Source organism: Variovorax sp. GW821-FHT09D04 (genome assembly GCF_059416405.1).
The window spans coordinates 277,632-332,988 of record NZ_JBWKPA010000003.1 but is presented as its reverse complement, the minus strand read 5'-3'; the positions used below and the strand labels follow the sequence as shown (position 1 = coordinate 332,988).

The following is a 55,357-nucleotide window of genomic DNA, read 5'->3' as shown; positions in this document are numbered from 1 at the left end:
TCAGCACCACGGCCTTGGCCTCGCGCGGCAGCGCACTGAACACGGCGTCCAGCGCGGCCAGCGTGGCCTCGTCGATGGCGTTGCGCTTGGCGGGACGGTTCAGGGTCACGACGGCGACCTCTTCGTCCATGTGCAGGGTGACGTTCCGTTCGATCACGGCAGGGCTCCTTGGGTTGTTGCGGGTTCCGCCACCGGAATGGGGCGCTTCAGGGCTACGATAGCCCTGGGTACCGCGCCATTGCTTGCAGATCGCGCCCATTCATTTGCAGATTCCGCCAACCGTCTTTTTGAACCCGCTATGCCGCCAGAGCGCGCCACCGTCGCCGTCAGCTTCCTGCAGCACCTGCTGAGCGGCGCGCGCCGCCAGCTGAGCCCGCGCGACATCGACATGCTGGCCGCGCAGGCCGGCCTGTCGCCGCAGCTGCTGCGCCAGGACGGCGCGCGCGTCACGCGCGAACAGTTCGTTCGCATGTACGAGTGCGTGTCGCTCTTCATGGGCGACGAGATGCTGGGGCTGTGGTCACGCCCGATCCGCGCCGGCGCGCTCAAGTACCTCGGGCTCAGCCTGCTCGACGCGCCCTCGCTCATGGTCGCCATGTACCGCTTCACGCGCTTCTGGAACCTGCTGCTGGACGACCACCGCCTGCGCATGACGCGCGCCCACGGCGTGGCCACGATCGCCATCGCGCCGCACCCCGAAGCCGCCGCGCGGCCCACCACGCCCTTCGGCCATGCGCTGATGGTCAAGCTGATCCACGGCGTGGCCTCGTGGCTCATGGGGCGGCAGCTGCCGGTGCTGGGCGTCGGCTTTGCGTTCCCGCGCCCGGCGCGCTTCGACGAATACGCCAACCTGTTCCCCGGCCCGCTGCAGTTCGAACAAGACACTTCTTCCGTGCGCTTTGCCGAACCGGTGCTGCGCCAGACCTTCCAGCGCACGCGCGCCGAGCTGCTCGACTTCGTGCGTCGCGCGCCCGACGACTGGATCTTCGTCACCTTCGACCACGACACCACCAGCGCCACGGTGCGCGAGTTCGTCGCCGCGCACCTCGCCTCCGACGCCACGCTGGGCGCGGCGGCGCGCGCGGTGCACATGTCGGAGCGCGCGCTGTCGCGCCAGCTCGCGGCCGAGGGCACCAGCTTTCGCGTACTGAAGGAAGAGGTGCGGCGCGACCTCGCGATCCAGCGCCTCGTAAAGACGCGCGAGCCCATCGACCGCATCGCCGCCTCGGTCGGCTTCGACAACACGCCGGCCTTCCACCGTGCCTTTCGCACGTGGACCGGCAGCACGCCGCGTGGCTACCGCCAGCGCGCGGGCTAGTTCGCTGCGCCGGCCAGCGCCTGCAGCTTGGCGAAGTCGCCCGGCCGCGCCCCCATCTGCTCGGGCGTGGAGCGTTTCGTCACGCGCTCCAGCAGCGGCAGGCGGTTGACCGGCTGCACCGTCATGCCCTTGCCGCGCAGGAACTGCTCGTCTTCGAGCTCGCTGGCGATCACGCCGACGTTGGTCCACTTGGCCGTGTCGGCCAGCGTCTTCTCCACCATCGCCTGCTGCATCGGCGTGAGCCGGGCCCAGGCCGCCTTGCCGATGACGATGCCCAGCGTGTCGTAGATGTGGCCCGTGAGCTGCACGTATTTCTGCACCTCGTACAGCTGCTTGGCGCGCACCGTGCCCAGCGGATGCTCCTGCGCCTCGACCTCGTTCTTCTTGAGCGCGCCATACAGGCTGTTGAACGGCAGCGACACGGGCTTGGCGTCGAGCGCGGTGGCGAAGAGCTGGTAGGCCGCGGCGTCGGGCACGTACAGGCGCAGGTCGCGGAAGTCTTCGGGGCGTTGCAGCGGCTTGCCCGAAGTCACCTGCCGCGCGCCGTAGTAGACCGACGCGACCATGCGGTTGCCACTGCGCTCGTTGTAGCCCTTCATCAGGTCCGCGAGCAGCGGGCTCGCGAGGTACTTGCGCACATGGTCCAGGTCCTTGAAGGCGAAGGGATAGCTGCCCAGGCCCAGCGGCGGATAGCCCTCGGCCAGCGTGGCCTGCCCGACGTAGGCGATCTGCAGGGAATCGTTGGCGAGCATCAGCGCGTAGTCGCGCTCCTGCCCCAGCTTCGAGGCGGGCACCACCTCGATCTTGATCTTGCCCTCGGACTGCTCGGCGATCTTGCGCGCCGCCAGTTCGGCCTGCTGGTGAAAGATGCTCGCGGGCTCGTAGATGTGGCCCCACTTGAACTGCTGCACTTGCGCACAAGCGACAACGGCGCTCCCCATGGCGACGCACAGGACAGCAGCCCGGCGCCACGACATCAAACTTTTTTTCATCGGCAGTCCCTCACGGTGAGAAGGCCCGCCGGCGCGGGTGCGCCAAAGCACGCGGCGGGTGTCGGGAACGCATCCCGGCCGCTGAATGTAAGCATTTGCAACCAGAATCCAGACAGGGTTTGCCCGGTCACGGGGCAGTCATGGCCCTTCCCTAGCATCCGCGTGCGCCCGACGCGCCCACTTCCCCACCGCACCTCAGCACCTCATGTACCCCGGCGAACGACTCAACGGCTACAGCCACCTGTTCGGCCTGCTGCTCGCGCTGCCGGCGGCCGCGCTGCTGCTCGCCAAGACGCTGCCCACGGGCGACCCGGCACGCATCGCGGGCGGGCTGGTGTTCTCGCTCTCGGCCGTGGCGCTGTACGCGGCCTCCACGCTCTTTCACAGCACGCGCGGCCGCAGCAAGCGCCTGTGGGAGCGCGCCGACCACTGCGCGATCTTCCTGCTCATCGCGGGCACCTACACGCCCTTCGCGCTCGTCACGCTGCAAGGCCCCTGGGGCTGGCTGCTGCTCGCGGCGATCTGGAGTGCGGCGTGCTTCGGCATCTGGCGCGAGCTGAAACCCGCCGAGACCGGCACGGCGAAGAAGCCTTCGCTGCCGCTGTACATCGGCATGGGCTGGCTCGGCGTGCTGGCCGCCGCGCCGCTGGCGGCGAAGCTGCACGCCACCGGCCTGGCCTGGCTGGTCGCCGGCGGCGTGCTCTACACGGTGGGCACGGTGTTCTATCGCAACCGGCGGGGGCTGCGCCACGCGCACGGCGCCTGGCACCTGTTCGTGCTGGCCGGCACCACGAGCCACTACGTGGCCGTGGGCTGGTTCGTGCTCTGACGCAGCCTGCTTCTTACAGCGGCTGCAGCTTCGCGGTCTTCATCATCCGCTCGGTCAGTTCCATCTCGCTCGCGAAGCCCTGCACATAGGCCTCGGTCGTCGACGGGCTCACCTCGCTGCCCAGCTCCGTCAGCGCAGCGATCACCGACGGCTGCTTCAGCGCCTGGCCGAACACCTCGTAGATGCGCGCCGCAATGGCATCGGACGTGCCCGCCGGCACCGAGACGCCGCCCCACGACGTGAGCTCGACACCGCGCAGCCCCAGCTCGGCCAGCGTCGGCACCTGCGGCAAGGCCGCGTTGCGCTTGGCGCCGGCCACGCCCAGGGCGCGCAGCTTGCCGCCCTGCACGTGCGGCAGCGCCACAGAGAAGATCGGCATGCCGAAGTTCACCTGGTTGCCCAGCACCGCGTTGACGATTTCCGACGCGCCCTTGTACGGCACGTGCGTGGCCTGCACGCCCGCCGCCTGCAGGAACAGCTCCACGCCCAGGTGCGAGGGCGTGCCGACGCCGCCCGAGGCGTAGTCGAGCTTGCCGGGGTTGGCGCGCGCACGCGCCACCAGCTCCTGCAGGGTCTGGATGCCCGAGCCCGCGTTCACCACCAGCAGCACGTCGGAGGTGGTCAGCCGCATGATGTGGCGGAAGTCCTTGAGCGCGTCGTAGCCCGGGTTCTGCTGCATGCGCATGTTGGCGGCCATGGGCGCGCTCGAGTAGATCCAGGTGTAGCCGTCGGGCGCGGCGCGCGCGACCTGGCGCGCGCCGATGTTGCCGGCCGCACCGCCGCGGTTCTCGATGACGACCGGCTGCCCCAGCAAGGGGCCGAGCGCTTCCGCGAGGATGCGCGCGCCGTTGTCCGGGCCGGTGCCGGCCAGGTACGGCACGACCCACTTGACCGGGCGGGTCGGCCGCCAGGCGGAGGCGTTCGCGCCAGCTGCGCGAGCAACGGCCGGCAGCAGCGCCGAGGCCGCGATCGCGCCGCACAGCGCGCGGCGATTGGCATTGATGAGAGTCATGGCTTGTCTTGTCTCCGGGTGGTCTTTTCGGGCCTCAGGCCGCATCGCCGATCAGCTCGCGCGCGATGATGTTCTTCTGGATCTCGCTCGTGCCCGTAAGCACGCGGTACATGCGCAGCATGCGGAACAGGAACTCCACGCGCCGCCCCTGCACGATGCCTTCACCGCCGTGGATCTGCACCGCCGCGTCGGCCACGCGGAACGCGGCCTCCGAGCAGAACAGCTTGGCCATCGAGGCCTCGGCGCGCGGGTCGCCGCCGGCGTCGATCTGCCGCGCGGTCGACAGCATCAGCGCGCGCGCCGCGCACAGCTGCGTCGCCATGTCGGCCAGCGAATGCTGGATCGCCTGGAACTGCGCGATGGCGCGGCCGAACTGGCGGCGCGTGCGCGCGTAGTCGCGTGCGTCCTTCAACGCCACGGTCGCCAGCCCCACCATGCCCGGGCAGTGCAGCAGCCGGTTGACCGTGATGCGCCCCAGCGCCAGCGCCAGCCCCTTGCCGGGCTCGCCGATGAGGTTCGCGGCCGGCACGCGGCAATCGGTGAGCACGATGTCGCCCGTGGTCGACTGGCCCGCCATGGTCTTGTAGCCCGCCTGCACCTCTACGCCCGGCTGCGTCAGGTCGACGAAGAACGCCGTCACCTCGCGGCGTGCCGGATCGTCCGAGGTGGACGCCATGAGCACCGCGAGGTCGGCAAACGGCGACCCCGAGATGAAGCGCTTGCGCCCGTTCAGCACATACACGTCGCCCTCGCGCTGCGCCTGCGTCTGCACCGCGCCGGCATCGGAGCCGGCCTCGGCCTCGGTGAGCGCGAAGCAGATCGCCTTCTCGGCCTGCGCCACGGGACGGATGAACTGCGCCATCTGCTCCGGCGTCGCGAACTTGGCCAGTGCACCGACGCGCGGCGGTCCGCTGAGTTCGCCGAACACATGCGGCGCGAGCGGCGAGCCGCTGGCGTAGATCGATTCCTTCACCAACACGTGGTCGAGCAGCGACAGGCCCAGGCCGCCCATCGCCGGCGGCAGCGTCATGCCGTAGAAGCCCATCGCGTGCGAGCGGCGCCAGACGTGGCGCAGCGTCTCCCTGTCGGGGCCGTGCTCGTGGTCGATGCCTTTCTCGCGCACCAGGTCGGCCAGTTCGCCGTTCAGGAAGTCGCCGATGCGAGCGATCAGCTCGGCCGCGCGCGGCGAGCCCTCGAAGGGGCCGTCGAACAGCGGCGCGCGGATGGCCGAAGCCTCGGTGGGTGCGGCGGAAGGGGTCAGCGTGGTGTCCATGTCGTTCTCTTCGCTCTTGTTCAATTGACGCGCCGCGCGTGGCCGGCCCAGTACGGCGTCTGGATCGCCTTGCGCGCGACCTTGCCGTTGGCGTTCTTCAGCAGCGACTCGACGAACTCGATGCGGCGCGGCCGCTTGAAGCCCGCGAGCCGTGCCGCGCAGAAGTCGTCGAGCCCGGCCGTGTCGGGCGAAGCGCCCGGCTTCAGCACGATGTGGGCGGCCACCGCCTCGCCCCACTTGTCGTCGGGCACGCTGAACACGCAGGCCTCGGCCACCGCCGCGTGCTGGTACAGCACGGCCTCGACCTCCGAGGGGTACACGTTGAAGCCACCGCTGATGACCATGTCCTTCTTGCGGTCGACGATGTAGATGTAGCCCTCGTCGTCGGCGCGCGCGAGGTCGCCCGTGTGGTAGCGGCCCTCTTTCAGTACCTCGGCCGTGAGCTCGGGCGCACGCCAGTAGCCGGCGAAGATGTCCTCGCCGCTCACCACGATCTCGCCCACCTCGCCGGGCGCGACCGGTCGGCCTTCGTCGTCGACGATCTCCACCAGCGATTCGAGAAACGGCCGCCCGCACGAGGCCAGCCGATCGGGCATGGCGGCGCGCGCGAACAGGTGGTCTTCCACCGAGAGGCCGCACACGCCCGAGGTGGTCTCGCCCGCGCCGTAGCCCTGCGACAGCACGGGGCCGAACACGTCCATCGCCTGCATGATCCGCGCGGGCGCCATCGGCGCGGCGCCGTAGCCCAGGCGCTGCAGGTCGGGCAGCGGCCGGTAGCGGCCCTGCAGCTCGGCCAGCAGCATGTTGATCATGGTGGGCACCATGAAGGTGTGGGTCACGCGCTCCTTCTTCATGTCGTCCAGGAAGCGCGCGGGCTCGAAGCCGGTGAACAGGCGGATGGTCGCGCCGCTGCACAGCGCCGGCACGATCTGCATGCCCGAGGCGTGCGTGATCGGCCCCACCAGCCCCAGCAGGTCGCCCGGGCGCAGGCCTTCGCTGCGCGAGAGGAACTTGCGCAGCTGGGCCAACCGGTTGCCGAAGGTCTGCATCGCGGCCTTGAGCACGCCGCTGGAGCCCGAGGTGTAGTGCAGCACGGCCAACTCGTCGGCGCGCACGCGCTCGCAGGTGAAGGCGTCGCTCGCGCGCGCCAGCTGGCCTTCGTAGGAAGCGGGCGCACCCTCGGCCGCGTCGAGCAGCAGCAGCTTCGGGGCCGCGCCTTTCAAGAGCGGCAGGAAGGTCTCGGCGCGCGCGGCGGTGGTGACGATCAGCGCGGCGTCGCTGTTCTCGATGACCTCGGCCACCTCGACCGGCGCGAGCCGCGCGTTCATCGGCGCCTTCACCAGCGCGGCCTTGTAGCAGGCCAGCTCCAGCTCGACGATCTCGACGCAGTTGGGCAGGTACACGCCCACGCGGTCGCCGCGCTGCAGGCCGAGGCCGCGCAGGGCATTGGCCAGGCGGTTGGCGCGCCGGTCGAGCTGTTCGTAGGTGCAGGCGCGCTGCGGCGTGGTCACGGCGATCTGCCGCGCATGCAGGCGGGCGGCGCGGGATGCGAGCTCGCCGACGTTGGCGACCTCGGGCGAAAGTGAGGGCAAGTTGTCTCCTTGAGGCCGGTGCCTGTGCACCGTGGGGAGAACTTTCGCAAACAACGCCGCCGCACAACAAATACCGATTGCTGATGCGCGGCCATCACAAAAGATGATGGCCCCGGCGCACGGCACCGCCGTGCGCGATGGCTACGCCTTGCCGTCGCCCAGGAACTGCGCGTCCCAGCGGCCCGAGGCGATCATCGAGCGCGCCTCGTCGGCCAGTGCCTGCCACACGACCTGCGTGGCCGCGTCGGGCACCTTGCCGGCCGGCGTGGCCAGGTGGTAGGTGCGCGCCAGCTCGGGCTCGACGATGCGGGCGATCAACCAGTTCGGCTGATCACCCGGCCCGTCCGCAAGTGCACAGGCGGGCGTGACCGTGAAGCCCGCGCCCGCCAGGTAGAGCGAGCGCAGCACGCGCGCCGAGTCGTGCTCGTGCACCACGTTGAGTTCCACTCCCACCGCCTCGGCCGCCGCCTCGACGCGCTGGCGGATGCTGAAGCGGCGCGACTGCAGCACCAGCGGCAGGCTCGCGGCGCGTGCGAAAGGCACTGTGGGGCGCACCGGTGCGCCCTTCTTCGCGCGCCCGCCCTTCGCACTTTTTCCGAGCAGTGCCGCCACCTCGCCCTTCGCATCGAAGCCGCAGAGGAACATGCCTTCGCGCACGAAGGGACGCACGTCCAGCCCTTCGACGCTGGGGGTGTCGACCAGCAGGCCGATGTCGGCGCGGCGATCGACCATGGCCTTGCGCACCATCAGGCTCAGGTCGTCGATCACGAACACGCGGATGCGCGGGTGCGACTGCTTCAGCCGCGCCAGCACCGGCCCGAGCAGCAGCGAGGCCAGCAGGAACGGCACCGCCACCGTGACCGAGCCCTCGGGCCCGTCGGGCGCGCGCTGCAGCCGCTCGCGCATGGCCGCGGCATCCGACAGCAGGCGCCGCGCGTCCTGGTACAGCTGCAGCCCCGCGGCCGTGGGCGTGACGCCCACGTGCGAGCGGTCGAACAGCTGCGTGCCGAGTTCGGCCTCGAGCTTCTTGATCTGCGCGGTCAGCGCGGGCTGCGCCACGTACAGCGACGCCGCCGCGCGCGACAGGCTGCCGGCTTCGAGCACCGCGATGAAATAGCGAAGAGACCTCAGATCCATGGGGCGGGCGGGGGAAAGATGGGGCCGCCCATTGTGGCCCCGTCGCCGACTCAGCTTGCGAGGGCCTTGACGGCGATGCGCGTGGCCGAGGCGACCACGTCGTTGCGGCCCTTGGCGTCCTTGTCGGGGAAGGTCAGGTAGACCGACAGCACCAGCGGCGCGCCCGACGGCGGCCACAGCACGCCGACGTCGTTGGTGCTGCCGTACGAGCCCGCGCCGGTCTTGTCGCCCACACGCCAGCCTTTGGGCACGCCGGCCAGGAAGCGCTCGGTGCTGGTGGTGTTGCCGAGCAGCCATTCGCGCATCTGCTCGCGCTGCGGCGCGCCGAGCGCATCGCCCAGCGCCAGCCGCTGCACCGTGTCGGACATGGCCGCGGGCGTGGTCGTGTCGCGCGGGTCGCCGGGAATGGCGGTGTTCAGCTCGGGCTCGGTGCGGTCGAGGCGGAAGGTGGTGTCGCCGATGCGCCGCGCAAAGGCCGTGACGGCGGCCGGCCCGCCCAGCACCTTCAGCAGCAGGTTGGCGGCAGCGTTGTCGCTGTACTGCATGGTGGCGGCGCACATCTCGTTCACGGTCATGCCGGTGGCGAGGTGTTTCTCGGCGACCGGCGAGTGCGACACCAGGTCGCCCTTGCCGACACTGACGCGGCGCCCAAGCAGGCTGGCGTCGGTCGCGCTGCGTTCGAGCACCGCCGCGGCGAGCACCAGCTTGAAGGTGCTGCACAGCGGAAAGCGCTCGTGCGCACGGTGCTGCAGGCGCGCGCCGCTGCCGGTGTGGAAGCCCGACACGCCCAGGCGCCCGCCGCAGGCGCGCTCGAGTTCGGCGAGCTGCGTTTCGGCGTCCGACTGCGCGCCCTTCTTCGGCCATGCGCTGCAGGCGCCGGCAAGCGGGGTCACGGCGGCGGCGAGCAACAGGGTGCGGCGCTGGATCAGAGGGTTCATGTGCGTGCGTCTTTCTTTTCGCGAGTGGATGGAATGAAAGGCATCGTAGGAGCGTCGCCGCCGCGCTTCCAGCGCCCGGGGCGCGCACGGCGTCCCGGGTGTATCAGGTGTAACGCCATTTCATCATTCAACCTTCGGGTTGAATTTTCTTCGGGGCCGATCTATATTCAACTTCATGGTTGAACTTGAAATCGAAGACGAACGGCTCGACGCCGTGTTCCACGCCCTGGCCGACAGCACGCGGCGCACCATGCTGCAGCTGCTCGCGCAGGGCGAATGCAGCGTGGGCGAGCTGGGCGCGCCGTTTCGCATGTCTTTCGCGGGCGCCTCCAAGCACGTCAAGACGCTGGAGCGCGCGGGGCTGGTGTCGCGCACCGTGCAGGGCCGCGCGCACGTGTGCCGGCTGGAGCCGGCGGCGCTCGCCACGGCCGATGCGTGGCTGCGCGCCTACGAAGTCTTCTGGAACCACCGCCTGGACGCGCTGGCGGATGCGCTGCGGCGCAATGCCGGCGATAGCGCGTGAACAACGTCTCTCCCCTCATTCACCCAAGGAGCACCGACCCATGACCACGACCTTGAAGCACAGCCTGGGCACGCAGACCGAGCCCGGCACCCTGCGCATCGAACGCACCCTGCCCGGCCCCATCGACCGCGTGTGGACCTACCTCGTCGATCCCGAGAAGCGCCGCCGCTGGCTGGCCGGCGGCACCATGGCGCAGGCGCCCGGCGCGGTGTTCGAGCTGCGCTTCCAGCACACCGAGCTGTCGGGTGAGGTGGCGCCCGAGCGCTTCGCGGCCTACCGTGAGACCCACGTGCAGCAATCGCGCGTGCTGCGCATCGAGCCGCCGACCTTGCTGGTCATCAGCTGGGGCAGCGAGCGCGAGGACGCGTCGGAAGTCAGCTTCGAACTGTCGCCGCAGGGCGCGCAAGCGACGCACCTGGTGCTCACGCACCGCCGCCTGCCCGACCGCAAGGAAACGCTGAGCGTGGCCAGCGGCTGGCACGCGCACCTGGGCGTGCTCGACGAGGTGCTGCACGGGCGCGCGCCGCAAGGCTTCTGGACCCAACTGGAGGCCGCCGAGGCGGCCTACGCGACGCACATCCGCTGAAGGGCGTCGGGCCGCGTCAGGCCCGGCGGGCGGGCTGCGAAGGCGCGCGGCAGGGCTGCACGCGGACGGCGCGGCTGATCACCTGCCGCTGCTCGCGCGCGCCCTTGAGCAGGCGCTCGGCCGCGACCCTGCCGTGGGGCACCGGCGCGCCCTCGCCCATTTCCGACACGGCCACGAACACCGTCTGGCCGCCTTCGAGCACGGCCTGCGTCTTCGGTTGCGACTTGCCCGCGTACAGCGGCGCATCGTCGATGTAGGCCTCCAGCGAGTGCGCGCCCGGCGCCACGCACAGGCGCGTGAAGCCGTTGGGCATCAACGCGGCGTGGAACTCGCCGTCGACATACACATGCGCCGCGCCCGTGCTGGGCGTGGCCGTGGCGCGGCGGAAGAACACGACCTGCGCCAGCTCGGGCACCACCGCGGGCGCGGGCCGGTACACGGCCCCCTTGCGCGAGCTCGTGGCCGACACCGCGACAGGCACGGCCATGTTCATCGGCTCGGAGGGCGGCGGCATCGGAGGCAGGGGCACGTACGACGTGACCGCGACAGGGCCGCAGCCCGCGACCAGCGTGGAGGCGGCAAGCACCCAGCGGCCCGCGCGCGGGCGGGGATGGAAGGAAAGGAATCTGGACAAGGACATGGCGTGCTTCGAGCGCCTTCAAGAAAAAAGGCGGCCATCTGACGAGGAGAAGGAAGAGCGGACCGGCCGGGAAACGGCCAGCGCCCAGGGAACGAAGCACTCTAGGAAAAACCACCGCGGCAGGCCATCGGACGAATCCGAAAGCGATGCGCGACGGCGTGGGCCCGCGCTGAAAACGCGGGCCCGGCGGCGCGTCGGCTCAGGCCGCGCGCAGCCGGCGGGCCGCGATGCGCACCGGCATCGACAACAGGATCTGCGCCATGCTCTTGCCCAGCGGGTCGGTGCGCAGCGACGCCATGCCGCCGCCGCCCAGCGCCGCTTCGCAGACGAAGTTGAAGGCGCCGATGCCAGGCAGCTCGTAACGCGTCACCTCGCCCTCGACCAGGTGCGCCATGTAGGCGCGCACGGCCTGCGCGCTGAGCTGCTCGCGCAGCACGGGCAGGTAGCGCGGCTCGCGCGCGAGGATGCCGATGTTCGAGACGTCGCCCTTGTCGCCGCTGCGGCCGTAGGCCAGGCGGATCAGCGGCACCTCGAGCCATTCGTCGTCCGCGTCCGGGTCGGCGGCGTCCGCCTGCGGCGCCACCTCGTCGGCCACGGCAACCTCCGCCGCCTGCGTCCTCACGGCCACGGGCCACGACTCGCCGGCCATCTCGACCACGGGCGTGAACAGCGCCTTGTCCACGAGCAGCGGAAACTGCCGGATCGACAGCGCCACCGACGGCCGCCCGCCGCCCAGGCCGGTGGTGCCGGGCGCCCACGAGGTGCCGGCCGCCGAGATCTCGCGCGCGAAAAGTTCGAGCGGCGCCTTGTCCGCGTGCGTGACGGCCACGCGCAGCGCCGCCTGGCGCGGCGGCTGGGCGGTGGCGTGCGGGCCGTAGCACTGCTCGGCGCCCAGCACGTCGATGTGGGTGGCCGAGAAGTCGGCCCAGCCGCGCTGCACGAACAGGTCGCGCGTGCGGCGCAGCATCGCCTCCCCGCTGCGCCGCGCCTTGGCGGCGGCGTCGAAGCCGACGATCAGCAGCTCGGCGTTGCAGCGGTAGCCCGCGGCGTAGGTGGCCGTGACCTTGTAGCGACCCGAGGGCGCACGTCCTTTCGCGCCCGAGACGCGCACCCGGTCCGCGCCCACGGTCTCGATCTGCACGGTGCGAAAGTCGCAGGTCACGTCGGGCAGCAGGTAGGCCGCGGGGTCGCCGATCTCGTACAGCAGCTGTTCGCCCACGGTGGCGCGGCTCACCAGCCCGCCGGTGCCGGGCGGCTTGCCGACGACGAAGCTGCCGTCGGCCGCACATTCGACCACCGGGTAGCCGATGTGGGCCCAGTCGGGCACCTGCTCCCAGTCGGTGTGCAGCCCGCCGGTGGCTTGTGCGCCGCATTCGATGATGTGGCCGGCCAGGCTGCCGCCCGCGAGGCGGTCCCAGTCGTCGTCGGCCCAGCCGAATTCGTGCATCAGCGCGCCGAGCGTGACGGCGCTGTCGACGCAGCGACCGGTGATGACGATCTGCGCGCCGGCATCGAGCGCCCGCGCGATCGGCACGGCGCCCAGGTAGGCGTTGGCGCTCACGAGGCGCTCGGGCAGCGGCGCGCCCGTGCCCATGTGGCCGATGCCCTGTGCGCGCAGCGCTTCGGCGTGCGGCAGTGCATCGTCGCCGGTGACCACGGCGATGCGCGGCGCGAGCCCCATGCCGGCCGCCAGGTGCGTGAGCGCGGCGGCGCAGGCGCGCGGGTTCACGCCGCCGGCGTTGGCGATCACGCGGATGCCCTGGCGCATCACGTCGGGCAGCACGGCGGCCATGGCGGTGGTGACGAAGTCGGTGGCGTAGCCGGCGTCGGGGTTCTTCAGCTTGGCGCCGGCCAGCAGCGACATCGTGAGTTCGGCCAGGTAGTCGAACACGAGGTAGTCGATGCCGCCGTGCGCCACGAGCTGCGGCGCGCCGGTGCTGCTGTCGCCCCAGAAGCCCGAGGCGCCGCCGATGCGCACGGTCTTCTGCTGCGTGTGGGGGCTGTTCATCGCGCGGCTCATTCGGGCTCGATGCCGGCGGCGCGGATCACGCGGCCCCACTTCTGCGACTCGGCGGCCTGGAACTTCGCGAGCGCCTCGGGCGTGCCGGTGGCGGCCTCGCCGCTGGAGATGGCCTGGTAGGCGACGATGGCCGGCGAGGCCGACACCTTCACCAGCATCTCGTTGAGCTTGCGCGTGACGGCCGCGGGCGCGCCCGGCGGCAGGTAGACCGCCGTCCAGTACGACATGTCGTAGCCCTTCACGCCCGCCTCGGCCACGGTCGGCAGCGCGGGCACGGCGGCCAGGCGCTTGTCGCCGCTCACGGCCAGCGCGCGCAGCTTGCCGCTCTTGACGTGCGGCAGCGCCGTGGGCGCGTCGGCGAACATGAAGTCGACCTGCCCGCCCAGCAGGTCGGTGATGGCCATCGGGTTGCTCTTGTAAGGCACGTTCACCATGTCGATGCCGGCCATCTGCTTGAGCAGCTCGCTCGCCACGCGGCTGGACGAGCTGCCGCTGCCGAAGTTGAGCTTGCCCGGCGACTTCTTCGCCGCCGCCACGAGGTCGGCCACCGACTTGATCGGCGAATCGGCGCCCACCAGCAGCAGCATGTGGCCCTTGGACAGCAGCGCGACGGGGGTGAAATCTTTCACCGGGTCGTAGGGCAGCTTCTTGTACAGGTGCTCGTTGGCGGCGTGCGTGGTGTTGGTGGTCATGAGCAGCGTGTAGCCGTCGGGCGCGGCCTTGGCGACGTACTGCGCGGCCAGGAAGCCGCTGGCGCCGGCGCGGTTCTCCACGATCACCGGCACCTTGTACTCGGTGGTCAGGGCCTGCGCGATGCTGCGCGCCTGCTGGTCGGTGCCGCTGCCGGCCCCGAAGGGCACGACGACGGTGAGCGGCTTGGCGGGGTAGTCCTGCGCCTGGGCAGGTGCCGCCGCCGCGACCGCGAAGGCCAGGACCGCGCCGAGGCGGAAGATGGAAGTGCGCATGGGTGATGTCTCCGGTGGGATGTAGTTCTTGAAACGGGAAAGGATGCGGTCGCTCAAATGCTGTCGCTCGGCGGCACCGGCGGCGCGCCGAGCGCCGCGTTGTGCTCGCCCAGCCGGGGCGCGACCGCGCGGTGCGCGGGCCGCACGCCGTCGATGGACATCGGCAGCGCCGTGAGGCGGAAGTCTTCGCCCGGCACGGGCTGCAGCATGCCCAGCGCCTCGACCTGCGGATGCGCGACGGCCTCGGGCACGGTGTGCACCGGCGCGCAAGGCACGCCGGCGGCGGTGAAGCGCGCCATCCAGTCGGCGCGGGTGCGCGCGCGCAGCAGCGGGCCGATCTCTTCGAACAGCGCCGCCTTGTGTTGCAGGCGCTGGCGGTTGCCGGCAAAGCGCGCGTCGGTGGTCCAGTCGTCGCGCCCGAGTTCGTGCGCGAACTTGGCGAAGAGCCGGTCGTTGCCGCAGCAGATCAGGAGCGGCGCATCGGCGGTGTCGAAGGCCTCGTAGGGCACGAAGCCCGGATGGCCCGAGCGGTGGCGCTCGGGCAGCCGGCCTTCGTTGACGTAGGCGTCGGCCTTCTGGCCGGTCCAGACCAGCGCGGTCTCCAGCAGCGAGGTGCTGACCACGCCGCCCCGCCCCGTGAGGTGGCGCCGCTGCAGCAGCGCCAGCGCGCCGATCACGGCCCACATGCCGGTGCCCTGGTCGCAGACCGAGGCGCCGGTGCGCATGGGCGGATCGTCGGGCCCGCCGTTGATGCTCGACAGCCCGCTGAAGGCCTGGATCAGCGGCTCGTAGCCCGGCTGCATGCGCAGCGGGCCGGTGTGGCCGAAGGCCGAGATCTCGCAGTAGATGAGCCGCGGATGGCGCGCGCACAGCGACGGGCCGTCGATGCCCATCGACTGCGTGACGCCGGGGCGCAGGTTGTGGATGAGGATGTCGGCGCCGGCCGCGAGGGTCTCGAAGGCGGCCATGCCTTCTTCACTCTTCAGGTCGATGGCGACCGAGCGCTTGCCGCGGTTGAAGACGTGGAAGTTGAGCGCGTCGCCGTGGCGGAACGCCGGGCCCATGTGGCGCGCGTCGTCGCCGCCCTCGACGCGCTCGAGCTTCACGACGTCGGCGCCGAGGTCGGCCAGGATCGCGCCCGCGAAGGGCCCCGCCAGCACCTGTCCGAGCTCGAGCACCCGGATGCCTTCCAGAATTTTGGTGTCCATGTCACGGGGGCGCGTGGGCCCCTTGTCTCCGTGGTATCGAATGCGCCAGTCTGGGCGTCGCGCATTGATCTGTGAAGAACAATATTCCTATATCTGTGATAACTTGGATGGATCAATCCACAGCCACCCCGAGGGAGCCGCGTCCGTGCGAGTCGACATCACGCTGCAGCAGCTCGAGGCCTTCGTCGAAGTCGCGAAGACCACCAACTTCCGCGCCGCCGCGCAGGCCCTGCATGTGTCGCAGCCGGCGCTGAGCCGCACGGTGCGCATCGTCGAAGACCTGGTGGGCGCGCGCCTGTTCGACCGCGACACGCGACACGTGGAGCTCACGCCGGCGGGGCGCGAGCTGCTGCCGATCGCGCTGCGCATCCTGGAGAACTTCAACAGCTCGTTCAGCGAGCTGTCGCAGTTCCTCGAAGGCCGCAGCGGCCACCTCACCATCGCGGCACTGCCCTCGACCGGCGTGGCGCTGCTGCCCGGTGCCATTGCCGAGTTCCGCCAGCAGCATCCGCAGGTGCAGTTCTCGCTGATCGAAGGGCCGGCCGAGGCGGTGCGCGCCGCGGTGGACGAAGGCCGCGCCGACTTCGGCCTCAGCGTGCGCCCCGGCACGCACGAGCCCCTGCTGTACCGCCACCTGCGCGACGACCCCTTCGTGCTGCTGTGCCGGCGCGACGACCCGCTGGCCGCGCGCGCCTCGGTGTCGTGGTCGGTGTTCGCGACGCGCCCCTTCATTGCGAGCAGCTTCCAGAGCAGCATCCGGCCGATCACCGACGCCGCCTTCCTGCAGCGCGGCCTGCAGGTGCAGCCCGCGCTCGAATACCCGAGCGTGGCCGTGGCGGGCGCGCTGGTGGCGGCCGGGCTGGGGCTCACCGCCCTGCCCCGGCTCGCGCTGCAGCTGTCGCAGAACGACGAACTGGCCACCGTGCCGCTGCAGCGCCCGCTGATGTCGCGCCCCATCGGGCTGGTCACGCGCGCGGGGCGCTCGCCCTCGCCCGTGGGCCGTGCCTTCATGGACCTGCTGCACCGTCGGGAATCGTCCCGGCGCTGACCGGCGCACGGTGCGCTGCGGCATGATCGACGCCATGCACAGCACGCCCCCGTATCCCCTGGTCATCGTCAAGGTCGGTGACACCCATGACGCGCTGCGCGAAGGCCGCGGCGACTTCGAGCACTGGATCGCCGACGGCCTCGGCACGCAGACCCTGCCCCTCGTGGTGGTCGACCCGCGCCGCGGCGACACGCTGCCCGCGCCCGGCCAGGTCGCGGGCGTGGTCGTCACCGGCTCGCACGCGATGGTGTCGCACTGCGAACCCTGGAGCGAAACCACCGCCGCCTGGCTCGCCGAACTGGTCGCGCGCGACACGCCCGTGCTCGGCATCTGCTACGGCCACCAGCTGCTGGCGCACGCGCTCGGCGGCGAGGCCGGCCACCACCCGCAAGGCCCGGAGGTCGGCACGGTCACCGTCACGCTCGACGCGGCCGCCGCCGGCGACGCGCTGCTGGGCGACCTGCCCGCGCAGTTCCCGGCGCAGGCGATCCACTGGCAGAGCGCGCTGCGCCTGCCCGAGGGCGCGGTGAAGCTGGCCCATAGCGCGCACGAGCCCGTCCACGCCTTCCGCGTGGGCGCGCAGGCCTGGGGCCTGCAGTTCCATCCCGAATTCGACGCCCGGACCATGGGCGGCTACATCGAACTGCTGGCCCGCGACCTCGCCGCGGACGGGCTCGATGCCGCGGCGCTGCGCGAAGGCGTGCGCCCCACCGACGCGGCTGCGGGCCTGCTCGGGCGCTTCGCACGGATCGTCGAGGCCAAGGCGCAGCCAGCCGCCTGAGCGCGCCGACGGGGCGCCGACGGGGCGTCGGCGCGCGACTACAAAAAGCGGGCCGCGCTTGGGTTAAGGTGCGGTTCCTTTCGCAGCTTTACCCGCCTTCATGACCACGCCTTCGTCCCCGCCGGCCCGCAAGCACTTCTCGATGATCCGCGGCTTTCACCTGGCCGATGTGTTCACGCTCGGCAACGCGGCCTGCGGCGTCGGGGCGGTGTTCTTCGCGATGGCCTTCATGCGCAGCCAGTCGCTCGCCCACTTCTACTGGGCCGCGGCGCTCGCCCCGGCCGCCTTCATCTTCGACGTGCTCGACGGCCGCATCGCGCGCTGGCGCCAGACCCAGTCGGCGCTCGGGCGCGAACTCGACTCGCTGGCCGACGTGATCTCCTTCGGTGTGCTGCCCGCCGCGCTCGGCTTCGCCGCCGGCCTGGACGGCGGCTGGGACTGCGCGGTGCTGATCTACTTCGTGGGCTGCGGCGTGAGCCGGCTCGCGCGCTACAACGTGACGGCCGAGGCCCTCTCGGCCGGCGCCGACAAGGTGAAGTACTTCGAAGGCACGCCGATCCCCACCAGCGTGGTGCTGGTGGGCGTGCTGGCCTACGCGGCCTCGAAGGGCGCCCTCGGCGCCAACGTGTGGGGCGGCGCCTGGACGCTCGGCCCCTGGCAGTTGCACCCGCTGGTGCTGCTGTTCGCGCTCTCGGGCACGCTGATGATCAGCAAGACCCTGCGCATCCCCAAGTTCTGACCGCAGCTCTGCCCCGCTCACCAAGGAGACCCCGCATGACGATGAAGCTGTATTTCGACCCGCGCAGCCGTGCGCAGGTCGCCAAGTGGATGCTCGACGAAGCCGAGGTCGACTACGAGATCGTGCCCACCCTCATCCGGGAGGGCGCCCACAAGCGCCCCGAGTTCCTGAAGATCAACCCGGCCGGCAAGCTGCCCGCGCTGGTCGACGGCCGCACGCGCATCTTCGAGAACGCGGCCATCTGCATGTACATCGCCGAGAAGTACCCCGGCAAGCGCCTGGCACCGGCCGTGGGCACGCCCGAGCGCGGGCGCTACCTGTCGCTCATGGTCTATTCGACCGCGCAGCTGGAGCCCTCGATGGGCGACAGCCTGCTGAAGATCAAGAGCAATAACAGCGCGCGCGGCTGGACCGATTTCGAGCAGGCCAAGGACGCCGTCGAACGCGAACTCGGCGACGGTCCCTACCTGTTCGGTGCCCAGTTCACGGCCGCCGACGTGATGATCGGCTCGATGCTCATCTGGCACCGCGCCTTCGGCGGGCGCACCAACCGGCCCAAGCTCGACGCGTACATCCACCGGCTGCAAGCGCGGCCCAAGGGCATGAAGTTCGGCTGAGGTAAGTGGCAAGGCGTGCCGCGCTGGCGACAGTGCGCGGCGGAGGTTCATCCTCTAATCGGTCCCTCTTTTTCGACCCTTTCCCCACCTCACGCCCGCCCCATGACTTCGAACACCTCGCGCTCCCGGTTCTCGTTGACGGCCCTCTCCCTGGGCCTGGTCGCCCTGCTCGGGGCCTGTGCCAGCACGCCGCCGCCCGGCAGCCGCAGCGTGAGCATCGAGCGCACCACCTTCGGCATCGCGCACATCACGGCGCCCGACTACGAAGGCCTGGCCTACGGTACCGCCTACGCGCATGCGCAGGACAACGTCTGCCAGACCGCCGAGCACCTGCTGACGCTGCGCGGCGACCGCGCGCAGTTCCTCGGGGCACAGAACACCGGCGACTTCGGCCTGGGCCGCATGCCCAACGCGCAGATCGACCTGTTCGTGCGCTACCACATGGACGACGCGGCGCTGGCTCGCGCGGCGGCCACCACCAACGACGAGGTGAAGGCCGCGCTGCGCGGCTACGTGGCGGGCTACAACCGCTACCTGCAGGGCGCGGGCCCCAATGGCCTGCCCGAGGCCTGCCGCGGCAAGCCCTGGGTGCGCCCGATGACGGCCGCCGACCTGGCGCGCGCCACCGAGCAATCGATGATCCAGGGCGGCCTGGGCGCACTGGCCGGCGCCGTGCTGGCCGCCGTGCCGCCGGCCCCGGGCGCCAAGACCGGCGCGGCGCCGGTCGCGCTGCAGGACGCCGTGGCCGAGATCGGCCGCCACAGCTTCAACGCCAACCCCGAGGGCGGCGAGCTGGGCTCCAACGGCTGGGCCTTCGGGCGCAACGCCACGCCCGACGGCAAGGGCCTGCTGCTGGGCAACCCGCACTTCCCCTGGAACGGCACCAACCGCTTCTGGCAGATGCACCTGACCATCCCCGGCCAGCTCGACGTGATGGGCGCCACCGGCGGCCTGAGCCCGGTGGTGTCGATCGGCTTCAACAAGGACGTGGCCTGGACCCACACCGTGTCGACCGGCAAGCGCTTCACGCTGTACGAACTCAAGCTCGACCCCAACGACCCGACCGTGTACTGGGTCGACGGCCAGCCGAAGAAGATGGTCGCGCGCACCGTCGCACTGCCGGCCGCCGCCACGGCGGGCGGCGCGCCCGTGCAGCACACCTTCTACGCGACCGACTGGGGCCCCGTGGTCTCGCTGCCGCGCGCCGGCCTGGGCTGGACCGCCCAGAAGGCCTATGCGATCCGCGACGCCAACACGCTCAACGTGCGCTCCGCCGAAAGCTGGATGAAGATGGGCCGGGCCCGCAACGTCGCCGAGCTGCGCGCCGCCATGGGCAACCAGGGCATCCCGTGGATCAACACCCTCGCGGCCGACCGCGAAGGCAACGCGATGTACGCCGACCTGTCGGTGGTGCCCGACGTGTCGGCCGAGATGCTCAAGGCCTGCGCGCCCTCTCCGGCCGCCGCCGCGCTGCTCAACGCCGCCGGCCTGCCCGTGCTCGACGGCTCGCGCAGCGCCTGCGCCTGGCACCGCGACCCGGCCGCCGCTGCGCCCGGCATCATCGCGCCAGCCCGCATGCCCGTCGTCGTCACGCCGGACTGGGTGCAGAACAGCAACGACAGCTTCTGGCTCAGCAACCCGCGCGTGCCGCCGATGGCCGGCGTATCGCCGCTGGTCGGCCCCGTCGGCGTGCCGCAGCGGCTGCGCACGCGCAGCGGCATCATGGAAATCGAAGGCCGACTGGCCGGCACCGACGGCCTGCCCGGCAACCGCATGGGCGCGGCCGAGCTGCGCAGCGTGATCTTCCGCGACAGGAACCTCGCCGGCATGCTGGTGATGGACGACCTGAAGGCCGCGTGCACCGCCACCGGCGCCGCGCTGAACGCCGACCAGGCCCTGGGCTGCCGCGTGCTCTCCGCCTGGGACCGCACCAGCAACGCCGAATCGAAGGGCGCGGCGCTGTTCCGCGAGTTCTGGCGCAAGGCCAAGGACCTGCCGAAGGTCTGGCGCGTGCCCTTCGACCCGGCGCAGCCCGTGACCACGCCCACCGGCCTGGACATGGCCACGCCCGCCACGCGCGAGGCGGTGTTCAAGGCGCTGGGCGATGCGGTCGGCACCGTGCGCACCGCCGGCTTCGCGGCCGATGTGGCACTGGGCGTGCCGCAGTCGCGCACTGTGCGCGGCCAGAAGATCGCGCTGCCCGGCGGCGACGAATTCGAAGGCGTGCTCAACAAGCTCGAATCGCAGGGCCAGCCGCTGATCGACCCGAAGGGCTACGCCATCAACTACGGCAGCAGCTACATGCAGGTCGTGACCTTCGACGCGCGCGGTCCGGTGGCGCAAGGCCTGCTCACCTACGGCCAGAGCAGCGACCCGGCCTCGCCGCGCGCTTATGACCAATTGCCGCTGTTCGCGGCCAAGCAGTGGCATCCGCTGCCCTTCCACCCGGCCGACGTGCAGGCGCAGCGCGAAGGCAAGCCGCTGCAGCTGGCGTACTGAACCATGTCCTCGACCACCGTTCCCTTTCCCGCCCACGCCGCCACAGGCATCGACCTGCTGAACCGCCTGGCCGCCGAGCAGCCGCTCGCCCCGGCCTGCGACCACTTCTACTTCCTGCGCCACGGCCAGACCGGGCGCAATGCGCTGCGCGTCTTCCAGGCGCCCGACGAGCCCCTGAGCGCGCTCGGCGAGCAGCAGGCGGTGCAGGCGGCCGAGCTGCTGGCCGGCGAGCCGATCGGCGCCATCGTGTGCAGCGACGCGCGTCGCGCCTTCGACACCGCCCACACCGTGGCGCGCGCGCTGGGCCTCGTGCCCAGCGCGCACGAGAACCTGCGCGAGCGCAACTTCGGCGCGCTCATCGGCACCTCGTCGGCCCACATCGACTGGGCCTGCGAGCCCGAGGGCGGCGAGACGCTGGCGCAGTTCGTCGACCGCAAGCGCCAGGCGCTGGCCGCCGCGCTCGCCGCGCAGCCCGCGCCGGTGCTGGTGGTGGCGCACGGCGGCACGCTCTACGCGCTGGCCGCGCTGCTGGGCGTGGCGGTCGATGCGAGCATCTTCGGCAACGCACAACCCTTGCGCTTCACACGTGCCGGCCCCACATGGGCCGTGACGCCGCTGCAACAGCGGCACGCCGACGGCGACGGAGCAGCCCTGGCCTGAGTCAGACCCGGTCGCCCTGTACGCCGTCCACCGAAAGGAATCACCACCACCATGGAATTCAAGGACTACTACAGCGCACTGGGCGTCGAACGCACCGCGTCCGACGACGAGGTGCGCAAGGCCTACCGCAAGCTCGCCCGCAAGTACCACCCCGACGTCAGCAAGGAGCCCGACGCCGAGCAGCGCATGCGCGACATCAACGAGGCCAAGGACGTGCTCGGCGACAAGGACAAGCGCGCCGCCTACGACGCGCTGGCCGACCGTGTCGCGCGCGGCGGCCGCCCCGACGGCAGCTTCGAGCCGCCGCCCGGCTGGGACACCGGCTACGAATTTCACCGCGGCCCGCGCCAGGGCCCGGCCGACCACGCCGACTTCAGCGAGTTCTTCTCGTCGATGTTCGGCGACGCCGAGCGCCGTGGTGCCACGCGCCAGAACTACCGCGCGCGCGGCGAAGACCACCACGCGGCCATCGAGATCACGCTCGAAGACGCGCTGAACGGCGCCGAGCGCGAGCTCACGCTGCGCGCCCAGACGCTCGACGCGCAGGGCCATCCGCAGTGGGAGAACCGCACGCTCGCCGTGAAGATCCCGCCCGGCGTGCACCCCGGCCAGTTCATCCGCCTCGCGGGGCAAGGCATGCCCGGCCACGGCGGCGAGCCGGCCGGCGACCTGTACCTCGAGGTGCGCATCGCGCCGCACAAGCTGTACCGCGTGGAAGAGCGCGACCTGTACATGACGCTGCCCGTCACGCCCGCCGAGGCCGCGCTGGGCGCGCAGGTGCAGGTGCCCACGCCCACCGGCGGCGTGGTCGAGGTCACCGTGCCGCCCAACGCGCGCGGCGGCATGAAGCTGCGACTCAAGGGCCGCGGCTTCGCGGGCAAGACGCCCGGCGACCTGTACCTGCTGCTCGAGATCGCACTGCCGCCCGCCGACAGCGAGGCCGCGCGCAACGCCTACGCGCAACTCGCACAGGCGACCTCCTCGTTCAACCCCCGCCAGCACCTGGGAGTCTGAGCATGGCGAACTTTTCTTCCGTGACCACCACCACGGCCATCGGCGTCTCGCACCCGCTGGCCGCGAACGAACTGGCGCACGCCTGCGGCGCCGACACCGCCTGGGTCGTGCAACTGGTCGAAGTGGGCATCGTGCAGGTCAGCACGACCGACGCACCGCCCGAACGCTGGGAGTTTTCCAGCACCGACCTGCAGCACGCGCTTGAAGCGCGCCGGCTCGAACGCGACTTCGGCGTGAACCTGGACGCCGCCGCGCTGATCCTCGACCTGCAGCACGAGGTGCGGCGGCTGAAGGCGGTGCTGCAGGCGCACGGCGTGGGCTGAAAAAGCGACGCGCGCGCGTCGCGGGTCACGCGCGTGCAATGACTGCCAGATCCGCACAGCCGCCCGCCATTTGCGAACAGGATCGGTGAGACCTCGGCCCTAGATTGCCGCTGCCTGCGGAATTTCGCATGGCAGGCCGGCGCGCAGGCAACCCTTCACACACGCCCGGCCTCCTCACACAGGAGACAAGAAGGCATGACCTCGCACAGGCTGAAGACCGCGCTCGACGCAACGCTGCACCAGACCGTTCACCGCCACGGCGGCGCCCCCGGCGTCGTCGCGATGGCGACCGACCGCACGGGCAGTTTCTACGAAGGCGCCGCCGGCACGCGCGAACTCGGGCTCGACCGGCCGATGGCCACCGACAGCGTGTTCGCCATCTTCTCGACCACCAAGGCGATCACGGGCACCTGCGTGATGCAGCTGGTCGAAGAAGGCAAGATTGCCCTCACTGACCCGGCCGGCGCCTACGCACCCGAGATCGACGAACTGCAGGTGCTCGACGGCTTCGACGCCGACGGCCGGCCGCGCACGCGCGCGCCGCGCCGTCGCATCACGGTCAACGACCTGATGCTGCACACCTCGGGCCTGGGCTACGAGTTCTTCAGCGAAGACGACCTGAAGTACCGCGCCGCGCTGAACATTCCCACGGTGGTGTCGGGCAGCTTCGAATCGATCCGCACCGTGCTGCTGCACGAGCCGGGCGCGGCCTGGACCTACGGCGCCAACATCGACTGGCTGGGCCGCATCGTCGAGCAGCAGCGCGGCAAGCGCCTGGGCGAGGTGATGAAGGAGCGCGTCTTCGAGCCGCTGGGCATGCAGGACATCGGCTTCGGCATGTCCGAGTCGATGAAGGCGCGCCGCGTGACCATCCACGACCGCGCCGCCGACGGCCGGCTCACGCCGCTGCCCGAGCTGGTGCTGCCCGAGCCGCCGCCGATGGACATGGGCGGCCACGGCCTGTATGCCACCGTGGGCGAGTACATGAAGTTCATCCGCATGGTGCTGAACGACGGCGCCGGGCCGAACGGCCGCGTGCTGAAGGCCGACACAGTGCAGCGCATGGCGCAGGATGGCCTGGCCGCAATGGACCTCTCGGTCGGCGGCTGGCGCACCTCGGTTCCGTCGCTGAGCAACACGGGCGAGTTCCTGCCCGGCACCGACAAGGGCTGGGCCTACACCTTCATGACCAACCGCGAGCGCGCCCCCACGGGCCGCCCGGCGAACTCGCTGATGTGGGCGGGCCTGGCCAACAGCTTCTTCTGGATCGACCGCGAGAGCGGCATCGGCGGCTACTGGGCGACGCAGATCCTGCCCTTCCAGGACTGCGCGAGCTACCCAGGCTTCGTGGCTTTCGAGACCGCGGTTTACCATCACCGCTGAGCCGCTGAGCGGTGCGTGCCCCGGGGCGTGCACCTTCTTCCTTCTGAACCGAGGTGCGCGATGGATGCGATCCGCAACGTGCTGGTCACCGACGCCCGCGGGCAGCCGAGCGAGCGCCACCGCCTGGTGGCCTCGCACGACTGGGACGACATCCGGCGCTGGTCGGACCGCATCTACATGCCCTACCGCGTCACGCCCATCGGGCGGGCGCGCACGCCCGACTCGGTGCTCGACGCCACACGCATCGGGCACTTCACGCTGAGCCGCTTCCACTACGGCATTCCGGTGAACATCAAGGACTTCTCGCCCGACAGCGGCGTCGGCATGGTGCTGACGACCGTGCGCGGCGCGGGCCGCCACTGGTCCGAAGCCAACGCCTATGCCGACACCGGCGTAGGCGACGCCTTCGTGGTCGACACCTCGCGCACGCACTACTGGGTGGACTTCGACGCCAACCACCTGCAGGTGAATCTCAGCTTCTCGCACGATGCGCTGGCCTCGCTGCACGCGCGCTGGTTCGGCGCGCCCGCCGACGAGCGGCTGTGGACGCGCAAGTTCAAGTTCGGCGGTGCCCATTCGAGCTGGATCGCGCTGCTGTCGTATGCCTGCCGCTGCGTCACCGAGCTGCCCGAGGCGGTCGACACCGGTCCGCTGGGGCGGCACCTCGAAGAGATGATCGGCGTGCACGTGCTGACCCAGTGGCGCGAGCAGCTGGAGCACCCGGCCGAGGCCGTGCAGCACCGCATGGCGCCGCGGCATGTGCTGGCGGCCGAGCGCCACATCCGCGAGCACGCACAGCACGCGCCCACGCTCGGCGAACTGGCGAGCGTGGCGGGCGTCAGCGTGCGCACGCTGAACAGCGCCTTTCGCGAATACCGCCAGGCCACGCCGATGCGCGCGCTGCGCGAACAGCGCCTGCAGGGCGTGCGCGCCGAACTGCTGATGGCCGACGCCGGCGCGACGGTGCGCTCGGTGGCGCAGGCGTGGGGCTATGCCAACTTCGGCCTGTTCGCCGCGGCCTACCAGCAGCGCTTCGGCGAGCTGCCTTCTGCCACGCTGCGCGCGCGCAAGTCAGGCTGATCCTTCATCTGATCTTCAGCTTAGAGCGCGCTCGCGCTCCCACAATGCCAAGCGGGCGCGGCACCTCGCCTTGCCTGGAACGCCCGGTCGCCATCGCCACCGGGCAACTCCCCTTCCCTCGATGGCATCCGGCATCGCGTCCGCGCCTGGATGCGACCGATGCCCAGCACCTCTTGAGCGAATGAACAACCCTCGCCCGTCCTTCTTCCCGGCCTGCGCGTCGATCGCGGCCACCTTTGTCCTCACGGCCTGCGCCGCCTCCATCCGGCCGGCCAGCGACGACCCCGACGTCGTGCAGGAGCAGGCCCTGCAGCACTCGCTGTCGCTGAACCACCGCATGACGCTGCAGCGCCGGCTCGACGACGTGGCGATCCCGCTCCTGGAGCACAGCGCGCCGTTCTGCGGCGGCGACGTGCGGGCCAGCCTGGGCGCGCACATCGCCAGCCTGTGGAGCTTCGAGAAGGAAGAACGCGCGGCAGCGAAGCAGACCTTGCACCTGGACGACCGGCTGACCGTGCTGTGGACGCTCGACAGGAAGCAGGCGCCGGCCACGCCCCTGCGCGCCGGGGACGTGCTGTTGTCCGTCGGCGGCAAGCCGCTGCCCGCGGGCGAGAAAGGGATCGACCGGCTCAACGACGTGCTCATCGAGGCCGCGCGCGCCAAGCCCGCGAAACGCGAAGGCTGGCTGGAGGCCGTGGTGCAGCGCGAGGGCCAGTCGACGGCGCTGCGCCTGCCGTACACCACGGCGTGCAACTACACCGCCGTCACGCGCATGAAGAACGAGGTCCATGCGGAGAACGACGGGCACGAGATCGTCGTCAACTCGGCGCTGATGCGCTTCTTTCCCGACAACCGCGGCCTCGCGATCGTGCTGGGGCACGAGCTGGCCAACGGCGTGCTGTCGCATGGCGGCAAGACGCGCGCGGTGGGCATCGCGGCCGGCATCGTGGATGGCGCGCTGGGCGGCACCGGGCTGGCGCAAGAGGCGCTGTCGTCGCCCTTCTCGCAGCAGTTCGACGCCGAGGCCGACTACCTCGGCCTCTACATGGTGGCCGCAGCAGGCTACGACATCGATGGCGCCGAACGGATCTGGCGCGAACTCGGGGTGCACACGGCCGGCGCGAAAAAGAAGGGCTTCATGAGCACCCCGCCGAACTCCGCCAAACGCTTCGTCGCGATGCGGCGCACCATCGCGGAAATCCAGGCCAAGACGAAGAACGGGGCACCGCTGGTGCCCCTGGCGACATCGAAGTCCTGATCGCTGCGGCGCTGGCCGCTACTGCATCTGCTGCAGGTTGCCGATGCGCACCAGCATCTCGGTGAACATCTGCATGTCGGCGTCGAGATCGGGCACTTCCTTGTATTCCTTGGCGTTGTGCGCCGTGTACTTCTTGCCGGGCATCGCGGGTCCGAAGTTGATGGCGTTGGGCATCAGCTTGGCCGTGGTGCTGCCAGCGGTGGGCACGGGCTTGGCTTCGAGGCCGGTGGTGTCGCCGAAGATGTTGAGCAAGGTCGAGAGCCATGCGCCCTTCGGGTCGCGCGCCATCCAGTTGCCCTGGTCGTAGGCCAGCTCCAGCTTCACCTGGCTGGCCGTGGCCCAGCCGTTGACCTTGGCCGCCACCTGCGCCTTCAGCTCGTCGGGCGTGCGGCCGCGCGGCATGCGCACGTTGGCCGTCACCTCGAGGCGGCCGTCGGCGCCCATGCGCACCAGCGTGGGCGACATCGTGAGCGGGCCCATGAAGTCGTCCTGGTAGCCCAGCCCCATCTTCTCGCCGAGGTAGCCGGTGCCGTAGAGCGCGTCGATGTACTGCACGGCCCGCAGGTAGGGGTTGGCGGCCAGCGGTACGCCGGACTCCTTCAGGAACAGCGCCAGGCGCGGCACGGGGTTCACGCCCTCTTCGGGCCGCGAGCCGTGGGCCGAGGTGCCGGAGACCTTCAGCTCGACGGCCTCGGCGCCGCGCGCGATGTCGATCGCGAACTTGCCGCCCTGGCTTTCGTACTTGCGCACGAAGGCGGCCTTGGCGGCCTCGAGCTTCGCGGCCACGGCCGCGAGGTCGCCGCCCTTGAGCGTGGCGGTCGCGGTCTGCGGAATGGCGTTGGCCGAGGCGGCGCCGCTCATCGCGGTGATGGCGGTCGCGGCAGGTTCGGCCGCTTCCGCGGGGAAGAACACCTTGAGCGCGCCCGAGCCCTTCTCAGCCACGACCGCGGGGTACTTGCTGTCGAGCACGATGTTGTAGGCCGGCAGCGGCGTCTTGTCGCGGTAGTACTGCATCGCGTCGCCGCCGGTTTCCTCGGTGGTCTCGATCATCAGGCGCACGCCGCGCTCCACCGGCAGGCCGCTGTCCTTCACGGCCTTCATGGCGTAGAGCACGGCGGCGATGGAGCCCTTGTCGTCGATGGTGCCGCGCCCGTAGAGGAAGTCGCCCACGCGCGTCATCGCGAAGGGATCGAGGCGCGTGCCGTCCTCGAGCACCCATTCGGACAGCACGGCCGGCACCACGTCGGCGTGCGTGAGGATGCCGAACTCCTCGCTGCCGCGGCCCTTGAGGCTCACCTCGAAGATGCGGCCGTCGACATTGCGGTAGCCCAGCCCGAAGTCCTTCGCCATCTTCTCGACCAGCTGGCCGAACGCGACCATCGGCGGGCTCTCGTGCGGCGGCACCTGCACGTTGCGCACCGTGGGCAAGGCGACCATGGTGCCGATGCTGGCGATCACGGCCTGCTGGTTCTGCAGCCGGTTGTACAGGCCGAGCAGGCGCGCGATGTTGACGAGGTCGTCGCCCGCCAGCGCCTTGCCGCCGGTGTAGGCCGCCACGCCGGGCTGCAGCGCGGGCTGGGCCTGCGCGGCCTGGGCCAGGAAGGCCTTGAAGTCGGGCGCCGTGCGCCCGCCCTTCCAGGCGGCGGCGAGCTGGTCGAGCGCGGGCTTCTTGAGGGTCTCGGCACCGGCCGGGACAACGACGGCGAGCGCCATGAGAGCCAGCGAAAGCGCCGACAATGAAAAACGAGACTGCTGCATCAGGGTCACCCCCTCATTCCGAAAACATCCCCCGACGATAGCCGAGCCATGCCTCACGACGACAGCCTTTCCTCACCCCCGCGATGCGCCTGGGCCCGCACCGATCCGCTGCTGGCCAGCTACCACGACGCCGAATGGGGCGTGCCCGAACGCGACAGCCGCGCGCTGTGGGAAAAGCTGATGCTCGACGGCTTCCAGGCCGGCCTGTCGTGGCTCACCATCCTGCGCAAGCGCGACGCCTTCCGCGCGGCCTTCGAGGGCTTCGTGCCCGAGACGGTGGCGCGCTTCACGCCGGCCGACGTCGAGCGCCTCATGCAAAACGCGGGCATCGTGCGCTCGCGCGCCAAGATCGAGGCCGCCATCGGCAATGCCAAGGCCTACCTCGCGATGCAGGCGGCGGGGGAAGACTTCTCCGATTTCGTCTGGGGTCTGGCGGGCGGCCAGCCGGTCGTCAACACCACGGGCACGGTGCCCACGCAGACGCCGCTGTCCGAAGCGATGTCGAAGGCGCTGAAGCAGCGCGGCTTCAAGTTCGTCGGGCCGGTGATCGTCTATGCCTGGATGCAGGCCACGGGCATCGTCGACGACCACGCGCCCGACTGCCACTGCCACCGAGACCATCGCGACCACCGCCGCGCCTGAACAGGCATGAAAAAACCGGACGGTGCGGTTGCACGGTCCGGTCTTTTCGGGTGGTGGTCTCTCTCAACCGAGGCGGCTTGCGCCGCCGTCGATCACAGGCCAGCCTGGCGCGTGAAGCTGCGTGCCTGCGAGGGGATCACGCTGCCGGCGAAGGATTCGCGGCGCAGGTTCTGGCCAGGAGCGTGGGCGGCTGCCACGGCTTCGGCGCGGACCGAAGCGCGGTCCACCGACGAGGCCAGCACGGGGGCCACGCTGGCCGACACGGCGTCGCTGTATTCGTTGCCGGCACGGGCAGCGGCCACGGCTTGCGGTGCCACGTCGGCACGGCTGTAGCCGGAGGTCACGGCGTGAACGCCTTCGTAGGTCTCTGCGTGGGCGGCGCCAGCGGCGGCGAGCAGGGAGAGAGCGGCGGCGGCGAGGATGTTCGAGGTCTTCATTTCAATTCCTTCTTGATTGGGCTTTGGATGCCCTGAAGTGTGCGCCAAATTCCTAGGGTAAACCCCAGTCATTCTGAATCGCAGTGTTCACGGAATTGAAACAATCACGGGGAACTTTCCGACATGCGGGGTTCGCGTGAAACTTTTTCGTACAAACACCCTCGAGTTTGCAAACTTTGGCGCTCTGTCGTCAAGTCTCAGGGCCGCCCCCAGCTGCGCACCAGGGTGCGGATCGCGACCGCGCCGCTGCCCTTGACCTCGGCGCGGTAGCTGCCCAGCAGCGCCTCGCGCTCGGCGGCGGCCTGCGGTTCGTTGCGCCAGGCGAGCAAGGCGGCCACGTCGGCGTCGGGCAGCGCCAGCAGCAGCGCCTGCGTGACCAGCTTTTCGAACTCGCGCGCCACGGTCATCAGGTTGCGCGGTCGCGGCGAGGTGACGCCGCGCGACCACAGCGAGTCGAGCGCGGTGTCGAGCGTGCGGTCGGGCAGTGAACTGAACTGCCCGGCATTCCCGCGCGCCAGCTGCTTGACCACCGCGCTCATGAGCAGCTGGCTCGAGAAATCGATCTCGCGCGCCTCGGCCACCGTCATGCGCGACAGCAGTTCGACGCGCGCCGGGTCGGCCGGCCGCGCGTGCTGTTGATGGAAGAAGGTCACCTTGGCGGGCTCGTCCATCGCAGCGTAGTCGGCGCGCAGCTTCGCCAGGCGCGCCACGGCCTCCAGCACGGGGGGCGCCGGCACGGCGGCGCCCTGCCCGGCCGCCGCCACGTCCTGCCGGATCGCGGCCACCGAGGCGTTCACGTCGAAGGCGCGGCCGGCCGCCACGTCGAGCGACTGCAGGGCCCTGTCGGCAATGGCGAGGTCGGGCGGTTCCAGCAGCTCGCGCGCACCGCGCGACACGGCGCCGGGGCCGTAGGCGTTCTGGTAGCGCGCCTGCACGCCCTCGAACTGGAGCAAGGCCTGCGCGCGGTCCTGCGTCCACCCCGTCAAGGGGGCAAGGAGCAACGACAGCAACAAGAGGCAACGGGGCGACGACAGGCGGGACAGCAAGGACATCCCGCATTATTGGCACGCCGCGATCCCGCGCCCTTTATGCCTGCGCCAGCTCCCCGCGTAGCAGCTTCGCGGCAGCCACCATGTTCGACAGCGCCGCCTCGGTCTCGGGCCAGCCGCGGGTCTTGAGCCCGCAGTCGGGGTTGATCCAGAGGTTCTCGCCCGGCACCACCTGCGCGGCCTTGCGCATGAGGCGCACGATCTCGTCGACCGAGGGCACGCGCGGCGAGTGGATGTCGTACACGCCGGGGCCGATCTCGTTCGGGTAGCGAAAGCCGCCCTCCCCGCCGAAGCCGCGCAGCAGCTCCATGTCCGAGCGGCTGGTCTCGATGGTGATCACGTCGGCGTCCATCGCGGCGATCTCCGGCAGGATGTCGTTGAACTCCGAATAGCACATGTGGGTGTGGATCTGCGTCTGGTCGCGCACGCCCGAGGCGCTGATCCGGAAGGCGCGCGTGGCCGCCTTCAGGTAGGCCGGCCAGCCCGCGCGGCGCAGCGGCAGGCCTTCGCGGATGGCAGGCTCGTCGATCTGGATGATGCCAATGCCCGCGCCCTCGAGGTCGTTCACCTCGTCGCGGATCGCCCACGCGATCTGCTCGCAGGTGGTGGCGCGCGGCTGGTCGTCGCGCACGAAGGACCACTGCAGGATGGTCACGGGGCCGGTCAGCATGCCCTTCATCGGCAGCGTCGTGAGGCTCTGCGCGTACGCGGTCCATTCGACCGTCATCGGCGCCGGGCGCGCCACGTCGCCAAAGATCACCGGCGGCTTCACGCAGCGCGAGCCGTATGACTGCACCCAGCCGTTGGCCGTGAAGGCGAAGCCGTCGAGCTGCTCGCCGAAGTACTCGACCATGTCGTTGCGCTCGGCCTCGCCATGCACCAGCACATCGATGCCCAGTTCTTCCTGCTTGCGCACGGCGAGCGCGATCTCGGCGCGCATCTTCTCGCGGTAGCCGGCCGCATCGAGCTCGCCGCGCTTGAAGGCGGCGCGGGCCGCGCGGATCTCGGCGGTCTGCGGGAAAGAGCCGATGGTGGTGGTCGGCAACGCGGGCAGTGCGAAACGCGTGCGCTGCAGCTGCTGGCGCTGCGGGAAAGCGGACACGCGGCGGTCGTCGCCGGCCACGCTGCGCGCCAGGCGCAGCGCCACGTCGGCGCGGTGCACGCGCGGGCTGGCGCGGCGCGCGGCCGCGGCGGCACGGGCGGCCGTGAGTTCGGCGGCCACCGAGGCTTCGTCGCCATCGACAGCCGCACACAGCACGCGCAACTCATCGAGCTTCTCGATCGCGAAGGCGAGCCACGATTTCAGTTCGGTGTCGAGCTTCGTCTCGGCCGCGAGGCTGAACGGCACATGCAGCAGCGAGCACGACGGCGCGATCCACAGTTCGCCCTGGTGCTTCTCGGCCACGGGCCTGAGCTTGCCCAGCGCCACATCGACATCGGTGCGCCAGATGTTGCGGCCGTCGACCACGCCGACCGACAGCACCTTGTGCGCCGGCAGCCAGTCGGCCACGCCGGTCAGCTCCTGCGGTGCGCGCACGGCATCGACGTGCAGGCCGGCCACGGGCAGCTGACAGGCCAGGCGCAGGTTCTCGGACAGCGGCGAGAAGTAGCTCGCCAGCAGCAGCTTCGGCGCATTGCGCGCGATCTGCCAGTACACGCGTTCGAAGGCATTGCGCCAGGCCTCGGGCAGGTCGAGGCCCAGAATCGGCTCGTCGATCTGCACCCACTCCACGCCCTGCTGCTTGAGCCGGCCGAGCACCTGCTCGTACACGGGCAGCAGCGATTCGAGCAGCGAGAAGCGGTCGAAGCCGGCCGCCTTTTCCTTGCCCAGGTACAGGAAGCTCAGCGGCCCGAGCAGCACGGCCTTGACCGCGTGGCCGGCCTGCTGCGCCTGCGCGACCTCGTCGAACAGGCGCGTCGACGCCAGCCTGAACTGCGTGGCCGCATCGAACTCGGGCACGAGGTAGTGGTAGTTGGTGTCGAACCACTTGGTCATCTCGAGCGCGAAGGTGCCTTCGGCGCCGTGGGTGCAGCTGTCGTCGTGCACATGGCCCGCCTCGTCTTCCACCCCGCGCGCCATCTTGAAGTAGCGCGACAGCTCGGGCTCGTCGCCGCTGAAGCCGAAGCGCGCCGGCTCGCAGCCCAGCAGCTGGATGTGGTTGGCCACGTGATCGTAGAAGGCGAAGTCGCCCACGGTCACGAAGTCGAGCCCCGCGTCGCGCTGCGCCTGCCAGTGGCGCGCACGCAGCGCCTCGCCGACGGCTTCGAGCGCGGCGTGGCCGGTTTCGCCGCGCCAGTGCTTCTCGAGGGCGAACTTGAGTTCCCGGTGGGCGCCCATGCGCGGAAAGCCGAGGATGTGGGTACGGGTGGTCATTGCAGGTAATCCGGTCGCTGGTCTTGGAAACCGGTGATGGTCGGCGTTTGGCGCATATGATTCAAACGAAACCTTTTGCCCGTTCGCTTGAATCATTTTCATGATGCAGTCCATCCTCGAGATCCGCCACCTGCGCACGCTGGCCGCGTTGCGCGACACCGGCAGCCTGGTGCGCGCGGCGCAGCTGCTCAACCTCACGCAGTCGGCGCTGTCGCACCAGATCAAGCTGCTCGAAGAGCGCTACGGCGCGCAGCTGTTCGAACGCAAGTCGGTGCCGCCGCAGTTCAGCACCACGGGGCTGCGGCTGTTGCAGCTGGCCGACACCGCGCTGCCGCTCGTCGAAGAGGCCGAGCGCGACGTGGCGCGGCTGGCGTTGGGACGCAGCGGGCAGCTGCGCATCGTGGTCGAGTGCCACACCTGCTTCGACTGGCTGATGCCCGCGATGGACGCCTTCCGCCAGCGCTGGCCCGAGATCGAACTCGACATCGTCTCGGGCTTCCACCCCGACCCGATCGCGCTCGTGATGCAGAACCGCGCCGAGGTGGCGATCGTCTCCGAGGAAGACCCCGATGAAACGGTCGACTACCACGCGCTCTTCCGCTTCGAGATCGTCGCGCTGCTGGCCAACGACCATGCGCTGACGGCCAAGCCGCACCTCACGGCCCGGCACTTCGCCGACCAGACGCTCATCACCTACCCCGTGCCCGACGAGATGCTCGACATCGTGCGCCAGGTGCTGGCACCCGCCGGCGTCGAGCCCGCGCACCGGCGCACGACCGAGCTCACGGTGGCGATGCTGCAGCTGGTGGCCAGCGGGCGCGGCGTGGCCACGCTGCCGCTGTGGGCGGTGCAGAATTACCTCGACCGCGGCTACGTCACGGCGCGCCGCGTGGGCGCCCGGGGCCTGACGGGGCGGCTGTACATGGCCTGCACGCAGGCCACCTCGGCGCGGCCCTGGCTGGACGACTTCGTGCGCGTCACGCGCGAAAGCTGCTTCAAGAGCCTGCCGGGGATCGAATTGCTGTGAACCCGAGGGCGGGAGGATCACGTCCGAATCCGGCCAGTGCGTGGTGGTGCACGGCCTGAAGATCGACCACCACCACGGATCGCCTCATGACAACGCCGAACACGCCCGACTCCCCCGCCGCGCCGCGCCAGCGCTTCTTCCACGGCTGGCTCGTGGTCGCCGGCGCCTTCGCCGTGATGTTCGTGGGCTTCGGCTGCGCCTACACCTTCAGCGCCTTCCTCGATGCGCTGCAGCGCGACTTCGGCGCCTCGCGCGGCGAGGTGTCGCTGGTGTTCTCGCTCGCAGGCTTCCTGTACTTCGGGCTCGGCGTGTTCAGCGGCCCGCTCGCCGACCGCTGGGGCGCGCGGCGGCTGGCGGTCGCAGGCATGGTGCTGGTCGGCCTCGGGCTGGTGCTCGCGGGGCAGGCGCGCAGCCTGACGCAGATCTTCTGGGCCTACGGGCTCGGTGTCGGCCTCGGCGTGGGGGCCTCGTACGTGCCGGTGCTGGGTGCGGTGCAGCGCTGGTTCGTGCGCCAGCGCGGCTTCGCTTCGGGGCTCGCCGTGAGCGGCATCGGCGTGGGCACGCTGGCGATGCCGCCGCTGGCCTCGTGGCTCATCGACACGCTGGGCTGGCGCGACGCCTACCTGGCGCTCGGCGTGCTCGCGGCCGTGGTGGGCGTGGGCATGGCGCTGCTGGTCGAGAACGATCCGCGCGCACGCGGCCTCGGCCCCGACGGCGATCCACCGAAGGCGCAGGCCTCCACCGCGTTGCCGCCCGGCGCCTCGGTGCGCGAGGCCGTGGGCTCGGGCCGTTTCGCGGGGCTGTACGCGGCCTGCCTGATCAGCTCGTTCGGTTTGTTCGTGCCCTTCGTGCACCTGGTGCCCTACGCGCTCGACCACGGCGTGGCCGCGTCGTCGGCGGTGCTGCTGCTCGGCGCGATCGGCGTGGGCAGCACGGCGGGCCGCTTCTTCCTGGGCGGGCTGGCCGACCGCATGGGCCGGCACTACGCGCTGCCGCTGATGTCGGCGGGCATGGCGCTGTCGCTGGTGGTGTGGGCCGTGTCGGGCGGGTTCTGGGGGCTGGCCCTGTTCGCCTTTGCCTACGGCGTGTTCTACGGCGGCTTCGTGGCGCTGCTGCCCGCGCTGGTGATGGACTGGTTCGGCGGACGCCACATCGGCGCGATCATCGGCATCCTGTACACCAGCGTGGCCATCGGCACGCTGATCGGGCCGAGCGCCGCGGGCTTCGCCTTCGACCTCACGCGCAGCTACCTGCTGCCGATCCTCGTGGCGATCGGCGCCAACCTCGTGGCGGCCGGCCTGCTGCTCGCGATGGCGCGGCGCGGCCGGCGCGCCGTTCAACCGGCTTTCTGAACCAGCTTCAGCACGCTCGAGAAATCGAGCGCGCCGTGGCCCGCGAGGCTGTGCGCCGCGTACAGGCTGCGTGCCAGGCCGCCCAGCGGCGTGGCCGCGCGCACGGCGGTGGCGTTTTCCTGCGCCAGGCCCAGGTCCTTGAGCATCAGGTCGGTGCCGAAGCCGCCGGCGTAGTTCTTCGAGGCCGGCGCGGCTTCCATCACGCCGGGCACGGGGTTGTACTTCTCGAGCGCCCAGTTGCCGCCCGAGCTGCGGCGCATGATTTCGGACAGCACCTTCGGGTCGAGCCCGTTGGCCACGCCCAGCGCGAGCGCTTCCGAGGTGCCGATCATCAGGATGCCGAGCAGCATGTTGTTGCAGATCTTGGCGGTCTGCCCTGCACCGGCCGCGCCGGCGTGGAAGATGTTGGCGCCCATCTTCTCGAGCACCGGGCGCGCGCGCTCCAGGTCCTTGGTGTCGCCGCCGACCATGAAGGTCAGCGTGCCGGCAATGGCGCCGCCGGTGCCGCCCGACACGGGCGCATCGATCATCGCGACGCCCTTGGCGGCAGCGGCCTCGGCCACCTTGCGCGAGGTGGCGGCGGCGATGGTGCTGCTGTCGATCACGAGCGTGCCGGCCTGGATGCTGTCGAGCAGGCCGGGCTTGCCAGCGCCGCCAAGGAACAGGCCCTCGACGTGCGCGCTGGCGGGCAGCATGCTGATCACCACCTCGGCGCCGGCCACGGTCTCGGCCGCCGACTTGGCGATGGGCAGGCCTTCGGCAGCGAACTTCTTGCAGGCTTCGGCCGAGAGGTCGAAAGCGCTGAGCGTGTGACCTGCCTTGTGCAGGTTCAGGGCCATCGGGCCGCCCATGTTGCCCAGGCCGATGAATGCGATCTTCATGTGTCTTGTCTCCGTTGTTCTGTGCAGGGAATGGGGCCGGTCAGGTCAGCGATGCCAGTTCCGCCGGCATCTCGCCGCGCGGACGCAGGTGGTCGTCGACGAAGGCCGGCGTGATCTCTTCGAGCGTGGCGGGGTTCCAGCGCGGGTTGCGGTCCTTGTCGACCAGCACGGCGCGGATGCCTTCGGCGAAATCCTTGTTCGCGCAGAAGCCCAGCGACGCCCAGTACTCGAGGCGGAACACCTCGGCCAGCGACATGCGCGGCACGCGCTGCCAGAGCTCGAAGCTCAGCGCGATGGAGCTCGGCGCGCCCTTGGTGAAGGTCTTTGATGCGGTCTGCAGCCAGGCGTCGTCGCTTTGCACGTTGCGCAGGCGCTTGGCGATGTCGAGCAGGTCGTCGCCGGACATCAGCGCGTTGATCGTGTCGTAGTGCTCGCGCACCTTCGAGGCGGGCATCTCAGCGCCCTCGCCCGCCTGGGCCAGGATGCGCGACAGCGTGGCGCGGTCGGCTTTGGCGTCACCGCCGGCCCACTGCGTGGACGCGATGGCCTCGATCACCGCGCCCTTGCGCTCGTGCTGCACCAGCACGTCGGCCAGGCCGCAGAAGATGGTGTCGTGCGCGTTGATGTTGGCGGCCGTGAGCGCCAGGAACAGGCCGGTGCGGCCCGGCGTGCGGCGCAGGAACCAGCTGCCGCCCACGTCGGGGTACAGGCCGATGTTGATCTCGGGCATGGCGATGCGGCTTTGCAGCGTCATCACGCGGTGCGAGGCACCCGCCAGCAGGCCCACGCCGCCGCCCATCACGATGCCGTGGCCCCAGCACAGGAAGGGCTTGGGGAAGGTGTGGATCAGGTGGTCGAGCTCGTACTCCTCGCGGAAGAAGTCTTCGGCGTAGGTGTTGCGCGCGGGGCCGCAGTCGAGCAGCGTCTGGTACAGCTGGCGCAGGTCGCCGCCGGCGCAGAAGGCTTTTTCGCCCGCCGCGTCGAGCAGCACGCCGACGATGCCGGCGTCGGCCGCCCACTCGCGCAGCTTGGGCGTGAGCAGGCGCACCATGTCCACGGACAGCGCGTTGAGCGAAGCCGGCGCATTGAGCGTGGCCACGGCAAATCGCTGGCCGCCGGCGGTCTTGATTTCGTTGAAGAGAACTACGTTGTCGGTCATTGTTTTCAGGTCCTGGGTGCGGCGGGGTCAGCGGATGTCGCTGTCGCCTTCCAACAATTTTCGCGCAACGATGACGCGCATGATTTCGTTGGTGCCTTCGAGGATCTGGTGCACGCGCGTGTCGCGCACCAGGCGCTCGAGCGGGAACTCGCTCAGGTAGCCGTAGCCGCCGTGCAGTTGCAGCGCGTCGTTGCAGACGTTGAAGCCCGCATCGGTCGCGAAGCGCTTGGCCATCGCGCAATAGGTGCTCGCATCCACATGGCCCGCGTCGAGCTTGCTGGCGGCCAGCCGCACCATCTGCCGCGCGGCCACCAGCTCGGTCGCCATGTCGGCCAGCTTGAACTGCAGCGCCTGGAAGCTCGCGATCGGCTTGCCGAACTGCTGGCGCTCGTGCAGGTAGCGGCGCGCCGCGTCGAGCGCGCCCTGCGCCGCGCCCACCGAGCAGGTCGCGATGTTGATGCGCCCACCGTCCAGGCCCTTCATGGCGATGCGAAAGCCCTCGCCTTCCTTGCCCAGCAGGTTCTGCGCCGGCACGCGCACGTTGTCGAAGTTGATGGTGCGCGTGGGCTGGCTGTTCCAGCCCATCTTGTGCTCCTTCTTGCCGTAGCTCACGCCCGGCGCGTCGGCCGGCACCGCGAAGGCCGAGATGCCGCTGGCGCCCGCCCCGCCCGTGCGCGCCATGAGCACCAGCACGTCGGTCGAGCCGGCGCCGGAGATGAAGGCCTTGTTGCCGTTGATGACGTATTCGGCGCCTTGCAGTTCGGCGCGCGTCTTCAGCGACCCCGCGTCGGAGCCCGCGCCCGGTTCGGTCAGGCAGTACGACGCCAGCTTGCGCCCGCTCGTGAGGTCTTCGCCCCACTGCTGCGCCACGGCATCGGTGGCCCAGGTGCCGAGCATCCACGTCGCCATGTTGTGGATCGTGATGAAGGCGGTGGTCGACGGGTCGACCGCGGCCATTTCCTCGAACACCAGCGCCGAGTCGAGCCGCGGCAGGCCCAGGCCGCCGATGCGCTCGGGCGCGTACAGGCCGCAAAAGCCCAGCTCACCGGCCTTGGCGATGGCCTCGCGCGGAAAGACCGCCTCGGCGTCCCACTGCGCGGCGTGCGGTGCGAACTCGGCCTGCGCGAAATCGCGCGCGGTCTGTGCAAAGGCGTTCTGTTCTTCGGACAGTTCGAAATTCATGGTTGACGACCCTTCCAGAGGTCCAGTTCGGCGGTGCGTTTGCGGGTCGATGTTTCCAGGCACGCGTTGAACACCAGCGGCCAGATCGAGCCGCCTTCGTTCGCCTTCGCGGCCCGCTTGCACCCGGGGTCGCGGCCCTTGAGCCAGGTCCGCTGCTCGGTGCGCAGCACGACGCGCATCTGCGGCGAGAGCGTCTTCATCACCTCGCCGTAGCGGATGTTGAGCTCGGCGTCGGCCGCGCGGAAATCGCGCAGCGCGCAGTCGTTCATCTGCTGCTGGTTGCCGTTGGGATTGCAGTCGACCGGCTCGTCGGAGCCGGCCGCCCGCGCCCCGCCGGCCAGCAGGGCAAGCGCCGCCGCGGCGGCCCAGGCTGCGACGCGAAGCCCCTGCCTCACTTGAGGCTGATGGTGGTGTTGACGCCCTGGCTCACGGTGCTGTCGTCGAACCAGCGTGCCGTCACGGTCTTGGTCTGCGTGTAGAACATGATGACCTGCTTGCCGTACGGGCCCAGGTCGCCGAGCTTGGAGGCGCGCGAACCGGTGAACGAGAACATCGGGACCGGCACCGGGATCGGCACGTTGATGCCGACCTGGCCGACGTCGATGTCTTCCTGGAAGCGGCGCGCCGCGGCGCCCGACTGCGTGAAGATCGCAGTGCCGTTGCCGTTCGGGTTGCTGTTGATCAGGTCGATGGCTTCGTCGATGGTCTCGGCGTCGGCGATGCACAGCACGGGGCCGAACACTTCCTGTTCGTAGATCGTCATGCCGGGCTTCACGCCGGTGAAGATCGTCGGGCCGACGAAGTTGCCCTTCTCGTAGCCGGGCACCGTCGGCTTGCGGCCGTCGAGCACCAGCTTGGCGCCATCGGCTTCGCCGCGTTCGATGAGGCTGTTCACGCGGTCGTAGGCGGCGCACGAGACCAGCGGGCCCACGTCCACGCCCTTTTCAGTGCCCGCGCCGATCTTCAGCGTCTTGGCCTTCTCGATGAGCTCGGGCACCCAGTTGCGCGCCTCGCCCACCAGCACCGCGACCGACACGGCCATGCAGCGCTGACCGGCGGCACCGAAGCTCGCGCCAGCCAGTGCGTTGAGCGTCTGCTCCTTGTTGGCGTCGGGCATCACGATGGCGTGGTTCTTCGCGCCCATCATGCATTGCGCGCGCTTGCCGGCCAGCGTGGCGCGGTTGTAGACGTGCGTGCCGACCTTGGTCGAGCCGACGAAGCTGATCGCCTTGATGTCCTTGTGGTCGCAGATGCCGTTGACGACCGCTTCGCCGCCGTGCACCACGTTCAGCACGCCGGGCGGCACGCCGGCTTCGAGCGCCAGTTCGCACAGGCGCATCGTGACCATCGGGTCTTGCTCGGAGGGCTTGAGCACGAAGGTGTTGCCGGTGACGATGGCCATCGGGAACATCCACAGCGGGATCATGGCCGGGAAGTTGAACGGCGTGATGCCGGCGCACACGCCCAGCGGCTGCAGCAGCGTGTAGGTGTCGACGCCGTTGGCCACGTTGTTGGCCAGCTCGCCCAGTTGCAGGTTGCCGATGTTCGAGGCGTGCTCGACCACTTCGAGGCCGCGGAACACGTCGCCTTCGGCGTCGGGCAGGGTCTTGCCCTGTTCGGCCGTGAGAATCGCGGCGAGTTCGCCCATGTTCTCGCGGATGAGCTGCTGCAGCTTCAGGAAGATGCGGGCACGCGCGCCCAGGGGCGTCTTGCGCCAGGTCTTGAAGGCTTCCTTGGCGGAGGCCACGGCGGCGTCGAGTTCGGCCTGGGTGGCGAACGGCACGCGGGCCAGCACCTGCTGCGTGGCCGGGTTGACGACGTCGCGCCATTCGGTGGTCTTCGATTCGACGAACTTGCCGCCGATGAGCAGCTTGACGGTGGCGACCTGCGTCGAGGGGGTGGTGGTGGCGTCCATGGGGGTTTGTCTCCTGTGAATACGGGACCGGTTCGAACCGGTGCAGCCTGCATCCTAGCTTTGCAGATTTGCCATGACAATAGACAAATATGCGTCATCGCTTTGCAAAAATGCAAAGCACCGCACGCCACCCCGCACGAGGCCGCACGCACATGGACTGGGACAACCTGCGCTACTTTCTCGAACTCGCCCGCTCGGGCACGCTGATGAGCGCGGCGCGCCGGCTGGAGGTCGACCACACCACCGTCGCGCGGCGCATCCAGGCGCTCGAAAAGGAGGTGGGCGCGCCCCTCTTTTCGCGCGAGGCCGGCGGCCACCGGCTCACCGAGGCGGGTCGCCGGTTGCAGCCCCAGGTCGAGGCGATGGAAAGCGCCTTCCAGGCCGTGGAGAGCACTGCGCCGGCCTCGCAGGAAGGCCTGTCGGGGCTGGTGCGCATCGGTGCCACCGAGGGCTTCGGCACCGTGGTGCTGGCGCCGCAGCTGGCGCTGTTCGCGGTGCAGCACCCCAAGCTCACCATCGACCTGCTCGCGATGCCGCGGCTGGTACACCTGTCGCGGCGCGAGGCCGACATCGTGATCTCGCTCGAACGGCCGGCGCGCGGGCCGGTGGTGGTGACCAAGCTCACCGACTACACGCTGCGCCTGTACGCCTCGAAGCAGTACCTGGCCGCACACAAGCCCATCAAGACGCGCGAAGACCTGCGCGGCCACACCTTCATCAGCTACGTGGACGACCTGCTGTTCAGCAAGGAGCTGCAGTACCTGGACGAACTGCACCGCCCCGACAGCTTTGCGCTGCGCAGCACCAGCGTGCTGGCGCAGCACCGGGCGGTGGCGGCGGGTGCGGGGATCGCGGTGCTGCCGGCGTTCATCGCGCAGGACGACCGCGCGCTCAAGCCGGTGCTGCCGGACGCGGCGAACTTCACGCGGACCTTCTGGATGTCGATGCCGGCGGAGACCAAGCATTTGGCGCGCATGCAGACGGTGTGGGAATTTCTGCGCGCGACGGCCACGGCGCAACAGCAAGTCCTGCTACCTGACAGCACGGCGAACACGAAGTGACCGATTCGCGATTGAAGAAGCAACCGTCAAGGAGTTCTTGACGGTTCAAGTTCGCACTCTCAGGAAAACAGGCGCTTCAGGAATCCAGGCTTGGCCGTCGGCGCCGGCGCCGCCGCCTTTTCGAGCAGCTCGATCAGCCCTTCCACGCGCGGCTTCTTGAGCCGGCGCGCGTAGTCGAGGTAACTCTCCTCCTCGTCCATCCGGTAGAACTGCGGCGGCATTGGCAGTTGGCCCGGCAGCGCCGCCAGCAGCACGCGCAGCGCGTCGAGTTGGTTCATGCGGATGGCGCTCATGATCGCGGTCTCGCCGAGCGAGGGGATGATCTCGTTGGGCTGTGCGAGTCCGCCGGCGAGCAGGGGCTGGATCGCCGCCGCATCGCCCTGGACCGCCGCCGCGCCCAACGCCTCGAGCGCCGCCAGTTTCTCGGGCGAAAGGCTGGCCACATAGGCGTCGCTGCGCTTGTCGTCCTCGTCGCGCGCGTCGCCGCCCTGCATGACCATGAAGTCGGTCACGAGCGCCACGGGCTCGCCCGCCGCGTCGAGCGCCCAGAAGCTCGGGTAGCTGCCGTCACCCCAGCCGGCGCTGAAGATCAGCACGTTGTTCGCGCTGCCCGCGCCCAGCGGGTAGTGGTCGGCGATGTCGGCCGAGGCAAGGTCGGCGCCGAGCACATCGTCGTAGTAGCTGACGTACTCGGGATTGGTGGCGGACTCGCGCGCCTCGCGCTCGGCCATGGCCTTGGCGCCGTCGGCGTCCATGAAGCAACCGACGCCGGCATCGACCGGGTAGCCGTAGAACTCGTCGCTGCCGAGCTCGTCCTGCGACTGCCCTTCGAGCAGCGCCGCTTCCCAGCGCAGATCGCTTGCCGGCAGGCTGCCTCGCTCACGCAGCCACAGCACGGCCAGCGCATGACGGCCGCCGCCTTGCAGCACCTCGACGGGGAATGCGCCGCGCCCGCTCACGCTGCGAACGAAAGGCTCGCGCTCGGGCTGCACCAGCGGATCGCAGGCCACGATGCGGCCGCTCGTGAGGTGCAGGGCACCGCAAGGCTGGCGCTGCAGATGCCGTGCGCGCAGCGCCTCGTCGTCAAGAAAAATGCTCTGGAGGTTGTCGATGTCTAGATAGGCCATGCGCCCAGTTTCTCATTCCCCGGCAACGGCAGGCCACACGGGCGGATGGCTGCCCGGCGGCATCGACGGCCGCGGCCAGGCGGCCGGCGTGCGCGAGAGCTGCGCGCTGTGGCGCACCGCCGCCAGTTCGCCGAAGCCCGAGGCCGAGGTCTCGACGTACGGCGCGACATCGGCCCGCGCGATCGACAGCCCGCCGTCCACACGCCCCAGCCCGCGCAGCCACTGTCCCGTCTGCGCCAGCGACACCTGCACATGCCAGCTGCCGCCCTCCTGCTGCTGCCGCCACAGCGCCGCGGCGGCGCCCAGGGCGATCAGGTAGCCGCTGGCTTCGTCGAGGATCTGCATCGGCATCGGGCGCGGCTTGCCGTCGCCCGCGGCCTCGCCCTCGGCATGGTTGAAGCCCATGGCGGTCTGCACCAGCGAATCGAAGCCGCGCCGATCGGCCCACGGCCCCTGCGTCCCATAGGCCGTGAGCGAGACACAGACGATGCCCGGCCGCTCGCGCGCCAGCGCCTCGGGGCCGAAGCCCAGCGCCGCGATGCCGCCGGGGCGGTAGCCCTGCACGAAGACATGCGCGTCGGCCACGAGGCCGCGCAGCACGGCGCGACCTTCGTCCGTGCACAGGTCCACGTGCGCCGAGAGCTTGCCCCGGCTGGTGTCGGCGATGGATTCGATGTTCGGCAGGTTCGGCGAATTGACCAGCATCACGTCGGCGCCATACGCCGCCAGCGCCCGCCCCCCGACCGGCCCCGCGAGGATGCGTGTGAGGTCGAGCACGCGCAGGCCCTCGAGCGGACGCTGGTCGCCCTGCAGCGGCGGCAGCGCGCGCGGCGGTGCATCGCCGATGCGCTCGATGGTGAAGAGCGGTTGCGCCGCCACCGCCTGCCCGTGCGGCGTGGCGTCCCAGTCGTCGAAGCGGCGCAGCGCAGTAGCGACCAGGCCTTGCGCGGCGGCGGCCGATTCGAAATCGACCGCGCGCCAACCGGCCATCGCGGCCTCGGCGTCGGCGCGCGTGGCGCTGGCCGGGTCCAGCTTCATCAGGCGCAGCGCGCCTTCGCGGTGGTGCTTGAAGTTGGCGTGGATGCGCACCCAGCCGTCGGCGCAGCGGTACACGCCCGAGAAGGTGTCCCACAGATCGGGCACGCGGCCGTCGAGGCTGAACCAGCCCGTGCAGTCGAGCGCGGCGTGCAGCGTGTCGACCGCCACCTCTTGCCGCGCCACGCCGCGCCGGTGTCCCAGCTCGCAGGCCGCGAGCGCGGCGGCGGCGATGCTGGCCTGCGCCGCGAGGCCGACCGCGAAGGACGACGGCAGCACAGGGTCGGCACCCGTGAGCCGCGCAAAAGCCAGCGCCTCGGCGGGCAACCCCGCCAGTTGCCAGAGACCGGCCAGGACTTCTTCACTCGTTGCCATGCGTCGCCCCTTCAGGGAAGGAAAAAAGAAATGAAAAAGGCAGGGTCCGCTTGCGCGGCCCTGCCCTTGTTGCTGTCGTTGCGTTCGCGACCTTGTGCCGATGGCTTACTGGATCAGCTTCGCACCGGTCTTGGCCTGCAGCGCGTCGAAGCTCACGCCCGGCGCCAGCTCGATCACCTTGAGGCCTTCGGGCACGACGTCCATCACGGCCAGGTCGGTGATGATGCGGTCGACCACGCCCACGCCGGTCAGCGGCAGCGTGCATTGCTCGAGGATCTTGAGGTCTTCGGTGCCGTCCTTCTTCTTGGCCACGTGCTCCATCAGCACGATCACGCGCTTCACGCCGGCCACGAGGTCCATGGCGCCGCCCATGCCCTTGACCATCTTGCCGGGGATCATCCAGTTGGCGAGGTCGCCCTTGGCGCTGACCTGCATCGCACCGAGGATCGACAGGTTGATCTTGCCGCCGCGGATCATCGCGAAGCTGTCATGGCTGCCGAAGATGGCCGAGCCGGGCAGCGTGGTGACGGTCTGCTTGCCGGCGTTGATGAGGTCGGCGTCGACGTTGTCTTCGGTCGGGAACGGGCCGATGCCGAGCATGCCGTTTTCGCTTTGCAGCCAGACTTCCTTGGTGCCGGTGTGGTTGGCCACCAGGGTCGGAATGCCGATGCCGAGGTTGACGTAGAAGCCGTCTTCGAGTTCTTGCGCGGCACGGGCCGCCATCTGGTCTTGGGTCCAGGGCATCTCAGGCTCCTTCTTTCTTGTTGACGGCCTTCACGGCCGATTCGCTGCCGGCGGCGGCGGCCTGGGCGATGGCGGTCTGGGCCTCGACCTTGGCGGCGGCGGCATCGACCGAGGCGCTCACGGTGCGCTTCTCGATGCGCTTCTCGGGCGTGGCGTTGAGCACCAGGCGGTGCACGTAGATGCCCGGCAGGTGGATGTCGTCGGGGGCCAGCTCGCCCACTTCGACGATCTTCTCGACCTCGACGATGCAGACCTTGCCGGCCATGGCGGCGGCGGGGTTGAAGTTGCGCGCCGTGAGACGGAAGCGCAGGTTGCCGGCCTTGTCGGCCACGTCGGCCTTGACCAGCGCCACGTCGGGCACCAGCGAGTGCTCCATGACGTAGGTCTCCCCGCCGAACTCGCGCAGTTCCTTGCCTTCGGCCACTTGCGTGCCCACGCCGGTCTTCGTGAAGAAGGCCGGAATGCCCGCGCCGCCGGCGCGCAGCTTCTCGGCCAGCGTGCCCTGGGGCGTGAATTCGAGGGCCAGTTCACCGGCCAGGTACTGGCGCTCGAACTCCTTGTTCTCGCCCACGTACGACGCGATCATCTTCTTGATCTGGCGCGTCTCGAGCAGCTTGCCCAGGCCGAAGCCGTCGACGCCCGCGTTGTTCGAGATGACGGTGAGGTTCTGCACGCCGGAATCCTTCAGCGCGTCGATCAGCGCTTCGGGAATGCCGCACAGGCCGAAGCCGCCGACCGCGAGCGTCTGCCCGTCGGCCACGACCCCCTTGAGTGCCGCGTCTGCGGAGGGATAAATCTTGTTCACTCGGGCTCCTTGATGGGTGGTGGAGAGTGGGTGGGAAAGGCTTCAACGATACTACCTACTCGTATACGTAGTATTTCGTAATGGTGACACCCGATGCCCGAGATCGATTACCGGCTGGCTTTTGAACATGCACCCGTCGGCATGGTGGTCTCGAGCAACCGCACCATCGTCGCCTGCAATCAGCGTGTGTGCGAAATTTTCGGCGCGGAGCCCTCTGCCTTGGTCGGGCATTCGTTCAGCATCCTGTACCCCAGCGTGGCCGAGTTCGAGCGCATCGGCAAGCGCATGGAACCCTTTCTGAACGCCAGCGGCCACTATGCCGACAACCGCATGATGAAGCGCCTGGGCGGGCTGCACGGCGCACTGGCCGGAGAGACTTTCTGGTGCCACGTCACCGGCCACGCGATGAACCGCGCGGCGCCGCACGAGGCCGGCATCTGGACCTTCGAGGACCTGGGCTCGCGCCGCGCGGTGAAGGCCGAGCTCACGCCGCGCGAACGGGAGGTGGCGGCGCAGGTGATGCGCGGGCTGACTTCCAAAGAGATCGGGAAGGCGCTGGGCATCAGCCATCGCACCGTCGAGCTGCATCGGGCGCGGTTGATGCGCAAGTACGCGGCGGCTACGACTGCGGAGCTGGTGCAGAAGTTGATCGCGGGGTGATTCTTTTCAGGGCGCGTGCACAGGCCACCGGGTACTTCCCTCCGCGAATGTCCCCCGGGCTTCGCCCTCCTCCTTGATTTCGCTGCGGGAAGCACCCAGTGTCCTGCGCACACTGAGCGCGGTCGTGGTGCGGGGCGATCAGCCTGCGTCGCGCGACAGCACCATCTCCATGCGGACCAGGTCCCGCAGCGGGATGCCGTTCTGCTTCGTCGCCTTGCCCCAGCGGCGCACGAAGTAGTCGACGTCGACGCCGACGATCCGAAAGCCGAAGCGCTGGTAGAAGGCCAGCTCGCGCAGACTGCTGTTGCCCGTGCCGACTTCGAGCCGGTGCGCGCCGCGCTGCCTGGCAAGAGCTTTCGCCTTCTTCAGCATCGCGGTGCCGATGCCCTGGCCCTTGTGGGCTTCGGCCACGGCAATGTTCATGATCTCCCAGGAGTCGACGCGCGCGGCCATGAGCACCATCTGGCCGACGACCTCGCCGGCCTGTTCCGCCAGCCATTGCTCGCCGCGCAGCAGATACTTTTCGATCTCGGGGCGCGGGCCGTCCGCGTCGAACAGGAGCGTCCAGGGCACCGCATCCGCCGGGGTGGCCCTGCGCATCGTCAAACCCTTCATGTGAGTGTTTCGTTCTTTCCGTTGCATGACCCCATTCTGAGTTCTGGTCAGAAGTTCCCTGCCAAAGCCCCCGGATCGTTGCGAAAACGGAAACGCCGTGTCGACAAAACCCATGCGCCATCGCCGATTGAGAGGCCTATCGTGGAACCCACGCGAACACACCGTTCGCCCCACACAGGAGCAGACACCATGTCCACACCCCTTCATTCGGAAAAGAACCTCCTTCAGCAAACCAGGCTGTCCGTGGCCCAGGCCCGCGCGCTGGCCGGGCACCAGGTGCCCGTGGCGCTCGGCCTCGCGGCGGTGATCCTGTCGGTGCTGGGCGTCAAGCCCTGAACCTGCCCGGGGGCCTTCACTCCGGCTTGATGTCGGCGCCCTTGATCACCTTCGACCAGGCCGCGAGTTCCTGGTCGACAAACCTGCCCAGCGTGGCCGGGTCCATGTAGGTCGCGAAGGCGCCCTGCTCGTCCACCTTCTTGCGGAAGGCCTCGCTCTCGACGATCTTTTTGATCTCGGCGCTGAGCCTGTTGACCACCTCGGGCGGCGTCTTCGCCGGGGCGAACACCGCGAACCACGACTCGACCTCGTAGCCCGGCAACCCGGCCTCGGCCGAGGTCGGCACGTTCGGCATCGACGCGTGCCGCTTGCTGCCGGTGTACGCCAGCGCCTTGATGCGCCCGCCCGCGAAGTGGCCGATGACCGAGGGCGGCGTGGTGATGAAGATGTCGACATTGCCCGCCACCAGGTCGTTGATGGCCGGCCCCGAGCCCTTGTAGGGCACGTGCGTGGCCGGCTGCTTGGTCTGGCGCGACAGCAGTTCGCCCGCGATGTGCTGGATCGAGCCGTTGCCCGACGAGGCGTAGAACAAACCGCCCTCCTTCTTCCTGCCGTACTCGATGAGCTCCTTCATCGAGCTCACCGGCAGCTTGCCGCTCACCGCGACCACGTGCGGCGCGCGCATCACCATCGCCACCGGCACGAAGTCCTTGGTCGGGCTCCAGCGCAGGTTCGGGTACAGCGACGGGTTGCCGACGTGGTAACCCGAGTACTGCAGCAGCAGCGTGTAGCCGTCGGGCGCGGCGCGGGCCACGAACTCGGTGCCGATGTTGCCGCTGGCGCCGGGCTTGTTGTCGACCACGACCGGCTGGCCCAGCGCGCGTTGCAGCGGGTCGGCGACCAGCCGCGCCATGATGTCGGTGGAGCCCGCGGGTGCCGTGGGCACCACGAAGGTCAGGGGTTTGGAAGGCCAGGTGTCGGCGTGCGAGGCGGCAGCGGCCAGCGCGAGGCCGACCGCGAGCAGGCGGTGAGCGGGTTTCATGGGTTTGTCTCCGGTGGTTTCTTGTGGACTGTCTTCGGGCTGTAGGCGTCAGGGCACCAGCTCCGAAATCTCGATGAGATTCAGGTCGGGGTCGCGCACGTAGACCGAGCGGATGCGCGACGTGGCGCCTGTGCGCATCACGGGGCCCTCGAGGATCGGCACGCCCTGCGCTTGCAGTCGCGCAATGACTTCTTCGAGCGGCACGCTGGCGATGAAGCACAGGTCGAGCGAACCGGGCGTGGGCAGCTCGGCCTTGGGCTCGAACTCGTGGCCCTTCACGTGCAGGTTGATCTTCTGGTTGCCGAAGCGAAAGGCCTTGCGGCCGGCGCCGAAGGTTTCCAGCGTCATGCCCATCGTCTCCACGTAGAAGCGCACGCAGGCCTCTTCGTTGGCGGTCGTGAGCACCAGGTGATCCAGGTGGTCGATCATGCGTTCTCCTTTTTGATGGGGCGCGCCTTTGCGCGTTCGACGATGGCGTTGAAATCGGCCGGCGGCGCGTGCCGCGTCAGCCGGTGGCCGGCGCGCGAGACCTGGCCGGGCAACTCGTGCTGCACGAGCGATTCGAGTTCAGCCGCAGCGCCGATCAACCCATCGAGGTCCATGCCGGTGTCGTAGCCCATGCACTGCAGCATGTGGACCACGTCCTCGGTCGCGACATTGCCGGTCGCGCCCGGCGCATAGGGGCAGCCGCCGATGCCGCCGAGCGACATGTCGAGCCGGCGGATGCCCGCCTCGACCGCGGCGATGGTGTTCGCCAGGCCCATGCCGCGCGTGTTGTGGAAATGCGCCGTCCATTCCAATGCCGGATGCCGCGCGCGCACGGCCTCGCACACGGCTTGCGCTTGCGTGGGATAGGCCATGCCGGTGGTGTCGCACAGCGTGAGGCCCTGCACACCCAGCGCCGCGAAGCGGTCGGTCCAGCCGAGCACCGTTGCCAGCGGCACCTCGCCTTCCATCGGGCAGCCGAACACGCAGGAGAGCGACACGTTCACCGGCACCTTCGCCTGCTTCGCCAGCGCGATCACCTCAGCCAGCTGGGCGAAGGACTGCTCGCGCGTCATCCGCAGGTTGCTGAGGTTGTGCGTCTCGCTGACGGACATGACGATGTTGAACTCGTCGATGCGGCTTTCGAGCGCGCGCTCGGCGCCGCGCACATTCGGCATGAGCGCGGTGTAGACCACGCCGGGCCGGCGCGCGATGCGCTGCATCACCTCTTCGCCGTCGCGCAGCGCGGGAATGGCCTGGGCCGAAGTGAACGAGGTGACCTCGATCTTGGCGTAGCCGAGCGTGCCGAGCCGGTCGATCAGCGCGACCTTGTCGTCGGTGGGAATGAAGCGGCTTTCCATCTGGAAGCCATCGCGCGTGGCGACCTCGTTGATGAACAGCCGCGTGCCGTTGCCGGGTTTCATACCGCCTCGCCTTCCACACCACGCAGCGGCCAGCCCGCGCCCTGCAGGTCCGCCGTGTGTTCGCCCAGCCGCGGCGCCGCATGCACGATGCGCCCCGGCGTGGCGCTGAGCTTGGGCACCACGCCCGGCACCCTGAGCAGTGCGCCGTCCGAGCCGCGTGCTTGCACGATCATCTCGCGCGCCAGGTACTGCGGATCGGTCGCGATGTCGGCCACCGTGTAGATGCGCCCCACAGGCACGCCCGCCGCGTCGAGCACGGCCAGCACCTCGTCGCGGCTGCGCTGCAGGGTCCAGGCCTCGATGGCGGCATCGATCTCTTCCACGCGCAGCACGCGGCCGTCGTTGTGCACGAGGCCCGGGTCGTTCTCCAGGTCCGCGCGGTCGATGGCGCGCATCAGCCGGCGGAAGATGCTGTCGCCGTTGCCGGCCACCAGCACGTAGTGGCCGTCGCTGCAGCGGTAGGCGTTGGTCGGCGCGATGCCCGGCAAAGCGCTGCCGGCCCGCTCGCGCACGGCACCGAAGGCGTCGTACTCGGGCAGCAGGCTTTCCATCACGTTGAAGACCGACTCGTACAGCGCCACGTCGATGAACTGGCCCTCGCCGCCGTGCGCCGTGCGGTGGTGCAGCGCCGTGAGCACGCCGATCACGCCATGCAGCGCGGCCAGCGTGTCGCCCAGCGAGACACCCACGCGCACCGGCACCCGGCCGGGCTCGCCGCTGAGGTAGCGCAGCCCGCCCATCGATTCGCCGAGCACGCCGAAGCCCGGCTTGTCGCGGTAGGGGCCGGTCTGCCCGTAGCCCGAGATGCGCAGCATGATGAGCCGCGGGTTCAGCGCATGCAGCTGCTCCCAGCCCAGGCCCCAGCCTTCGAGCGTGCCGGGCTTGAAGTTCTCGATCAGCACGTCGGCTTCGAGCGCCAGCGCGCGCACGGCCTCCTGCCCTTCGGCGCTGCGCAGATCGAGGCACACCGAGCGCTTGTTGCGCGACTGCACCTCCCACCACACCGAGGTGCCGTCACGCAAGAGCCGCCATTTGCGCAGCGGGTCGCCGACGCCGGCGGGCTCGACCTTGATCACGTCGGCGCCGAACTCGGCGAGCGTCTTGCCGGCGAACGGGCCGGCGATGAGCTGGCCGAGCTCCAGCACCTTCAGGCCTTCGAGTGCGTTCATCTTTTCTCTGTCTCCAGGTGGGTTGCCCCGACTCTAGGAACAGATGGCGATGAACGGAATTGCTCGGATGGCAGCAGGCCTTCGCGAAACGCGAAGACCCTGCGGTGCGCCCTACTTTTTCTTCAGCGTGGACGCAGGCCTGGCAACCACCGGCGGCTCGGCCTGCGTCTTCACCCAGCCGCGCAGCATCACGCCCAGGCAGATGCCGGCCGCGAAGATGAGCCAGTACACCCACGAAGGCAGGTTCTCCACCCCGCTGTGCAGGTTCATGCCGAAGGCCGCGCCGACGGCCATGAGCGGAAAGGTCAGTGCAGCGATGGTGTTGAGCTTGTGCTGCGCACGGCTCATCTCGAGGGCCGAGTGCGCCTGCGCCTCGGCGGCGCGTGCGAGCCGGTAGTCGAGCGACATGCGCGTGTCGGCCAGCAGCAGCTCGAAGCCGCGTGCGATTTCCACCGCGAGGTCGCGCTGGTCGATGAGCATCAGGTCGCCCTTCACCGCATCGCGCGCGGCTTGCAGGGTGTCCTGCATGTTCCGCGCGGCGCGGGTGAGCGGGATCAGCGGGCCGAGGATCTGGAACAGGTCTTCCGAGGTCTCGGCGGCCTGGTGGCGGATCTCGAAGGTGCTGAACGCCGCGCGGTAGCTTTCGAGCAGCTTGGCGAGCGCGCGCTCGCCGGGGTTGTTGCCCTTGTGCAGCCACGTGCCGTCGGGCTTGCGCAGGAACACCACGGGCTTGCGCTCGGCGCCGGTGCCCGAGGGCGGCTCGTGCAGGATCACCATCAGGTGCTCCTGCTCATGGATGATGCGCTGCGCGCCGTAGGTGCTGCCTCCCAGCCGCTGCTGCATGGCAGCGGGCAGTTCCCAGTCGTAGTCGATTCGTCTTGGCATCAGGGGGCCTGCAGTTCTTTCCACAAGGTGTCGAATTCGTCCGCGAAGCGGCGCACCAGCGGCGGGTCGTTGCTCAGCACCAGGTTCTCCTCGTTGTACTCGCAGGCGCTGCGGGTCCAGTTGTAGCTGCCGTTGAGCAGCCGCGCGCCGTCGAAGATCGCGAACTTGTGGTGCATGTGGGCCTCCGTGCGGTCCACCGCCACCGGAATGCCGGCCGCGCGCAGCTGGCCGACGTCGCTGCCGCGGTCGTATTCCTTGTCGTTGTCGGTGATGAAGCGCACCGTCACGCCGCGCCGGTGCGCCGCCAGCACCTCGGCGGTGATGCGGTCGTCCGAGAGCGTGAACACGCACAGGTCGACCGCGCGCTTCGCCGTTCGCAGTTGCTGATTGATCGCCTGCAGGCAGGCCGTGCCGGGGCTGAAGTAGGCCTGCGATCGCACCGTGACGCTGTCGGGTGAACGGCCGGTGTCGATCGCGCGCACCACGCCTTCGAGCCACTTGAGCAGCGACAGCTGCTCGGGGTCGGCGGTGCGCGAACGCACGAGGTCGAAGGCGCGGTTGCGCAGCTGGCGCAGGCCGTCTTCGGGGGGCGAGGCCTCGCGCAGAGTGTGGACCAGCACGCGGCGCTCGTCGTCGCTCAGGCGCGTGTCGGCCAGGGTGGCGTCGAGTTGGGCCAGCAGTTCGGGCAATGCGGACATCAGTGATCCTTGTCGGCTTTGGGCGGAGATGGTGGCGGTGGCACGCGCTTGGGCGCGGCCCGCGTGGCCTGCACCTCGGCCGCGAGGCGCTCCATGTCCTGCTTGATCGAGCGGTCGAGTTCGAGCCGGCGCTCGGTGGCGGTCACCAGCGGCAGGATCAGCTCGCGGTAGGTCACGGCGATCTGCAGCATGGCATCGGCCAGGCGCTGGCTCTCGTTCGGCCCCTCGGCGACAGGCTTGGGCTCGGGCTTGAGTGCATCGACCGCGCGCGCCACGTCGAGCATGCTGCTCGCGATGCGCTGGCTGCCGTCCACGTCCGCGCCGCCGAGCTTGCGCTGACGCACGAACTCGTCGCAGATGGCGGTCCAGCGTGCGCTCTCCTCGGCCGTGGGGCTGCCGAGCAGTTGCGCCAGGCGCAGCAGGTTTTCTTCCGCGCCGGTGGTCAGCGTCTGGGCTTCGCCGCGGTAGTGGTCGCGCAGCAATGCGTCGAGTTCGTCGTCGCGCATCAGCGGCGTGATCTTGCCCGCGAGCTTGGTCATGTTGCGGTAGCTGCCCTGCAACTTGAACGGCGGCGCGGTGCGGTAGTTCTCCTGCTGCGCAGCCGAGGCGATGTAGGCCAGGTTGACCTTCAGCAACAGGTCGCGCGCCCGGAACAACCGCTGCAGCAGCGCCTTGATCTCTTCCAGCTCCACCGAGCTGTACGCGTGCGACAGCGCGCTGCTCGGCACGTCGTGGCCCTGCGCCATCTTCACCAGCAGCTGCACGTCCTTCGGGTCCCGCGAGGCCAGCGGCATCAGCGTGGGGTTGGAAGTCAGGCTGTTCTCGATGTACGAGAGTGCGAACGCCGCCTCGCGGCCCGAGAGCACGTCACCCAGGTTGTAGATGTCGGCGCGGTTGGCCAGCATGTCCGGGATCTTGAACACGTCGCCCGACTCGGTGTAGGGGTTACCCGCCATCACGATCGCGAAGCGCTTGCCGCGCATGTCGTAGCTGCGCGGCTCGCCGTTCCACACGCCCTCGATGCGGCGCGTGCCGTCGGCCAGCGCGATGAACTTCTGCAAGAACTCGGGGCTGGTGTGCTGGATGTCGTCCAGGTACAGCATCACGTTGCTGCCCATGGCCAGGCCCAGGTTGAGCTTTTCCAACTCCTGCCGCGCCGCGCTGTTGGGCGCGTTCGCCGGGTCGATGGCCGTCACGCCGTGGCCCAGCGCCGGGCAATTGATGCGCACGAAGATGAGGCCGAGGCGGTCGGCCACGTACTCCATGAGCGTGGTCTTGCCGTAGCCGGGCGGCGAGATCAGCAGCAACAGGCCCATGCGGTCGGTGCGGCTGCCCTCGCCCGCCGAGCCGATCTGCTTGGCGAGGTTATCGCCGATGATGGGCAGGTACAGCTCGTCGATCAGCTGGTTGCGCACGAAGGTCGACAGCGGCTTGGCCTGGAACTGGCTCAGCTTGAGCCGCGCCTTCTCGCGCTCGAGCAACTCGTGGCGCAGGCTGTGCAGCGCCTCGTAGCCCGGCACGGCGTGCATCGTGTGGAACAGGAAGCGGCGCCAGAAGTCGTTGAGGTTCAGCGTCAGGCGCCCCTCGACCACGCGCGGGTGCTCGCCGCGCAGGCCTTCGACGGTGCGGTCGAGCGCCGCGTTGACGCGGGTGCGCTGCAACGGCATCGCCAGCACGCTGGCCGCGTCGTCGGTCCAGTCGACCGATTGCGGCGCCTGGTGCGTCGCGTAGGCGCCCACCCAGTCGCGCGCCAGGCGCCAGCGCTCGGCCGGCGGTGCGGCGTCGAGGTCGTGCTGCCACGCATCGCGCCGGCCGCCGCGCTCCAGCTCGCGCAGCAACGCCGCCGCGAGGTCCTCGCCCGCGCCCGACACGGCCCAGGTCTCGCCGCCATGCGGACCGGCGAGTTCGCGCACGAGGTACGCGGCGGCCTGGTCGCACAGGGTGTTCACGCGGCCGTCGTGCGCGTCGCGTGTTTCGTCGTTTGCGGTGTCGGCCACCGGCAGCAGGTCGGGCACCACGTCGCGAGCGAAGTGATTCAAGGCACGCGTGATGTCGGCTTCGAGCTGCTCCAGCGCATCTCGCCGGCCGAACAGCGCCAGCATCTGCATCGCGGCACGCGCGCGGCGCAGCATCGATTCGCGGTGCGCGATCAGGTGGCCGTGCTGCCAGTAGAGCAAGGCCAGCGCGCGTTCGGTCGGGCCCCAGGCGAGCAGGCCCGCCTGGTCCTGCATGCCGACGAGCGCGCCCAGCAGGCGCATCGCGTCGTCGTCATGGATGCCCTTCTGGTAGCCCTCCTGGTAGCGCGCCGCAGCGAAGCGGCGAACCATGTCGAGCAGCTGCGGATGCAGCGGGTCTTCGGCCAGCTGCGTGAGCACCTCGGCCCACGTGCGCTCGGCCTTGCCGTCGAGCAGCGCCTCCAGCAATCGGCCGGCGAGGTATTCGGCGCGCGACAGTTCGGGCGTCTCGGACACCAGCGACTGGTTCCAGTAGCGTTGCAGCGGCAGCAGTCGGGGCTCATCGACCGGGCTCTGGTAGTCGGTGCCCGTCACCTGGTAGGCCATGCCCTCGTCGCGGGCGACCAGTGTCAGGTCGACCGGCTGGCGGTGCACGGTGAAGGCGTGGCGGCCCAGACGCAGCGTGTCGCCGCCCTCGCTCACCAGCTCGCGCTTGTCGCGGATGGAACGCAGCGCCTGGTCGCGCGCAGTCTTCAGGCGCGTGTCGAGCTCGTCGGCCGGCACCGCGGCGCCCAGCGTGCGCAGGTCGGCGATCAGCGTGTGCAGCTTGCCGATCATCGGGTCGGCCGCGAAGTAGCTGTGCACCTGCGTCAGGTCGCCGAACTGCGCGATGCGACGCGGAATGCCGTCGAGGATGCGCCCCGCCGCGTCGACCACGCCCTGCGCGCGGCGCTGGCGGGCGTCGACCAGGCTCTGGCGGCGCGCGGACAGTGCCTCGTACACGGTCTCGCGCTTCTCGGCGATGTCGGCCAGGAATTCTTCCTGCTCGGCGAAACGCCCTTCGATCTCTTCGAGCTGGGCCAGCAGGCGCGTGAGCGCGTCGTCGCACTTCTCGGGCGTGTCGGCGAACTCCAGCGCGTTCTCGACCGCCTGGCTGAAGAGCTTGAACTGCGCGCCGAACTCCGCGCGCGCCTCGGTGGCGCCCAGCGACTTGCGCCGCGCGCGCGCATCGGCGCGCATGCGGTTGATGTCGGCGTAGATCAGCGAGATGCGGTCGAGGATCGACGTGCG

Annotated in this window: 53 protein-coding genes (2 of these 53 only partly in view); 21 read left to right on the top strand and 32 right to left on the bottom strand. The window is 69.9% G+C overall.

All coding sequences use genetic code 11. From position 1 onward, the window contains the following. Window positions 1-157 carry the 5' end (the start) of a crotonase/enoyl-CoA hydratase family protein gene (locus tag AC07O4_RS11905; protein ID WP_255221122.1) on the bottom strand. Its footprint begins 635 nt before the window's first position, so only the first 157 of its 792 coding nucleotides appear in the window; the start codon lies at window positions 155-157; its stop codon lies beyond the left edge, outside the window. A 141-nt stretch (window positions 158-298) separates the two neighbouring features. Between AC07O4_RS11905 and AC07O4_RS11900 the strand changes: the two genes are divergently transcribed. Beyond that, the gene (locus AC07O4_RS11900) at window positions 299-1,318 is read left to right on the top strand and encodes an AraC family transcriptional regulator (RefSeq protein WP_495304626.1); all 1,020 of its coding nucleotides are present in this window, start codon (window positions 299-301) and stop codon (window positions 1,316-1,318) included. On the opposite strand, the gene AC07O4_RS11895 is transcribed toward AC07O4_RS11900, so the two are convergent. Beyond that, entirely contained in the window at window positions 1,315-2,229 is a 915-nt protein-coding gene (locus tag AC07O4_RS11895; RefSeq protein ID WP_495304625.1) for a sialic acid TRAP transporter substrate-binding protein SiaP, read from the bottom strand. The two genes, AC07O4_RS11900 and AC07O4_RS11895, sit on opposite strands and share 4 nt — an antisense overlap. Window positions 2,230-2,515: 286 nt before the next feature. Here AC07O4_RS11895 and trhA point away from each other — a divergent pair, with 286 nt between their 5' ends. Beyond that, entirely contained in the window at window positions 2,516-3,139 is a 624-nt protein-coding gene (gene trhA / locus AC07O4_RS11890; protein WP_354347693.1) for a PAQR family membrane homeostasis protein TrhA, read from the top strand. A 13-nt stretch (window positions 3,140-3,152) separates the two neighbouring features. On the opposite strand, the gene AC07O4_RS11885 is transcribed toward trhA, so the two are convergent. The 5 genes from AC07O4_RS11885 to bla form a co-directional block, all read right to left on the bottom strand. After that, the gene (locus tag AC07O4_RS11885; protein ID WP_495304624.1) at window positions 3,153-4,151 is read right to left on the bottom strand and encodes a tripartite tricarboxylate transporter substrate binding protein; all 999 of its coding nucleotides are present in this window, start codon (window positions 4,149-4,151) and stop codon (window positions 3,153-3,155) included. A 34-nt stretch (window positions 4,152-4,185) separates the two neighbouring features. Beyond that, on the bottom strand, window positions 4,186-5,424 hold the full coding sequence (locus AC07O4_RS11880) for an acyl-CoA dehydrogenase family protein (RefSeq protein ID WP_495304623.1): 1,239 nt from the start codon (window positions 5,422-5,424) through the stop codon (window positions 4,186-4,188). 20 nt (window positions 5,425-5,444) lie between these two features. Beyond that, entirely contained in the window at window positions 5,445-7,016 is a 1,572-nt protein-coding gene (locus AC07O4_RS11875; protein WP_495304622.1) for an AMP-binding protein, read from the bottom strand. 141 nt (window positions 7,017-7,157) lie between these two features. Beyond that, window positions 7,158-8,153 (bottom strand): LysR family transcriptional regulator, encoded by a 996-nt coding sequence (locus AC07O4_RS11870; protein WP_495304621.1) that lies wholly within the window; start codon window positions 8,151-8,153, stop codon window positions 7,158-7,160. A gap of 50 nt (window positions 8,154-8,203) precedes the next feature. After that, window positions 8,204-9,091, bottom strand: coding sequence for a class A beta-lactamase (bla, locus tag AC07O4_RS11865; RefSeq protein ID WP_495304620.1), 888 nt, complete (start codon window positions 9,089-9,091; stop codon window positions 8,204-8,206). A 175-nt stretch (window positions 9,092-9,266) separates the two neighbouring features. Between bla and AC07O4_RS11860 the strand changes: the two genes are divergently transcribed. Both AC07O4_RS11860 and AC07O4_RS11855 read left to right on the top strand, forming a co-directional pair. Beyond that, the gene (locus AC07O4_RS11860; protein WP_495304619.1) at window positions 9,267-9,614 is read left to right on the top strand and encodes an ArsR/SmtB family transcription factor; all 348 of its coding nucleotides are present in this window, start codon (window positions 9,267-9,269) and stop codon (window positions 9,612-9,614) included. Window positions 9,615-9,654: 40 nt separating this feature from the next. Next, on the top strand, window positions 9,655-10,200 hold the full coding sequence (locus AC07O4_RS11855; protein ID WP_495304618.1) for an SRPBCC family protein: 546 nt from the start codon (window positions 9,655-9,657) through the stop codon (window positions 10,198-10,200). Between the two features lie 16 nt (window positions 10,201-10,216). Here the strand turns inward: AC07O4_RS11855 and AC07O4_RS11850 are convergent, their stop codons facing one another. The 4 genes from AC07O4_RS11850 to AC07O4_RS11835 form a co-directional block, all read right to left on the bottom strand. Then, on the bottom strand, window positions 10,217-10,840 hold the full coding sequence (locus AC07O4_RS11850) for a hypothetical protein (protein WP_495304617.1): 624 nt from the start codon (window positions 10,838-10,840) through the stop codon (window positions 10,217-10,219). A gap of 199 nt (window positions 10,841-11,039) precedes the next feature. Continuing rightward, window positions 11,040-12,848, bottom strand: coding sequence for an acyclic terpene utilization AtuA family protein (locus AC07O4_RS11845; protein WP_495304616.1), 1,809 nt, complete (start codon window positions 12,846-12,848; stop codon window positions 11,040-11,042). Window positions 12,849-12,856: 8 nt separating this feature from the next. After that, on the bottom strand, window positions 12,857-13,825 hold the full coding sequence (locus AC07O4_RS11840) for a Bug family tripartite tricarboxylate transporter substrate binding protein (protein WP_495304615.1): 969 nt from the start codon (window positions 13,823-13,825) through the stop codon (window positions 12,857-12,859). A 53-nt stretch (window positions 13,826-13,878) separates the two neighbouring features. Continuing rightward, complete coding sequence (locus AC07O4_RS11835; RefSeq protein ID WP_495304614.1) at window positions 13,879-15,033, bottom strand: CaiB/BaiF CoA transferase family protein; 1,155 nt, start codon at window positions 15,031-15,033, stop codon at window positions 13,879-13,881. A 145-nt stretch (window positions 15,034-15,178) separates the two neighbouring features. On the opposite strand from AC07O4_RS11835, the gene AC07O4_RS11830 reads away from it, so the two are divergent. From AC07O4_RS11830 to AC07O4_RS11780, 11 genes are all read left to right on the top strand, one after another. Then, window positions 15,179-16,081, top strand: a complete 903-nt coding sequence (locus AC07O4_RS11830) for a LysR family transcriptional regulator (protein ID WP_070059317.1) — start codon at window positions 15,179-15,181, stop codon at window positions 16,079-16,081. 22 nt (window positions 16,082-16,103) lie between these two features. Continuing rightward, the gene (locus tag AC07O4_RS11825; RefSeq protein WP_495304613.1) at window positions 16,104-16,862 is read left to right on the top strand and encodes a glutamine amidotransferase; all 759 of its coding nucleotides are present in this window, start codon (window positions 16,104-16,106) and stop codon (window positions 16,860-16,862) included. 100 nt (window positions 16,863-16,962) lie between these two features. After that, on the top strand, window positions 16,963-17,601 hold the full coding sequence (locus AC07O4_RS11820; RefSeq protein ID WP_062475593.1) for a CDP-alcohol phosphatidyltransferase family protein: 639 nt from the start codon (window positions 16,963-16,965) through the stop codon (window positions 17,599-17,601). Between the two features lie 35 nt (window positions 17,602-17,636). Then, the gene (locus tag AC07O4_RS11815; protein WP_369632401.1) at window positions 17,637-18,218 is read left to right on the top strand and encodes a glutathione S-transferase family protein; all 582 of its coding nucleotides are present in this window, start codon (window positions 17,637-17,639) and stop codon (window positions 18,216-18,218) included. A 102-nt stretch (window positions 18,219-18,320) separates the two neighbouring features. After that, window positions 18,321-20,717 carry a penicillin acylase family protein gene (locus AC07O4_RS11810; protein ID WP_495304612.1) on the top strand — a complete coding sequence of 799 codons (2,397 nt, stop codon included), beginning with the start codon at window positions 18,321-18,323 and terminating at the stop codon, window positions 20,715-20,717. A 3-nt stretch (window positions 20,718-20,720) separates the two neighbouring features. Further along, window positions 20,721-21,377, top strand: a complete 657-nt coding sequence (locus AC07O4_RS11805) for a histidine phosphatase family protein (RefSeq protein WP_495304611.1) — start codon at window positions 20,721-20,723, stop codon at window positions 21,375-21,377. Between the two features lie 51 nt (window positions 21,378-21,428). Continuing rightward, a complete protein-coding gene (locus tag AC07O4_RS11800) occupies window positions 21,429-22,391 on the top strand; it encodes a DnaJ C-terminal domain-containing protein (protein ID WP_070059322.1) in 963 nt (320 codons plus the stop codon). A 2-nt stretch (window positions 22,392-22,393) separates the two neighbouring features. Continuing rightward, on the top strand, window positions 22,394-22,714 hold the full coding sequence (locus AC07O4_RS11795; RefSeq protein WP_307637010.1) for a chaperone modulator CbpM: 321 nt from the start codon (window positions 22,394-22,396) through the stop codon (window positions 22,712-22,714). 195 nt (window positions 22,715-22,909) lie between these two features. Further along, on the top strand, window positions 22,910-24,097 hold the full coding sequence (locus tag AC07O4_RS11790) for a serine hydrolase domain-containing protein (protein ID WP_495304610.1): 1,188 nt from the start codon (window positions 22,910-22,912) through the stop codon (window positions 24,095-24,097). Window positions 24,098-24,157: 60 nt separating this feature from the next. Further along, complete coding sequence (locus AC07O4_RS11785; protein WP_447743475.1) at window positions 24,158-25,177, top strand: AraC family transcriptional regulator; 1,020 nt, start codon at window positions 24,158-24,160, stop codon at window positions 25,175-25,177. Between the two features lie 181 nt (window positions 25,178-25,358). Continuing rightward, window positions 25,359-26,435, top strand: a complete 1,077-nt coding sequence (locus AC07O4_RS11780) for a M48 family metalloprotease (protein ID WP_495304609.1) — start codon at window positions 25,359-25,361, stop codon at window positions 26,433-26,435. 18 nt (window positions 26,436-26,453) lie between these two features. Here AC07O4_RS11780 and AC07O4_RS11775 read toward each other — a convergent pair whose 3' ends face one another. Continuing rightward, window positions 26,454-28,193 carry a dipeptidase gene (locus tag AC07O4_RS11775; RefSeq protein WP_495304608.1) on the bottom strand — a complete coding sequence of 580 codons (1,740 nt, stop codon included), beginning with the start codon at window positions 28,191-28,193 and terminating at the stop codon, window positions 26,454-26,456. A 48-nt stretch (window positions 28,194-28,241) separates the two neighbouring features. Between AC07O4_RS11775 and AC07O4_RS11770 the strand changes: the two genes are divergently transcribed. Beyond that, window positions 28,242-28,835, top strand: a complete 594-nt coding sequence (locus AC07O4_RS11770; protein ID WP_495304607.1) for a DNA-3-methyladenine glycosylase I — start codon at window positions 28,242-28,244, stop codon at window positions 28,833-28,835. Between the two features lie 92 nt (window positions 28,836-28,927). Here the strand turns inward: AC07O4_RS11770 and AC07O4_RS11765 are convergent, their stop codons facing one another. From AC07O4_RS11765 to metE, 3 genes are all read right to left on the bottom strand, one after another. Next, window positions 28,928-29,272, bottom strand: a complete 345-nt coding sequence (locus tag AC07O4_RS11765; protein WP_062481853.1) for a hypothetical protein — start codon at window positions 29,270-29,272, stop codon at window positions 28,928-28,930. Between the two features lie 197 nt (window positions 29,273-29,469). Then, complete coding sequence (locus AC07O4_RS11760) at window positions 29,470-30,258, bottom strand: hypothetical protein (RefSeq protein ID WP_495304606.1); 789 nt, start codon at window positions 30,256-30,258, stop codon at window positions 29,470-29,472. 100 nt (window positions 30,259-30,358) lie between these two features. After that, a complete protein-coding gene (gene metE, locus AC07O4_RS11755) occupies window positions 30,359-32,695 on the bottom strand; it encodes a 5-methyltetrahydropteroyltriglutamate--homocysteine S-methyltransferase (protein ID WP_492742047.1) in 2,337 nt (778 codons plus the stop codon). Between the two features lie 100 nt (window positions 32,696-32,795). On the opposite strand from metE, the gene AC07O4_RS11750 reads away from it, so the two are divergent. Together AC07O4_RS11750 and AC07O4_RS11745 are read left to right on the top strand one after the other, a co-directional pair. Further along, window positions 32,796-33,722: a LysR family transcriptional regulator gene (locus tag AC07O4_RS11750; protein ID WP_062476461.1), complete on the top strand. Its 927-nt coding sequence runs from the start codon at window positions 32,796-32,798 to the stop codon at window positions 33,720-33,722. Window positions 33,723-33,808: 86 nt separating this feature from the next. Beyond that, a complete protein-coding gene (locus AC07O4_RS11745) occupies window positions 33,809-35,074 on the top strand; it encodes an MFS transporter (protein WP_495304605.1) in 1,266 nt (421 codons plus the stop codon). On the opposite strand, the gene mmsB is transcribed toward AC07O4_RS11745, so the two are convergent. From mmsB to AC07O4_RS11720, 5 genes are read right to left on the bottom strand one after another with little or no spacing between them, the layout of a single operon-like run. Further along, a complete protein-coding gene (mmsB, locus tag AC07O4_RS11740; protein WP_070059330.1) occupies window positions 35,059-35,955 on the bottom strand; it encodes a 3-hydroxyisobutyrate dehydrogenase in 897 nt (298 codons plus the stop codon). The two genes, AC07O4_RS11745 and mmsB, sit on opposite strands and share 16 nt — an antisense overlap. Window positions 35,956-35,995: 40 nt before the next feature. Further along, window positions 35,996-37,114: an enoyl-CoA hydratase/isomerase family protein gene (locus AC07O4_RS11735; RefSeq protein ID WP_495304604.1), complete on the bottom strand. Its 1,119-nt coding sequence runs from the start codon at window positions 37,112-37,114 to the stop codon at window positions 35,996-35,998. Between the two features lie 27 nt (window positions 37,115-37,141). Further along, on the bottom strand, window positions 37,142-38,296 hold the full coding sequence (locus AC07O4_RS11730) for an acyl-CoA dehydrogenase family protein (RefSeq protein ID WP_095744914.1): 1,155 nt from the start codon (window positions 38,294-38,296) through the stop codon (window positions 37,142-37,144). Next, window positions 38,293-38,691 (bottom strand): lysozyme inhibitor LprI family protein, encoded by a 399-nt coding sequence (locus AC07O4_RS11725; RefSeq protein WP_495304603.1) that lies wholly within the window; start codon window positions 38,689-38,691, stop codon window positions 38,293-38,295. Before AC07O4_RS11725 ends, AC07O4_RS11730 begins: the two co-directional genes overlap by 4 nt. Further along, window positions 38,688-40,211 carry a CoA-acylating methylmalonate-semialdehyde dehydrogenase gene (locus tag AC07O4_RS11720; RefSeq protein ID WP_070059334.1) on the bottom strand — a complete coding sequence of 508 codons (1,524 nt, stop codon included), beginning with the start codon at window positions 40,209-40,211 and terminating at the stop codon, window positions 38,688-38,690. The genes AC07O4_RS11725 and AC07O4_RS11720 overlap by 4 nt, the downstream gene beginning before the upstream one ends. Window positions 40,212-40,363: 152 nt before the next feature. On the opposite strand from AC07O4_RS11720, the gene AC07O4_RS11715 reads away from it, so the two are divergent. Next, window positions 40,364-41,272, top strand: a complete 909-nt coding sequence (locus AC07O4_RS11715) for a LysR family transcriptional regulator (RefSeq protein WP_495304602.1) — start codon at window positions 40,364-40,366, stop codon at window positions 41,270-41,272. 59 nt (window positions 41,273-41,331) lie between these two features. Here the strand turns inward: AC07O4_RS11715 and AC07O4_RS11710 are convergent, their stop codons facing one another. The 4 genes from AC07O4_RS11710 to AC07O4_RS11695 all read right to left on the bottom strand — a co-directional run bounded on the left by AC07O4_RS11710 (window position 41,332) and on the right by AC07O4_RS11695 (window position 45,358). Continuing rightward, window positions 41,332-42,399: a DUF4241 domain-containing protein gene (locus AC07O4_RS11710; protein WP_495304601.1), complete on the bottom strand. Its 1,068-nt coding sequence runs from the start codon at window positions 42,397-42,399 to the stop codon at window positions 41,332-41,334. Between the two features lie 12 nt (window positions 42,400-42,411). Continuing rightward, a complete protein-coding gene (locus tag AC07O4_RS11705) occupies window positions 42,412-43,809 on the bottom strand; it encodes a CoA transferase (RefSeq protein ID WP_495304600.1) in 1,398 nt (465 codons plus the stop codon). A gap of 105 nt (window positions 43,810-43,914) precedes the next feature. Then, on the bottom strand, window positions 43,915-44,553 hold the full coding sequence (locus AC07O4_RS11700) for a 3-oxoacid CoA-transferase subunit B (protein WP_070059338.1): 639 nt from the start codon (window positions 44,551-44,553) through the stop codon (window positions 43,915-43,917). A gap of 1 nt (window position 44,554) precedes the next feature. Beyond that, window positions 44,555-45,358 carry a CoA transferase subunit A gene (locus AC07O4_RS11695; protein ID WP_062476435.1) on the bottom strand — a complete coding sequence of 268 codons (804 nt, stop codon included), beginning with the start codon at window positions 45,356-45,358 and terminating at the stop codon, window positions 44,555-44,557. 93 nt (window positions 45,359-45,451) lie between these two features. Here AC07O4_RS11695 and AC07O4_RS11690 point away from each other — a divergent pair, with 93 nt between their 5' ends. Further along, complete coding sequence (locus AC07O4_RS11690; protein ID WP_062476432.1) at window positions 45,452-46,018, top strand: LuxR C-terminal-related transcriptional regulator; 567 nt, start codon at window positions 45,452-45,454, stop codon at window positions 46,016-46,018. 138 nt (window positions 46,019-46,156) lie between these two features. Here AC07O4_RS11690 and AC07O4_RS11685 read toward each other — a convergent pair whose 3' ends face one another. Continuing rightward, the gene (locus AC07O4_RS11685; protein WP_495304599.1) at window positions 46,157-46,660 is read right to left on the bottom strand and encodes a GNAT family N-acetyltransferase; all 504 of its coding nucleotides are present in this window, start codon (window positions 46,658-46,660) and stop codon (window positions 46,157-46,159) included. A gap of 162 nt (window positions 46,661-46,822) precedes the next feature. Between AC07O4_RS11685 and AC07O4_RS11680 the strand changes: the two genes are divergently transcribed. Next, a complete protein-coding gene (locus AC07O4_RS11680; RefSeq protein WP_167395007.1) occupies window positions 46,823-46,969 on the top strand; it encodes a hypothetical protein in 147 nt (48 codons plus the stop codon). Between the two features lie 16 nt (window positions 46,970-46,985). On the opposite strand, the gene AC07O4_RS11675 is transcribed toward AC07O4_RS11680, so the two are convergent. The 7 genes from AC07O4_RS11675 to AC07O4_RS11645 form a co-directional block, all read right to left on the bottom strand. Then, entirely contained in the window at window positions 46,986-47,951 is a 966-nt protein-coding gene (locus AC07O4_RS11675) for a Bug family tripartite tricarboxylate transporter substrate binding protein (protein WP_495304598.1), read from the bottom strand. A 48-nt stretch (window positions 47,952-47,999) separates the two neighbouring features. Continuing rightward, on the bottom strand, window positions 48,000-48,380 hold the full coding sequence (locus AC07O4_RS11670) for a VOC family protein (RefSeq protein WP_495304597.1): 381 nt from the start codon (window positions 48,378-48,380) through the stop codon (window positions 48,000-48,002). After that, window positions 48,377-49,360 (bottom strand): hydroxymethylglutaryl-CoA lyase, encoded by a 984-nt coding sequence (locus tag AC07O4_RS11665; RefSeq protein ID WP_495304596.1) that lies wholly within the window; start codon window positions 49,358-49,360, stop codon window positions 48,377-48,379. The genes AC07O4_RS11670 and AC07O4_RS11665 overlap by 4 nt, the downstream gene beginning before the upstream one ends. Further along, a complete protein-coding gene (locus AC07O4_RS11660) occupies window positions 49,357-50,529 on the bottom strand; it encodes a CaiB/BaiF CoA transferase family protein (RefSeq protein ID WP_495304595.1) in 1,173 nt (390 codons plus the stop codon). Before AC07O4_RS11660 ends, AC07O4_RS11665 begins: the two co-directional genes overlap by 4 nt. Window positions 50,530-50,640: 111 nt before the next feature. After that, window positions 50,641-51,414, bottom strand: coding sequence for a hypothetical protein (locus AC07O4_RS11655; RefSeq protein ID WP_495304594.1), 774 nt, complete (start codon window positions 51,412-51,414; stop codon window positions 50,641-50,643). Continuing rightward, the gene (locus tag AC07O4_RS11650; protein ID WP_070059346.1) at window positions 51,414-52,112 is read right to left on the bottom strand and encodes a phospholipase D-like domain-containing protein; all 699 of its coding nucleotides are present in this window, start codon (window positions 52,110-52,112) and stop codon (window positions 51,414-51,416) included. The genes AC07O4_RS11655 and AC07O4_RS11650 overlap by 1 nt, the downstream gene beginning before the upstream one ends. After that, on the bottom strand, window positions 52,112-55,357 hold the 3' portion of the coding sequence (locus tag AC07O4_RS11645; protein WP_495304593.1) for a DNA repair ATPase. It continues 2,022 nt past the right edge of the window; the window shows 3,246 of its 5,268 coding nt (coding positions 2,023-5,268); its start codon lies off the right edge, out of view; its stop codon occupies window positions 52,112-52,114. The genes AC07O4_RS11650 and AC07O4_RS11645 overlap by 1 nt, the downstream gene beginning before the upstream one ends.

Bases quoted from the DNA above. Each gene is read 5' to 3' on its own strand.
- AC07O4_RS11720 (WP_070059334.1), bottom strand. From the start codon at position 40,211: ATGGACGCCACCACCACCCCCTCGACGCAGGTCGCCACCGTCAAGCTG.
- AC07O4_RS11805 (WP_495304611.1), top strand. From the start codon at position 20,721: ATGTCCTCGACCACCGTTCCCTTTCCCGCCCACGCCGCCACAGGCATC.
- AC07O4_RS11735 (WP_495304604.1), bottom strand. From the start codon at position 37,114: ATGACCGACAACGTAGTTCTCTTCAACGAAATCAAGACCGCCGGCGGC.
- AC07O4_RS11680 (WP_167395007.1), top strand. From the start codon at position 46,823: ATGTCCACACCCCTTCATTCGGAAAAGAACCTCCTTCAGCAAACCAGG.
- AC07O4_RS11840 (WP_495304615.1), bottom strand. From the start codon at position 13,825: ATGCGCACTTCCATCTTCCGCCTCGGCGCGGTCCTGGCCTTCGCGGTC.
- AC07O4_RS11710 (WP_495304601.1), bottom strand. From the start codon at position 42,399: ATGGCCTATCTAGACATCGACAACCTCCAGAGCATTTTTCTTGACGAC.
- AC07O4_RS11845 (WP_495304616.1), bottom strand. From the start codon at position 12,848: ATGAACAGCCCCCACACGCAGCAGAAGACCGTGCGCATCGGCGGCGCC.
- AC07O4_RS11820 (WP_062475593.1), top strand. From the start codon at position 16,963: ATGACCACGCCTTCGTCCCCGCCGGCCCGCAAGCACTTCTCGATGATC.
- AC07O4_RS11800 (WP_070059322.1), top strand. From the start codon at position 21,429: ATGGAATTCAAGGACTACTACAGCGCACTGGGCGTCGAACGCACCGCG.
- AC07O4_RS11690 (WP_062476432.1), top strand. From the start codon at position 45,452: ATGCCCGAGATCGATTACCGGCTGGCTTTTGAACATGCACCCGTCGGC.
- AC07O4_RS11880 (WP_495304623.1), bottom strand. From the start codon at position 5,424: ATGGACACCACGCTGACCCCTTCCGCCGCACCCACCGAGGCTTCGGCC.
- AC07O4_RS11900 (WP_495304626.1), top strand. From the start codon at position 299: ATGCCGCCAGAGCGCGCCACCGTCGCCGTCAGCTTCCTGCAGCACCTG.
- AC07O4_RS11715 (WP_495304602.1), top strand. From the start codon at position 40,364: ATGGACTGGGACAACCTGCGCTACTTTCTCGAACTCGCCCGCTCGGGC.
- AC07O4_RS11785 (WP_447743475.1), top strand. From the start codon at position 24,158: ATGGATGCGATCCGCAACGTGCTGGTCACCGACGCCCGCGGGCAGCCG.
- AC07O4_RS11835 (WP_495304614.1), bottom strand. From the start codon at position 15,033: ATGGACACCAAAATTCTGGAAGGCATCCGGGTGCTCGAGCTCGGACAG.
- trhA (WP_354347693.1), top strand. From the start codon at position 2,516: ATGTACCCCGGCGAACGACTCAACGGCTACAGCCACCTGTTCGGCCTG.
- AC07O4_RS11885 (WP_495304624.1), bottom strand. From the start codon at position 4,151: ATGACTCTCATCAATGCCAATCGCCGCGCGCTGTGCGGCGCGATCGCG.
- AC07O4_RS11770 (WP_495304607.1), top strand. From the start codon at position 28,242: ATGCCTCACGACGACAGCCTTTCCTCACCCCCGCGATGCGCCTGGGCC.
- AC07O4_RS11670 (WP_495304597.1), bottom strand. From the start codon at position 48,380: ATGATCGACCACCTGGATCACCTGGTGCTCACGACCGCCAACGAAGAG.
- AC07O4_RS11795 (WP_307637010.1), top strand. From the start codon at position 22,394: ATGGCGAACTTTTCTTCCGTGACCACCACCACGGCCATCGGCGTCTCG.
- AC07O4_RS11765 (WP_062481853.1), bottom strand. From the start codon at position 29,272: ATGAAGACCTCGAACATCCTCGCCGCCGCCGCTCTCTCCCTGCTCGCC.
- AC07O4_RS11790 (WP_495304610.1), top strand. From the start codon at position 22,910: ATGACCTCGCACAGGCTGAAGACCGCGCTCGACGCAACGCTGCACCAG.
- AC07O4_RS11685 (WP_495304599.1), bottom strand. From the start codon at position 46,660: ATGCAACGGAAAGAACGAAACACTCACATGAAGGGTTTGACGATGCGC.
- AC07O4_RS11870 (WP_495304621.1), bottom strand. From the start codon at position 8,153: ATGGATCTGAGGTCTCTTCGCTATTTCATCGCGGTGCTCGAAGCCGGC.
- AC07O4_RS11700 (WP_070059338.1), bottom strand. From the start codon at position 44,553: ATGCCCTGGACCCAAGACCAGATGGCGGCCCGTGCCGCGCAAGAACTC.
- AC07O4_RS11665 (WP_495304596.1), bottom strand. From the start codon at position 49,360: ATGAAACCCGGCAACGGCACGCGGCTGTTCATCAACGAGGTCGCCACG.
- mmsB (WP_070059330.1), bottom strand. From the start codon at position 35,955: ATGAAGATCGCATTCATCGGCCTGGGCAACATGGGCGGCCCGATGGCC.
- AC07O4_RS11780 (WP_495304609.1), top strand. From the start codon at position 25,359: ATGAACAACCCTCGCCCGTCCTTCTTCCCGGCCTGCGCGTCGATCGCG.
- AC07O4_RS11810 (WP_495304612.1), top strand. From the start codon at position 18,321: ATGACTTCGAACACCTCGCGCTCCCGGTTCTCGTTGACGGCCCTCTCC.
- AC07O4_RS11650 (WP_070059346.1), bottom strand. From the start codon at position 52,112: ATGTCCGCATTGCCCGAACTGCTGGCCCAACTCGACGCCACCCTGGCC.
- AC07O4_RS11825 (WP_495304613.1), top strand. From the start codon at position 16,104: ATGATCGACGCCATGCACAGCACGCCCCCGTATCCCCTGGTCATCGTC.
- AC07O4_RS11705 (WP_495304600.1), bottom strand. From the start codon at position 43,809: ATGGCAACGAGTGAAGAAGTCCTGGCCGGTCTCTGGCAACTGGCGGGG.
- AC07O4_RS11860 (WP_495304619.1), top strand. From the start codon at position 9,267: ATGGTTGAACTTGAAATCGAAGACGAACGGCTCGACGCCGTGTTCCAC.
- AC07O4_RS11745 (WP_495304605.1), top strand. From the start codon at position 33,809: ATGACAACGCCGAACACGCCCGACTCCCCCGCCGCGCCGCGCCAGCGC.
- AC07O4_RS11675 (WP_495304598.1), bottom strand. From the start codon at position 47,951: ATGAAACCCGCTCACCGCCTGCTCGCGGTCGGCCTCGCGCTGGCCGCT.
- AC07O4_RS11750 (WP_062476461.1), top strand. From the start codon at position 32,796: ATGATGCAGTCCATCCTCGAGATCCGCCACCTGCGCACGCTGGCCGCG.
- AC07O4_RS11660 (WP_495304595.1), bottom strand. From the start codon at position 50,529: ATGAACGCACTCGAAGGCCTGAAGGTGCTGGAGCTCGGCCAGCTCATC.
- AC07O4_RS11815 (WP_369632401.1), top strand. From the start codon at position 17,637: ATGACGATGAAGCTGTATTTCGACCCGCGCAGCCGTGCGCAGGTCGCC.
- AC07O4_RS11655 (WP_495304594.1), bottom strand. From the start codon at position 51,414: ATGCCAAGACGAATCGACTACGACTGGGAACTGCCCGCTGCCATGCAG.
- metE (WP_492742047.1), bottom strand. From the start codon at position 32,695: ATGACCACCCGTACCCACATCCTCGGCTTTCCGCGCATGGGCGCCCAC.
- AC07O4_RS11730 (WP_095744914.1), bottom strand. From the start codon at position 38,296: ATGAATTTCGAACTGTCCGAAGAACAGAACGCCTTTGCACAGACCGCG.
- AC07O4_RS11850 (WP_495304617.1), bottom strand. From the start codon at position 10,840: ATGTCCTTGTCCAGATTCCTTTCCTTCCATCCCCGCCCGCGCGCGGGC.
- bla (WP_495304620.1), bottom strand. From the start codon at position 9,091: ATGAACCCTCTGATCCAGCGCCGCACCCTGTTGCTCGCCGCCGCCGTG.
- AC07O4_RS11855 (WP_495304618.1), top strand. From the start codon at position 9,655: ATGACCACGACCTTGAAGCACAGCCTGGGCACGCAGACCGAGCCCGGC.
- AC07O4_RS11775 (WP_495304608.1), bottom strand. From the start codon at position 28,193: ATGCAGCAGTCTCGTTTTTCATTGTCGGCGCTTTCGCTGGCTCTCATG.